This window comes from Kineococcus sp. GCM10028916 (assembly GCF_042674865.1).
GTDB lineage: Bacteria > Actinomycetota > Actinomycetes > Actinomycetales > Kineococcaceae > Kineococcus.
Window position 1 is genome coordinate 400088 of record NZ_JBHTFM010000001.1, and the last position, 56548, is coordinate 456635.

At 71.6% G+C, this 56548-nt stretch carries 54 protein-coding genes and 1 pseudogene (2 of these 55 cut by a window edge); 30 read left to right on the plus strand and 25 right to left on the minus strand.

Going from position 1 to position 56548, the window contains the following annotated elements; all coding sequences use genetic code 11:
- From ACFQ46_RS01930 to ACFQ46_RS01955, 6 genes are all read left to right on the plus strand, one after another.
- A protein-coding gene (locus ACFQ46_RS01930; RefSeq protein ID WP_380256626.1) for a helix-turn-helix transcriptional regulator crosses the window boundary here: on the plus strand, positions 1-324 show its 3' end. Its footprint begins 654 nt before the window's first position; 324 of the gene's 978 nt are visible here — the last part of the coding sequence; its start codon lies beyond the left edge, outside the window; its stop codon occupies positions 322-324.
- A 167-nt stretch (positions 325-491) separates the two neighbouring features.
- Entirely contained in the window at positions 492-830 is a 339-nt protein-coding gene (locus ACFQ46_RS01935; RefSeq protein WP_328296112.1) for a hypothetical protein, read from the plus strand.
- Positions 831-1032: 202 nt separating this feature from the next.
- Entirely contained in the window at positions 1033-1320 is a 288-nt protein-coding gene (gene tatA, locus ACFQ46_RS01940; protein WP_380256628.1) for a Sec-independent protein translocase subunit TatA, read from the plus strand.
- A 92-nt stretch (positions 1321-1412) separates the two neighbouring features.
- Entirely contained in the window at positions 1413-2198 is a 786-nt protein-coding gene (tatC, locus tag ACFQ46_RS01945; protein ID WP_380256630.1) for a twin-arginine translocase subunit TatC, read from the plus strand.
- 4 nt (positions 2199-2202) lie between these two features.
- Positions 2203-3102, plus strand: coding sequence for a diacylglycerol/lipid kinase family protein (locus ACFQ46_RS01950; RefSeq protein ID WP_380256632.1), 900 nt, complete (start codon positions 2203-2205; stop codon positions 3100-3102).
- Positions 3103-3116: 14 nt separating this feature from the next.
- Positions 3117-5912, plus strand: coding sequence for a DEAD/DEAH box helicase (locus tag ACFQ46_RS01955; RefSeq protein WP_380256634.1), 2796 nt, complete (start codon positions 3117-3119; stop codon positions 5910-5912).
- A 15-nt stretch (positions 5913-5927) separates the two neighbouring features.
- Here the strand turns inward: ACFQ46_RS01955 and ACFQ46_RS01960 are convergent, their stop codons facing one another.
- A complete protein-coding gene (locus ACFQ46_RS01960) occupies positions 5928-6683 on the minus strand; it encodes a class I SAM-dependent methyltransferase (protein WP_380256636.1) in 756 nt (251 codons plus the stop codon).
- Between the two features lie 51 nt (positions 6684-6734).
- On the opposite strand from ACFQ46_RS01960, the gene ACFQ46_RS01965 reads away from it, so the two are divergent.
- Together ACFQ46_RS01965 and ACFQ46_RS01970 are read left to right on the plus strand one after the other, a co-directional pair.
- Positions 6735-7550 (plus strand): aldo/keto reductase, encoded by an 816-nt coding sequence (locus ACFQ46_RS01965; protein WP_380256638.1) that lies wholly within the window; start codon positions 6735-6737, stop codon positions 7548-7550.
- Positions 7543-8358: a dienelactone hydrolase family protein gene (locus ACFQ46_RS01970; protein ID WP_380256640.1), complete on the plus strand. Its 816-nt coding sequence runs from the start codon at positions 7543-7545 to the stop codon at positions 8356-8358. The genes ACFQ46_RS01965 and ACFQ46_RS01970 overlap by 8 nt, the downstream gene beginning before the upstream one ends.
- Here ACFQ46_RS01970 and ACFQ46_RS01975 read toward each other — a convergent pair.
- Entirely contained in the window at positions 8343-9281 is a 939-nt protein-coding gene (locus tag ACFQ46_RS01975) for a 5'-3' exonuclease H3TH domain-containing protein (RefSeq protein ID WP_380256642.1), read from the minus strand. The genes ACFQ46_RS01970 and ACFQ46_RS01975 overlap by 16 nt on opposite strands.
- A gap of 150 nt (positions 9282-9431) precedes the next feature.
- Here ACFQ46_RS01975 and ACFQ46_RS01980 point away from each other — a divergent pair, with 150 nt between their 5' ends.
- The 4 genes from ACFQ46_RS01980 to ACFQ46_RS01995 all read left to right on the plus strand — a co-directional run bounded on the left by ACFQ46_RS01980 (position 9432) and on the right by ACFQ46_RS01995 (position 14582).
- Positions 9432-10289 carry a hypothetical protein gene (locus ACFQ46_RS01980; RefSeq protein ID WP_380256644.1) on the plus strand — a complete coding sequence of 286 codons (858 nt, stop codon included), beginning with the start codon at positions 9432-9434 and terminating at the stop codon, positions 10287-10289.
- A gap of 126 nt (positions 10290-10415) precedes the next feature.
- Positions 10416-11957 carry an amidohydrolase gene (locus ACFQ46_RS01985; protein ID WP_380256798.1) on the plus strand — a complete coding sequence of 514 codons (1542 nt, stop codon included), beginning with the start codon at positions 10416-10418 and terminating at the stop codon, positions 11955-11957.
- 430 nt (positions 11958-12387) lie between these two features.
- Positions 12388-14043, plus strand: a complete 1656-nt coding sequence (lnt, locus tag ACFQ46_RS01990; RefSeq protein WP_380256646.1) for an apolipoprotein N-acyltransferase — start codon at positions 12388-12390, stop codon at positions 14041-14043.
- On the plus strand, positions 14040-14582 hold the full coding sequence (locus tag ACFQ46_RS01995; protein WP_380256648.1) for an FxsA family protein: 543 nt from the start codon (positions 14040-14042) through the stop codon (positions 14580-14582). The genes lnt and ACFQ46_RS01995 overlap by 4 nt, the downstream gene beginning before the upstream one ends.
- A gap of 75 nt (positions 14583-14657) precedes the next feature.
- On the opposite strand, the gene ACFQ46_RS02000 is transcribed toward ACFQ46_RS01995, so the two are convergent.
- The 4 genes from ACFQ46_RS02000 to ACFQ46_RS02015 form a co-directional block, all read right to left on the minus strand.
- Positions 14658-15005, minus strand: a complete 348-nt coding sequence (locus ACFQ46_RS02000; RefSeq protein ID WP_328296125.1) for an RNA polymerase-binding protein RbpA — start codon at positions 15003-15005, stop codon at positions 14658-14660.
- A gap of 156 nt (positions 15006-15161) precedes the next feature.
- Positions 15162-16526 (minus strand): MFS transporter, encoded by a 1365-nt coding sequence (locus tag ACFQ46_RS02005; RefSeq protein ID WP_380256650.1) that lies wholly within the window; start codon positions 16524-16526, stop codon positions 15162-15164.
- Positions 16523-17323 (minus strand): glycerophosphodiester phosphodiesterase family protein, encoded by an 801-nt coding sequence (locus tag ACFQ46_RS02010; RefSeq protein ID WP_380256652.1) that lies wholly within the window; start codon positions 17321-17323, stop codon positions 16523-16525. Before ACFQ46_RS02010 ends, ACFQ46_RS02005 begins: the two co-directional genes overlap by 4 nt.
- A complete protein-coding gene (locus ACFQ46_RS02015) occupies positions 17323-18618 on the minus strand; it encodes a D-alanyl-D-alanine carboxypeptidase family protein (protein ID WP_380256654.1) in 1296 nt (431 codons plus the stop codon). Before ACFQ46_RS02015 ends, ACFQ46_RS02010 begins: the two co-directional genes overlap by 1 nt.
- 253 nt (positions 18619-18871) lie before the next feature.
- Between ACFQ46_RS02015 and ACFQ46_RS02020 the strand changes: the two genes are divergently transcribed.
- The 8 genes from ACFQ46_RS02020 (at position 18872) to ACFQ46_RS02055 (ending at position 25415) form a co-directional block, all read left to right on the plus strand.
- Entirely contained in the window at positions 18872-20065 is a 1194-nt protein-coding gene (locus tag ACFQ46_RS02020) for a PucR family transcriptional regulator (protein WP_380256656.1), read from the plus strand.
- Between the two features lie 145 nt (positions 20066-20210).
- Complete coding sequence (locus tag ACFQ46_RS02025) at positions 20211-21227, plus strand: TerC family protein (RefSeq protein ID WP_380256658.1); 1017 nt, start codon at positions 20211-20213, stop codon at positions 21225-21227.
- 158 nt (positions 21228-21385) lie between these two features.
- On the plus strand, positions 21386-21562 hold the full coding sequence (locus ACFQ46_RS02030) for a DUF1059 domain-containing protein (RefSeq protein WP_380256660.1): 177 nt from the start codon (positions 21386-21388) through the stop codon (positions 21560-21562).
- 34 nt (positions 21563-21596) lie between these two features.
- Positions 21597-21908, plus strand: coding sequence for a hypothetical protein (locus ACFQ46_RS02035; RefSeq protein WP_380256662.1), 312 nt, complete (start codon positions 21597-21599; stop codon positions 21906-21908).
- A 6-nt stretch (positions 21909-21914) separates the two neighbouring features.
- On the plus strand, positions 21915-22718 hold the full coding sequence (locus ACFQ46_RS02040) for a nitroreductase family protein (RefSeq protein WP_380256664.1): 804 nt from the start codon (positions 21915-21917) through the stop codon (positions 22716-22718).
- A 9-nt stretch (positions 22719-22727) separates the two neighbouring features.
- Positions 22728-23678: a nucleoside hydrolase gene (locus ACFQ46_RS02045; RefSeq protein WP_380256666.1), complete on the plus strand. Its 951-nt coding sequence runs from the start codon at positions 22728-22730 to the stop codon at positions 23676-23678.
- 43 nt (positions 23679-23721) lie between these two features.
- On the plus strand, positions 23722-24543 hold the full coding sequence (locus tag ACFQ46_RS02050) for a DNA polymerase beta superfamily protein (RefSeq protein ID WP_380256668.1): 822 nt from the start codon (positions 23722-23724) through the stop codon (positions 24541-24543).
- 44 nt (positions 24544-24587) lie between these two features.
- Complete coding sequence (locus tag ACFQ46_RS02055) at positions 24588-25415, plus strand: CDP-alcohol phosphatidyltransferase family protein (protein WP_380256670.1); 828 nt, start codon at positions 24588-24590, stop codon at positions 25413-25415.
- On the opposite strand, the pseudogene ACFQ46_RS02060 reads toward ACFQ46_RS02055, so the two are convergent.
- The 14 genes and pseudogenes from ACFQ46_RS02060 to ACFQ46_RS02125 all read right to left on the minus strand — a co-directional run.
- Positions 25323-25751 (minus strand): annotated as a pseudogene (locus ACFQ46_RS02060) (SRPBCC domain-containing protein); the annotation flags it as partial. The gene ACFQ46_RS02055 and the pseudogene ACFQ46_RS02060 overlap by 93 nt on opposite strands.
- The gene (locus tag ACFQ46_RS02065; protein ID WP_380256672.1) at positions 25748-26068 is read right to left on the minus strand and encodes an ArsR/SmtB family transcription factor; all 321 of its coding nucleotides are present in this window, start codon (positions 26066-26068) and stop codon (positions 25748-25750) included. The gene ACFQ46_RS02065 and the pseudogene ACFQ46_RS02060, both read right to left, overlap by 4 nt.
- Positions 26053-26256, minus strand: coding sequence for a hypothetical protein (locus ACFQ46_RS02070; protein ID WP_380256674.1), 204 nt, complete (start codon positions 26254-26256; stop codon positions 26053-26055). The genes ACFQ46_RS02065 and ACFQ46_RS02070 overlap by 16 nt, the downstream gene beginning before the upstream one ends.
- Positions 26257-26349: 93 nt before the next feature.
- Positions 26350-26697, minus strand: a complete 348-nt coding sequence (locus tag ACFQ46_RS02075; protein ID WP_380256800.1) for a DUF4193 domain-containing protein — start codon at positions 26695-26697, stop codon at positions 26350-26352.
- Positions 26698-26749: 52 nt separating this feature from the next.
- The gene (locus ACFQ46_RS02080) at positions 26750-27505 is read right to left on the minus strand and encodes a hypothetical protein (protein WP_380256676.1); all 756 of its coding nucleotides are present in this window, start codon (positions 27503-27505) and stop codon (positions 26750-26752) included.
- The gene (locus ACFQ46_RS02085) at positions 27498-29177 is read right to left on the minus strand and encodes a hypothetical protein (protein WP_380256678.1); all 1680 of its coding nucleotides are present in this window, start codon (positions 29175-29177) and stop codon (positions 27498-27500) included. The genes ACFQ46_RS02080 and ACFQ46_RS02085 overlap by 8 nt, the downstream gene beginning before the upstream one ends.
- A complete protein-coding gene (locus ACFQ46_RS02090) occupies positions 29174-29839 on the minus strand; it encodes a hypothetical protein (RefSeq protein WP_380256680.1) in 666 nt (221 codons plus the stop codon). Before ACFQ46_RS02090 ends, ACFQ46_RS02085 begins: the two co-directional genes overlap by 4 nt.
- 200 nt (positions 29840-30039) lie before the next feature.
- Positions 30040-30633, minus strand: a complete 594-nt coding sequence (locus tag ACFQ46_RS02095; RefSeq protein ID WP_380256682.1) for a hypothetical protein — start codon at positions 30631-30633, stop codon at positions 30040-30042.
- A gap of 897 nt (positions 30634-31530) precedes the next feature.
- Positions 31531-32622, minus strand: coding sequence for an ABC transporter ATP-binding protein (locus tag ACFQ46_RS02100; protein ID WP_380256684.1), 1092 nt, complete (start codon positions 32620-32622; stop codon positions 31531-31533).
- Positions 32615-33433, minus strand: a complete 819-nt coding sequence (locus tag ACFQ46_RS02105; RefSeq protein WP_380256686.1) for an ABC transporter permease — start codon at positions 33431-33433, stop codon at positions 32615-32617. Before ACFQ46_RS02105 ends, ACFQ46_RS02100 begins: the two co-directional genes overlap by 8 nt.
- The gene (locus tag ACFQ46_RS02110; RefSeq protein WP_380256688.1) at positions 33430-34413 is read right to left on the minus strand and encodes an ABC transporter permease; all 984 of its coding nucleotides are present in this window, start codon (positions 34411-34413) and stop codon (positions 33430-33432) included. The genes ACFQ46_RS02105 and ACFQ46_RS02110 overlap by 4 nt, the downstream gene beginning before the upstream one ends.
- The gene (locus tag ACFQ46_RS02115; RefSeq protein WP_380256690.1) at positions 34413-35537 is read right to left on the minus strand and encodes a PotD/PotF family extracellular solute-binding protein; all 1125 of its coding nucleotides are present in this window, start codon (positions 35535-35537) and stop codon (positions 34413-34415) included. The genes ACFQ46_RS02110 and ACFQ46_RS02115 overlap by 1 nt, the downstream gene beginning before the upstream one ends.
- 26 nt (positions 35538-35563) lie before the next feature.
- Complete coding sequence (locus ACFQ46_RS02120) at positions 35564-36514, minus strand: sugar phosphate isomerase/epimerase family protein (protein ID WP_380256692.1); 951 nt, start codon at positions 36512-36514, stop codon at positions 35564-35566.
- Positions 36511-37629 (minus strand): Gfo/Idh/MocA family protein, encoded by a 1119-nt coding sequence (locus ACFQ46_RS02125; protein ID WP_380256694.1) that lies wholly within the window; start codon positions 37627-37629, stop codon positions 36511-36513. The genes ACFQ46_RS02120 and ACFQ46_RS02125 overlap by 4 nt, the downstream gene beginning before the upstream one ends.
- A gap of 187 nt (positions 37630-37816) precedes the next feature.
- Between ACFQ46_RS02125 and ACFQ46_RS02130 the strand changes: the two genes are divergently transcribed.
- Entirely contained in the window at positions 37817-38971 is a 1155-nt protein-coding gene (locus ACFQ46_RS02130) for an ROK family protein (protein ID WP_380256696.1), read from the plus strand.
- A 128-nt stretch (positions 38972-39099) separates the two neighbouring features.
- Here ACFQ46_RS02130 and ACFQ46_RS02135 read toward each other — a convergent pair whose 3' ends face one another.
- Genes ACFQ46_RS02135 through ACFQ46_RS02145 form a run of 3 tightly spaced genes read right to left on the minus strand, consistent with a single transcriptional unit; the run spans position 39100 to position 44281 of the window.
- Positions 39100-41073 carry a primary-amine oxidase gene (locus ACFQ46_RS02135; protein ID WP_380256802.1) on the minus strand — a complete coding sequence of 658 codons (1974 nt, stop codon included), beginning with the start codon at positions 41071-41073 and terminating at the stop codon, positions 39100-39102.
- 17 nt (positions 41074-41090) lie between these two features.
- The gene (locus tag ACFQ46_RS02140; protein WP_380256698.1) at positions 41091-42791 is read right to left on the minus strand and encodes an amidohydrolase; all 1701 of its coding nucleotides are present in this window, start codon (positions 42789-42791) and stop codon (positions 41091-41093) included.
- Positions 42788-44281, minus strand: coding sequence for an aldehyde dehydrogenase (locus tag ACFQ46_RS02145; protein ID WP_380256700.1), 1494 nt, complete (start codon positions 44279-44281; stop codon positions 42788-42790). The genes ACFQ46_RS02140 and ACFQ46_RS02145 overlap by 4 nt, the downstream gene beginning before the upstream one ends.
- Before the next feature lie 276 nt (positions 44282-44557).
- On the opposite strand from ACFQ46_RS02145, the gene ACFQ46_RS02150 reads away from it, so the two are divergent.
- The 7 genes from ACFQ46_RS02150 (at position 44558) to ACFQ46_RS02180 (ending at position 52307) form a co-directional block, all read left to right on the plus strand.
- Positions 44558-45484, plus strand: coding sequence for a LysR substrate-binding domain-containing protein (locus ACFQ46_RS02150; RefSeq protein ID WP_380256702.1), 927 nt, complete (start codon positions 44558-44560; stop codon positions 45482-45484).
- A 159-nt stretch (positions 45485-45643) separates the two neighbouring features.
- Positions 45644-47104 (plus strand): purine-cytosine permease family protein, encoded by a 1461-nt coding sequence (locus ACFQ46_RS02155; RefSeq protein ID WP_380256704.1) that lies wholly within the window; start codon positions 45644-45646, stop codon positions 47102-47104.
- 10 nt (positions 47105-47114) lie between these two features.
- On the plus strand, positions 47115-48674 hold the full coding sequence (locus tag ACFQ46_RS02160; protein ID WP_380256706.1) for a GMC family oxidoreductase: 1560 nt from the start codon (positions 47115-47117) through the stop codon (positions 48672-48674).
- Between the two features lie 120 nt (positions 48675-48794).
- Positions 48795-50084, plus strand: coding sequence for a flavin-containing monooxygenase (locus tag ACFQ46_RS02165; protein ID WP_380256708.1), 1290 nt, complete (start codon positions 48795-48797; stop codon positions 50082-50084).
- Positions 50084-50506 (plus strand): RidA family protein, encoded by a 423-nt coding sequence (locus ACFQ46_RS02170; RefSeq protein ID WP_380256710.1) that lies wholly within the window; start codon positions 50084-50086, stop codon positions 50504-50506. Before ACFQ46_RS02165 ends, ACFQ46_RS02170 begins: the two co-directional genes overlap by 1 nt.
- Complete coding sequence (locus ACFQ46_RS02175) at positions 50503-51177, plus strand: DUF1028 domain-containing protein (RefSeq protein ID WP_380256712.1); 675 nt, start codon at positions 50503-50505, stop codon at positions 51175-51177. The genes ACFQ46_RS02170 and ACFQ46_RS02175 overlap by 4 nt, the downstream gene beginning before the upstream one ends.
- Before the next feature lie 41 nt (positions 51178-51218).
- On the plus strand, positions 51219-52307 hold the full coding sequence (locus tag ACFQ46_RS02180; protein WP_380256804.1) for an amidohydrolase: 1089 nt from the start codon (positions 51219-51221) through the stop codon (positions 52305-52307).
- 56 nt (positions 52308-52363) lie between these two features.
- Here ACFQ46_RS02180 and ACFQ46_RS02185 read toward each other — a convergent pair whose 3' ends face one another.
- Positions 52364-53698: an LLM class flavin-dependent oxidoreductase gene (locus ACFQ46_RS02185; RefSeq protein ID WP_380256714.1), complete on the minus strand. Its 1335-nt coding sequence runs from the start codon at positions 53696-53698 to the stop codon at positions 52364-52366.
- A 68-nt stretch (positions 53699-53766) separates the two neighbouring features.
- Positions 53767-54564, minus strand: coding sequence for an IclR family transcriptional regulator (locus ACFQ46_RS02190; protein WP_380256716.1), 798 nt, complete (start codon positions 54562-54564; stop codon positions 53767-53769).
- Positions 54565-54842: 278 nt separating this feature from the next.
- Between ACFQ46_RS02190 and ACFQ46_RS02195 the strand changes: the two genes are divergently transcribed.
- Together ACFQ46_RS02195 and ACFQ46_RS02200 are read left to right on the plus strand one after the other, a co-directional pair.
- On the plus strand, positions 54843-55754 hold the full coding sequence (locus ACFQ46_RS02195; RefSeq protein WP_380256718.1) for an ABC transporter substrate-binding protein: 912 nt from the start codon (positions 54843-54845) through the stop codon (positions 55752-55754).
- On the plus strand, positions 55751-56548 hold the 5' portion of the coding sequence (locus ACFQ46_RS02200; protein ID WP_380256720.1) for an amino acid ABC transporter permease. The gene runs 114 nt beyond the window's last position; only the first 798 of its 912 coding nucleotides appear in the window; its start codon is at positions 55751-55753; its stop codon lies off the right edge, out of view. The genes ACFQ46_RS02195 and ACFQ46_RS02200 overlap by 4 nt, the downstream gene beginning before the upstream one ends.

A 56548-nucleotide genomic window follows, 5' to 3' on the forward strand; every position in this document is an offset into this window, starting at 1 on the left:
GACGGGACCCCACCGACGCAGGCGGTCTCGCGCGACGTGGGCTCCGACCTGTTCGAGCCCAGCCCGGACGACCTCGTCGTCACCATCGACCTGGCGCAGCAGGCCGCGTGGGTCGTCGACTACTACCCCGTCGACTCCGTCGAGGACGCGCCGGAGGACGGCTGGGAGGACGCCGCCCTGCGCGTGAGGCTCCGCACGGCGGATACGCACTGGGTGCACCGGCTGCTCCTGCGCCTCGGCGCCGGCGCCCGCGTCGTCGACCCGCCGGAGCTGGCCGTGGACGTGCGCAACGGCGCCCTGGCCGCCCTGGAGCGGTACCGCTGAGCCGTTTCGACGACTGTCTGTAACGAAGTGAACGCACAAGGTCACGGCATGTGTCAAGGTTGGGCCGAAAGGGCGTTCAAGGGATCGCGAGGACGTGCCGAAGCAGTGGTTGTCGGACGGCGGAAAGCGTCCGCCGGACCTACACCACGAAACGGAAGGTGCTCGAGATGACCACGATCAAGGCTTCCTGCCCCTGCTGCGGCGACGTTGAACTGACCCCGAAGCAGGTCCGCCTCGTGGTGTGCTCCGCCAAGGAGCGGTCGTTCTACGCCTTCGGTTGCCCGAAGTGCAAGGACGAGGTCCGCAAGCCCGCCGGCGAGGACGTCGTCGCGCTGCTCGTCTCCGGCGGCGTCGCCGTCGAGCGCTGGACCATCCCCGCCGAGGCCATGGAGGAGCACAACGGCTCGACCATCGCCTGGGACGACGTCCTGGACTTCGCCCTCGTGCTCGACTCCTGCGACGACCTCGCCTCGCTGGCCGCCCGCGGCCTGCGCACCGTGCGCTGACGCACCCCCACACTCCCCGAGAGCCGCTCCGCGGACGCCACGGCGTCCGCGGGGCGGCTCTCGTGCTTCCTGGGTGTTCACCGGGAGTGTGCCCAGGAGACGCCCTAGCGCAGGTATTCGGGCGACTCGACGCGCATGCTTGTCCCACAGACGGCTTCGATCGACGTACGATGGCCGCGCTTCGTCCAACCCTGGAGGACTGATGTTCCGCAACCTCGTCGACCACCCCTGGGTGCTCGTCATCCTCGTCGTGCTGATCATCGCGCTATTCGGCAGCAAGCGTCTGCCCGACGCCGCGCGTGGCCTCGGCCGCTCGATGCGCATCTTCAAGTCCGAGGTCAAGGAGATGAAGAACGACGGCAAGGAGGAGACCACGAAGTCTCCGACCACCGCCGGCCTCGACTCCGAGCCCACGGCCCTCGAAGCCAAGCTGGCCGCCGAAGAGGCGCAGGCCAAGGCCGCGTCCGAGCACCAGACGCGCGCGTCCTGACCCGCCGCACCGCCTGAGATCGCACCGCTGACATGGCCGTCACCACCGTCCGACGACGCGCACCCAAGGATCCCGAGGGGCGCATGCCTCTCATGGCGCACCTGAAGGAACTGCGGGACCGCGTCTTCAAGGCGGGGATCTTCCTGGTCCTGGGTGCGATCGTGGGCTGGTTCGTCTGGAACAAGTCCAGTTGGTTCGAGGGTGTCTTCTACTACTTGCAGAAGCCGCTCCTGGACTACGCAGGCGAGAAGGGCTACAGCAACGTCGCGTTGAACTTCACCCAGGTGGGCCAGGGCTTCGACCTCGCGGTCAAGGGTGCGATCTGGTGCGGAGTCATCGTCTCGAGCCCTTTCTGGATCTACCAGTTGTGGGCTTTCATCACGCCTGGTCTGACGAAGAAGGAGCGGCGTTACGCCGTTGGGTTCATCTTCGCCGCCGTGCCGCTCTTCCTGGGTGGCATGGCCATCGCCTACTCGGTCCTGCCGAACGCGATGAGCTTCCTCATCGACTTCACTCCCACTGGTGCCTCGAACCAGATCTCGGCGGACCTCTACCTCTCCTTCGTGATGCGGATCCTGCTGGCGTTCGGGCTCGGTTTCCTCATGCCCGTCGTCCTCGTCGGTCTCAACTTCGCTCACCTGCTCTCCGGCAAGGCGATCCTCAAGCAGTGGCGGATCAGCGTCTTCCTGAGCTTCCTCTTCTCCGCCTTGGTCACCCCGACCTCGGACATCACGACGATGCTGCTCCTCGCGTTGCCACTCCTGGTGCTCTTCGCGATCGCCACCGTCATCTGTCTGTCGAACGACCGACGTCGTGCGAAGAACGCCGACGAGCCGGACTACGCGAACCTCAGCGACGACGAAGCCAGCGCCATCTGACCCGATGACCTCTCGGGGGCGGGTCGGCCTCCTCGTGAACCCGACGGCGGGTCGCGGGGTCGGCCGTGTCGCGGGCGCTCACGTCCTCTCGACGCTGCAACGCCTCGGCCACCCGGTGACCGACCTCTCGGGCCTCGACTTCGCCTCCACGGCTCGCGCCGCGCGCGAGCGGGCGGGCGAGTTCGAGGCCCTCGTCGTCGTCGGGGGCGACGGCCTGGTGCACGCCGGGCTCGAGGCCGTCGCCGGCACGTCGACCGCCCTGGGCATCGTCCCCGCCGGCACCGGCAACGACCTCGCCCGCGGGCTCGACCTCCCGCTGGGTGATCCGGTGCGTTCGGCGGAGCTCGTCTCCACGGCCCTGCACGAGGGCCGGTCGCGCACGGTCGACGCCGTGCGGGTGGGATCGAACTGGTTCGGCAGCATCCTCGCCTCCGGTGTCGACGCCCTCATCAACGAACGTGCCAACTCCTGGCGCTGGCCGCGCGGGCCAGCCCGCTACACCCTGGCTGCGGTGCGGGAGCTCGCCGTCGTCCGGGGGCTGCCGATGCGGATCACCCTCGACGGCACCACCGTCGAGCAGGAGTGCCTGCTCGTCGCCGTCGCCAACACCCGAAGCTACGGCGGCGGCATCCTCATGGCCCCCGACGCCGACCCGACGGACGGGCTCCTCGACGTCGTCGTCGTGGACCGCCTGCCACCGATCGCCGCGTTGCAGCTCTTCCCCCGGGCTCGCCGGGGTGCGCACCTGAAGCTGCCTGCCGTCCACGTCCACCGGGTCCGCAGCGTCACCCTCGAGGTCCTCCCCGGCGCAGCGCAGCCGCACCCCCACGCCGACGGCGAACCGTTCGGGCACCTCCCCATCACCTGCACCGTGGTACCGGGCGCGCTGCGGGTGCTCGGCTGACGTACTGTCAGCCCATGGCGAGCCCCGCGGAACGCTACGCGGCAGCGCGCCGTCGCACCGAAGATTCCAGGACCGAGCTGGCGCAGTTCGCGAGCACGGTGGGCTTCGAGCTCGACGGCTTCCAGCTGCAGGCGTGCCAGGCCCTGGAAGCAGGTCGCGGCGTCCTCGTCGCCGCCCCCACCGGCGCGGGCAAGACCGTCGTCGGGGAGTTCGCGGCGCACCTGGCGTTGCAGACCGGTCGCAAGGCGTTCTACACGACGCCCATCAAGGCCCTGTCCAACCAGAAGTACACCGAACTCGTCGAGCGCCACGGCTCCGCCGCCGTCGGCCTGCTCACGGGTGACAACTCCGTCAACGGTGAGGCCCCCGTCGTCGTCATGACGACGGAGGTCCTGCGCAACATGCTCTACGCGGACAGCCCGCTGCTCGACGGCCTCGGCTACGTCGTCATGGACGAGGTCCACTACCTCGCCGACCGTTCCCGCGGCGCCGTCTGGGAAGAGGTGATCATCCACCTGCCCTCGGAGGTGCTGGTCGTCTCGCTCTCGGCGACGGTCAGCAACGCCGAGGAGTTCGGCGCGTGGCTCGACACCGTGCGCGGGGACACCGAGGTCGTCGTGTCCGAGCACCGGCCGGTCCCGCTCTGGCAGCACCTCGCCGTCGGGACCCGGCTCTACGACCTCTTCACCGACCCCGACGGCGAGGCCCTGGAGGGCGACGAGGGATCGCTCGTGCCAGGCGCCATCGTCAACCCCGAGCTCGTCGCGATGTCGCGCCAGCAGGTCCGGTCCGACCGGCTCGCCGGACCGGGTGGTCGCGGTCGGCGCCGCAGTCAGCAGCGGCCCGGCCCGGGCGGTCACCGCCCCTCCGGGGTCGGCCGGCCCGCCTCGCGCGCGCAGATCCTGGACACCCTCGACCAGGCCGGGTTGCTGCCGGCGATCACCTTCATCTTCAGCCGTGCGGGCTGCGACGCGGCCGTCCAGCAGTGCGTCGCGTGGGGGTTGCGGCTCACCACGCCCGAGGAGGGCCGGGCGATCCGCGCGATCGCGGAGGAGCGCTGCTCGGAGATCCCCAGTTCCGACCTCGCTGTCCTCGGGTACTGGGAGTGGCTGGACGGGCTGGAACGTGGACTCGCCGCCCACCACGCCGGTCTGCTGCCGGTGTTCAAGGAGACCGTCGAGCACCTCTTCGCGGCCGGCTTCGTCAAGGCCGTCTTCGCGACCGAGACCCTCGCGCTCGGCGTGAACATGCCGGCCCGGTCCGTCGTCCTGGAACGCCTGGTGAAGTGGAACGGGCAGACCCACGTCGACATCACGCCGGGGGAGTACACCCAGCTGACCGGTCGCGCCGGTCGGCGCGGGATCGACGTCGAGGGCCACGCCGTCGTCCTGTGGTCGAACCAGACCGACCCCGAGGCCGTCGCCGGTCTCGCCTCGCGACGCACGTTCCCGCTGCGCTCGAGCTTCCGGCCGACCTACAACATGGCCGTGAACCTCGTGGAGCAGGTCGGCCGTGAACGGGCCCGTGAGATCCTGGAGACCTCCTTCGCGCAGTTCCAGGCCGACCGGGCCGTCGTCGGGCAGGCGCAGAAGATCCGGTCCCAGCAGGAGGCGCTGCGCGGGTACACCGAGGCGATGACCTGCCACCTCGGCGACTTCGGTGAGTACTTCGCGCTCCGCCAGGCCATCAGCGAGCGCGAGAAGGAACTCTCCCGGTCCGGGGTCGCGGCGCGGCGCAGCGAGGCCCGCGAGTCCATCGAGGGCCTGTCCCGCGGTGACGTGGTGAAGCTCCCCGGCGGGCGGCGCGCGACGTTCGGTGTCGTCCTGGACCTGCTGCCCGGGAAGGGGTTCGACGGGCCGTCCCCGCGCATCCTCAGCCAGGACCGCCAGGTCCGGACCATCGACTCCGGTGAGTTCTCCGGTGTCGTGGAACCCGTGACGCGGGTGCGGATCCCGAAGGACTTCAACTGGCGCTCCCCGCAGGAACGTCGCGACCTGGCGTCCTCGTTGCGCAACGCCCTGGCCGAGGTCGGGGGCGGTGACGTCCCGCGCCACCGCCGGACGTCGACGGCGGGTGAGGACCGGGAACTGGCGACCCTGCGCGACCGGTTGAAGGCCCACCCCTGCCACGGGTGTTCGGAACGCGAGGAGCACGCCCGGTGGGCGGTGCGCGAGGAGAAGCTGCGCCACGACACCCAGGGTCTGCAGCGCAAGATCGAGGGCCGCACGGGCACCATCGCCCGGACCTTCGACCGGGTCTGCGACCTGCTGGCGGAACTGGACTACCTCGGGGCGGACGGGTTGTCCGTCACGGACGAGGGGCGCACGCTGCGCCGCATCAACGCCGAGACCGACCTGCTCGTGGCCCAGTGCCTGCGCCACGGCGCGTGGACCGCGCTGAGCGCCCCCGACCTCGCGGCCGCGGTCTCGACGCTGGTCCACGAGTCACGCCGCGACGAGGGCGGACGCCCCGACCGCATCCCGCGCAAGGTCGAGGCGGCCATCGCCACGACCCACCGGTTGTGGAGCGACCTCACCGACCGCGAGGACCACCACAAGGTGCCCGCGACCCGCGAACCCGACGCCGGGCTCGCCTGGGCCGTGCACCGCTGGGCCAGCGGGCACCGCCTCGACGAGGTCCTCCGCGAGGCGGACCTGGCCGCGGGTGACTTCGTCCGCCGGTGCAAGCAGCTCGTCGACCTGCTGGACCAGATCGGCATCGCCTCCACCGAGCCCGGGGTGCGCAAGGCGGCGCGGGACGCCGTCGACGCGGTGCGCCGCGGCGTCGTCGCCCACACCTCCCTGACCTGAGCCGTCCCGGGGCCCTCACCGGGGTGCGGCGACGAACCAGGCGGTGGCCTCCACGGTGAACGCCGCGCGGGGGAGGAGTTCCGCGCACCGCCGGCGCAGGGTCTCCCGGGCGCTGGGCCCCAACCGGGCCACGTAGTCCCCGGCCGGCCCGACGCCGAGGGTGTAGGACTCCCACCACGCGTCGAAGGAGTCGTAGCCGACCTCGACCGTGAGCTCGTCGTCGAGGTCGGGCAGCAGGCCCGCACCCCGGAAGAGGTCGGCGAGTTCGCCCTGCACCCTCCCGGACCGACCGGGTTCGCCCCGGGCCGCGGGGTCGAGGCTGCGCACCGCCGTCCAGAACGTGGTCAGCGGGCTGCGTTGCCCGCCGAAGTCCCAGACGCTGGCCGCGACGCGTCCGCCGGGACGGGTCACCCGGCGCATCTCCCGCAGCCCGCCCACCGGGTCGGCCATGAAGTGCACGGCGAGTTGCGCGACGCTGAGGTCGAAGGTCTCGTCGTCGTGGGGGAGGAACTCCGCCGCGGCGACCCGCGCGTCCACGCCGGGGAGACGTCGCGCGACCGCGGCGACGGGTTCCGGGGCGGGGTCGACGGCGGCGACGGCGGGCGCACCGAGCACGCCGACGAGTTCCGCAGTGAGGGCGCCGGAACCGCACCCGACGTCCAGGGCACGCTGACCGGGTCGGGGTCCGAGGGCGCCCACCGTCCGCCGGGCGAGGGGGACGGCGAAGCGGCCCATGAACCGGTCGTAGTCCGCGGCGACGTCGAAGGCCATGCTGGACGGTACGCCCGCGCACCTGCGGGGAGCGTGTGGTTGCCTGAGCGCGTGAGCACACTGACCGAGACCTTCACCCTCTCCAACGGCGTCGAGATCCCCAAGGTCGGGTTCGGCACCTGGCAGATCCCCGACGGGGACGCCGCCTACGACGCCACCACCACGGCGCTGACGACGGGCTACCGCCACGTCGACTCCGCCCGCGCCTACGGCAACGAGGCCAGCGTCGCCCGTGCCGTGCGCGACAGCGGCCTGGCCCGGGACGACGTCTTCGTCACCACGAAGCTGCCCGCCGAGATCAAGGACCACGACGAGGCCCTCGCCAGTTTCGAGGCCTCCCTGGCCGACCTCCAACTCGACCACGTCGACCTCTACCTCGTCCACGCGCCGTGGCCCTGGAGCGAGATGGGCAAGGACTGCCGCGAGGGCAACATCGCGGTCTGGACGGCGCTGGAGGAGATCCACGCCTCCGGACGGGCCCGTTCCATCGGCGTCTCGAACTTCTCCGTGGCCGACCTGGAGTCGCTGACCGCCGCGACGACCGTGCTGCCGCACGTGAACCAGATCCGCTGGTTCATCGGCAACACCCAGGACGAGACGACGGCGTGGTGCAAGGAGAGGGGGATCCTCGTCGAGGGGTACTCCCCGCTGGCCACCGGTGGTCTCGTCGACGACGAGGCCATCGCGGCGGTCGCGGCGAACTACGGCCGCACGGTCGCGCAGGTCTGCCTGAAATACCTGCTGCAGAAGGACGTCCTGCCGCTGCCCAAGAGCACGACCCCCTCGCGCATCGCGGAGAACGCCGACCTCGACTTCGAGATCTCCGCCGCCGACCTCACGGTCCTGGACGCGCTGCACCGTGACTGACACCGCCCCGGTCGGGAGGGTGCAGGACTGGACCCGGAGTCCGTTCACCGGTGGAGGCCAGACCTACGACTGCTACGAACGGGGCCAGGGTCCCGGGGTCGTGCTCGTCCCGGAGGTCCCCGGGTTCACGCCCGAGGTCGCCGGCTTGGCCGAGCACCTGGTGGCAGAGGGGTTCACCGTCGTCGTGCCCTCGCCGTTCGGCACGCCCGGACGGGTGGCCAGCACCGGCTACGTCGTGGCGACGGTGGCGAGCCTGTGCGTCGCGAGCGAGTTCCGCGCCTTCGCGCTCGGGGCGCACCGGCCCTTCACCGACTTCCTCCGCGCCCTGGCCTCCGACCTCGCCGGCCGCACGCCGGGCCGGGGCGTGGGGGTCATCGGGATGTGCTTCACGGGAGGTTTCGCGTTGGCCGCGGCCGTCGATGACTCCGTGGGCGCCGCCGTCCTGAGCCAACCGGCCCTGCCCTTCCCCGTGTCGAAGAGGCACCGGGCCGACCCGGCGACGAGCCCGGCGGAGCTGGACCGGATCGCCGAACGCGCCGCGACGGGTTCGGTGTGCGCGCTGGGTCTGCGCTTCACCCGCGACGCCGCCGTCCCCGCGGCGCGCTTCGCGACGATCTCGGCCCGCCTCGGGGACGCGTTCCGGGTGATCGAACTCGACTCCGGGCCGGGCAACCCCGGCGGGTTCTCGAAGGGCGCCCACTCCGTCCTCACCCACGAGGTCCGCGAGCGCCCGGGTCATCCGGCGTTCGAGGCGCGGGGGCAGGTCGTGGGTTTCCTGCGGGAGCGCCTCGGTCAGTCGCGGGACTGAACGAGGGCGGTGAGGACGCGCTCGACGCTGGACTGGATGCCCCAGCGGTGGACGAGTGCGCCGAGGGCGTCGAGGTCGGCGGGTTCGCGGGGGAGGGTGTCGTCGAGGTCGGGGAGGGGGACGTCGCGGGCGGTGTTGACGACGACGGGCGCGGCGGTGAGGTAGTCGCGGGCGTCGAGGAGCTTGCGGCGCTGGCCGGGGGAGAGCCCGGTGGTGGGGTCGTCGGCGGCGGCGACGAGGGCGGCGAGGTCGCCGTAGCGGTTGATCAGGGCGGCGGCGGTCTTCTCGCCGATGCCGGGGACTCCGGGGAGGCCGTCGGAGGGGTCGCCGCGCAGGACGGCCATGTCGGCGTAGGCCTGGCCGGTGCTGACGCCGTACTTCGTGTGCAGCCAGGGTTGGTCGACGAGGTCGGCCTTGCGGACGCCCTTGCCGCAGTAGACGACGCGGACGTCGAGGTCGTCGTCGACGAGCTGGAAGAGGTCGCGGTCGCCGGTGACGACGTCGACGGGGTCCGTCGAGCGGACGGTGAGGGTGGCCATGACGTCGTCCGCTTCGTAGCCGGGGGCGCCGACGCGGGTGAGGCCGAGGGCGGCGAGGACGTCGACGATGACGTCGACCTGGGGGAGCAGCAGGTCGGGGGCTTCCTCGCCACCGTCGGGGGCGACGCGGTGGGCCTTGTAGGAGGGCAGGGCCTCGACGCGGAAGGCGGGGCGCCAGTCGTCGTCCCAGCAGGCGACGAGCCGGGTGGGGCGGTACGTGGTGAGCAGGTGGGCGAGGGAGTCGAGGAACCCGCGGACGGCGTTGACGGGGGTCCCGTCGGGGGCGGTGATCGACTCGGGGACGCCGTGGAAGGCGCGGAAGTACAGCGAGGCGGAGTCGAGCAGCATCAGCTTCTGCGCGGGGGCCCCGGTCGACGACGTCATGGGCCTCACCGTAGGGGGTGGGTGGGGTCCGTCGGATGTCGTGGAGGTTCGGTCCGGATGGGTGACGCCGACGGGCGCCGGACGGGTCAAGCTGTGAGGGTGGGAATCGAATCCACACCGAAGTCACAGCCCGACCAGGGGGGACCTTCCATGAATACCAGCACCCGTCGCCGTCGTCGGATCAGCACGTTGGCCGTGAGCGGCGCGGCCGTGCTCGCTCTCGGTCTGGGGGCGTGTGGTGGCGGTGACGACTCCGCGAGCAAGCCGACGACCGCCACGTCCTCGCCCGCGACCGAGCTGACCGCGATGCAGGTCGTCAAGGCCTCCTCGGTGCAGTCGAAGGAGGCCGGGAGCGGCAAGTTCTCCTTCACGATGGACGGCACCGCCTCCGGGCAGGCCCTGAACTTCTCGGGTGACGGCGCGTTCGACATCGCCAAGAATGCCTTCGAGATGACGATGTCGCTGCCCGCCGAGGCCGGGGGGACGAAGCTGACCTTCCGGATGGTCGACGGTGTGGCATACCTCTCGGGTGCGCCGCTGACGGCCGAGGGGCAGTGGATGAAGATGCCGCTGGACCAGCTGGGTGCGACGGGTCTGGACACCTCCTCGATGGACCCGGCGAAGTCGCTGGAGCAGTTGGAGGGTGTCGCCGACGGCGTCGAGGAGGTCGCCCCGATCTCCGTGCGCGGGGTGCAGGCGAAGGGGTACGCGGGGACGATCGACGCGGCGAAGGCTCTGGAGCTGGCTCCGGCCGAGCAGCAGACCGACGAGGCGAAGGCGGCTGCGGCGCAGCTGGGTTCGATCCCGTTCACGCTCTACGTCGACGACCAGAACCGCCCGGTGCGCATGACCGAGCAGATCACCGTCGAGGGGTCGACGCTGAACGTCTCGATGGACTACTACGACTGGGGCAGCTCGGTCGACGTGGCCGCTCCGGACCCGGCCAGCGTCACGCAGGCCCCGGACATGGGGGCCTTGGCGGGCGAGTCGGCGGCCGCGGGCGCCTGAACCCTGCGGTGGGTCCCGCGCGGGGCGGCTCCTACGCTGCCTCGCGTGGAACCCAGCGCTGGTGCGACCCGACGGCTCTACCGCGGTGGGGCGGTGTACTCACCCGCCGACCCGTTCGCGACGGCGATGCTCGTGGAGGGCTCCTCGGTCGCGTGGGTGGGGCCGGAGGAGGCCGCGTCGGCGTGGACGCGGGAGGGTGACGAGGTCGTCGAGCTGGACGGCCGGTTGATCACGCCGGCGTTCGTGGACGCGCACGTGCACCTCACCGAGACGGGTCTGCGCGAGACCGGGCTGGACCTCGCCGGGGTCCGCAGCGCGGGGGACCTGCTGGACGCGGTGGCGGCCCGGGCGCGACCGGGGGAGTTGCTGGCCGGTTTCGGGTGGGACGAGTCCCGCTTCGAGGACGGGCGGGTCCCGACGCGGACCGAACTGGACCGGGCCGCAGGTGGGGCGCCGGTCCTGCTGTCGCGGGTGGACGGTCACAGCGCCCTCGTGTCGACGTCGTTGGCCCAGGCGGCAGGGTTGCGCGGTCTGGAGGGGTGGGACGAGGACGGCGTGGTGCGCCGGGAGGCCCACCACGCGGCGCTGGAGGCTCGCTGGGACGCGCTGAGACCGCAGTCGGCGCAGTCCGCCCGCCGGGCCGCCCTGCAGGCCGCGGCGGCCGCGGGGATCGGCACGGTCCACGAGATGTCCGGGCCCTGGCTCGCCCCGCCCGGTGACCTGGAGGCGCTGCAGGCGCTCTCGGACGCCGAGGCCCTGCCGGACGTCGTGGGCTACCTCGCGCACCGGGTCGCTTCGCCCGAGGAGGTCGCCGCGGTCCTGGCGGGGACGAGCGCGCGGGTCGCCGGGTTGGGGGGCGACCTCACGATCGACGGGGCCATCGGTTCGCGCACGGCCGCGTTGCGCGCCGACTACGCCGACGCCCCCGGGCACCGCGGCTCGCTGCACCTGGACGCGAGCGCCGTGCGGGACCACCTGCACGCCTGCACGCGGGCCGGGGTCCAGGCGGCGTTCCACGCCATCGGCGACGCGGCGCTGGCGGTGGTGGCGGAGGCGCTGGAGGCCGTGGCGGGCGATCTGGGTGTCCCGGCGCTGGCTTCGGCGGGCCACCGCGTCGAGCACGCGGTGATGGCGGGACCGGAGGTGGTGGCGGCGTTGGCGCGGTTCGGGACCTCGGTCAGCGTCCAGCCCGCGTTCGACGCGCGGTGGGGCGGCCCGGGTGGGTTGTACGAGGCCCGCCTCGGGGTGGAGCGGGTGCGGGCGAGCCACCCGTTCGCGGCGTTCGCGGCGGCCGGGGTGCCGTTGGCGTTCGGGTCGGACACGCCCGTGACCCCGTTCGCCCCGTGGGCTGCGGTGCGGGCGGCGGGGTTCGGGCACGACGAGGCGCGGGCGGTGTCGGTGCGGGCGGCGTTCCTGGCCCACACGCGGGGCGGTCACCGGCTGGCGGGGCTGGGCCACCCGGGTGTCCTGCGTCCGGGGGCCCCGGCGACGTACGCGGTCTGGGACGTGCAGGACCTCGTCGTGCAGGCTCCCGACCGTCGGTTGTCGGGGTGGAGCACGGACGCCCGTTCGGGGACTCCGGGACTGCCCGACCTGGGCCCCGGTGCGCCGGAGCCGGTGTGTCGCCGGACCGTCGTCGACGGGGTCGTCGTGCACGACCGGTCCTAGGGCACCTGCCGTCGTCCGACCCTTTGTCCGACCTGTTGTCCGACACGCCGGGCGACACGCCGGGCGAGGGCTGCTGGTGGCTGCTCGTGGGTCGGGTGTGACCTGCCGCGATGCGCGTCGTCGCAGGTCACGGGCAGGTTGACAGCAGGCGGCGGCTGAGTAGCTTCTGAGGTGCAGTCCACGACGAGGAGTACCGATCGGTGCGCCGCGCCACCGCCGTTTCAGCCGCACCACCTGCGACGACGTGTGGAGCGCTGACCGACCGGAGTGGGCGGGGTCGAGTCCGTGCACCCCTAGACAACGGCACGCACCTCGTGGCCGACGGGGCGCGCGACGGCACGAAGGGCGCGCGGACTCGACCTGTTGTTCGGCCCCGACCGGCGCGACCCGCGGTGGCCCCGTTCCCACCTCCCTCGCTTACCCTCGCGGGATGCGCGTGCGACCGGCCGACCCTGCTCCTGCGAAGCTGCCGGTGGCGCTGCTGCTGGCCCTCGTGGGCGGTGTCGCCACGTGGGCGGCGTTCCCCGGGTCCCTCTCGACGTCGGGATGGTGGCCCACGGCCGTCCTGGGCATCGCCCTGTTGAGCCTGGCCACCCACGGGGTGCGCGCCCGGCGCGGGTTCCTGGCCGGCTTCCTCTTCGGCCTCGCGTTCATGTTCCCCCTGCTGGCCTGGAGCGGGACCTACGTCGGCCTGCTCCCCTGGTCGGCCCTCTCCATCCTCTGTGCGCTCTTCTACGCCGTCCTGGGGGCCTTCCTGCCCCGCCTGCAGCGGGCCCGCTGGGGGACGGCGCCGCTGGCTGTCGCCGCCGGTTGGGTGGGCGTGGAGGCAGCACGTCTGCGGGTGCCGTTCGAAGGGTTCCCGTGGGGGCGCATCGCCTTCTCCCAGGCCGACTCCCCGACCCTCGGGCTCGCCGCGCTGGGCGGTTCGCCCGCGGTGACGTTCGGGACGGCCCTCGCCGGGGCACTGCTGGCCTCCGCGGTGCTCGCGCTGTTCCGTCTGCCCGCCCCCCTCGGTGCGGTGCGAAGCGCCCCGCGACTGCGTCCAGCGGTGGTGTCCCTGCTCGTGGCCGTGCTGGTCACCTGGGCGGGCGCGCTCGTCCCGCGTCCGACGGCCGAGGAGGACGGCACCCGACGCATCGCCGCGGTCCAGGGCAACGTTCCCGAGGCCGGGCTGGAGTTCAACGCCGAACGTCGCGCAGTCCTCGACAACCACGCCGGTGCCACCCAGGCCCTCGCGGCCGAGGTCCGGGCGGGAACGGCTCAGCAGCCGGACCTCGTGCTGTGGCCGGAGAACTCCAGCGACATCGACCCCTACGAGAACGCCGACGCGCAGGCCGCCATCGAGTCCGCCGCCGCCGCCATCGGCGCTCCCGTGCTCGTCGGGGCCGTCCTCGACGGTCCCGGCCGCTTCGTCTCCAACACGGGCATCGTCGTCACCCCTCAGGACGGTCTCTCCGGGGCGCTCGAGGACGACAGCCGGCACTACGTGAAGCAGCGGCCGGCGCCGTTCGCGGAGTACATGCCCTACCGGTCCTTCTTCCGGATGTTCAGCGACAAGGTCGACCTCGTCACCCGGGACTTCGTCCACGGCGACCACGTCGGACTGCTGCGGATGAACGGTGTCCGGGTCGGCGACGTCATCTGCTTCGAGGTCGCCTTCGACGACACCGTCCGCGACTCCGTCCGGGCCGGTGCGCAGTTCGTCGTCGTCCAGACCAACAACGCGACGTTCGGCTACTCCGGTGAGGCCGTCCAGCAGCTCGCGATGTCGCGGCTGCGGGCCGTGGAGAGCGGGCGGGCCGTCGTGCAGATCTCCACGGTCGGGGTCAGCTCGATCATCAGCCCCGACGGAACGGCCCACGACGAGAGCACGTTGTTCACCCAGGACGTCCTCCAGGGAGATGTTGTGCTGCGTTCCACCGAGACGATCGCGACGAAGGTCGGGGCCGGACCCGAGTACGTGCTGAGCGGCCTCGCGCTGCTCCTGCTGCTGACCGCCCGCCGCGGCACCCGGCCCGACCGCCGCGGCCGGGGCACCCGGCGGCGGGTCCCCGACGCGCCCACGGGTGATCCGGTGTCGGCGTGAGCGCGTCCTCCGCCCCGTCGGTGCGCCGGCGCCGCTGGACGTCGTGGATCCCGGTGGGCCTGGTGCTGCTGCTGGCGCTGGAGGTCTGGCTGCTCGTCCAGCTCGGGCACCTCGTCGGCGGCGGCTGGGTGTTCGTGCTGATCGTCGCCGAGACGTTCGGCGGGGCTCTCGTGCTGCGCCGCGCCGGGCGCCAGGCGGTGGCGGCGTTCCGCCAGACGGCGTCGGTGCCCTTCGGGGCGCCCGTCCCCGGCCAGCAGCCCGGCGTCGTCGGCAACGCCGTCCTCGCGGGGGCCGGCGGCGTGCTGCTCATCCTGCCCGGCCTGATCAGCGACGTCCTGGGCCTGCTGTGCATCCTGCCGCCGACGCGGCGGCTGCTGCGCGCCCTCTTCGTCCGCCTGGTGCGGACCCGGGTGGAACGCGTCGTGCGCGAGGCCGGGGGCACGGTCGTCGTGGGTGACGTCGTCGAGCACGGGGACGTCGTCGACGGTGAGATCGTCGACGGTGAGATCGTCGAGGACCCGCGCGAACTCGGTCGCTGACCCCGACCGAGCGCTCCGGACACCACGAAGGCCGGCCCACCAGGTGGTGGACCGGCCTTCGTGGTGCGCGCTGGATCAGGCGCTGCGCTTGATCAGTTCGCGGCTGCGGAGCAGCGCGAGCCTCTCGTCGAGCAGGACTTCCAGTTCGGCGATGGTGCGACGCTCCAGGAGCATGTCCCAGTGCGTACGCGCCGGCTTGCCGGCCTTGCGCTCCGGTGCGTCGGTGTCCGCACGCAGGGCTTCCGCCCCGCAACGGCACTCCCACAACGGAGGCACGTCGGCCTCCAGCGACATCGGCACCACGACCGTGTGCCCCTCGGGGCAGTTGTACGTGACCATCTGGCGCTCGGCCGGTTCGACACCGGACTCGCTCTCGAGGCTCGCGGCTCCGAGGCGGGACCCTCGCAGGTTGCGCTCGCTCATAGTGACCTCCCCATCGTCCCCCTCGTCACGGCTACTCCCGCGGTCCGGGGAGAGTGAAGGGGACTTGATGGTTGAACGCCGTGACGACCCCCGCTGTTCCGCGACTTCCGCACTCGGAGTGTGGAGGTCATGTGCGCAGCGAGGTTGATTGGTTACTCAGCGTACTGGATCGGTACCTCGGCGTGCCTGCTGAACCCCGGCATCCACATCTACCCTCGACAGGAGCAACGCCCCCACCACGAAGAAGACCAGCAACGCCATCAGCGCCGGGCGGTAGGAACCGGTCAGTTGCGCGACCAGCCCGAAGACCAGTGTGCCCAGCCAGCTCGTCCCCCGCTCGCCGGCCTGGTAGAGGCTGAAGTACTCCGCCTCCGCCCCGACCGGCACCAGCCGGCTGTAGAGCGAGCGCGACAGGGCCTGCGTCCCCCCGAGCACCAGTCCGATGAGCACGGCCAGACCCAGCCACGTCGGGAACGCACCCCGTGGGACCCCGAAGGCGATCACCACGACCACCGTCCACAGGCCCAGCCCACCCATGACGGTCCGCTTCGCCCCGAACCGACCGGCGAGGCGGCCGAAGAGCAGCGCCCCGAGGAACGCGACGCCCTGCACCAGCAGGATCGTGGTCAGCAGCTGCGCCTGGCTGAAGCCGAGCTCCTCCTGGCCGTAGACGCTCGCCGCCGCGATGACGGTCTGGATGCCGTCGTTGAAGATCAGGTACGCCACCAGGAACCGCAGCACCTGGGGGTGGGCCGGCAACCCGCCCAGGGTGGCGACCAGCTGGCGCACCGGCGCCGTCAGGGACCCCCGTGCACCGGGCGCGAGGTCGAGCACCGGGCGGACCGGCAACCGCCGCAGACCGAAGAACGGCACGAACGTGAACAGCCCCCACCACAGCCCGGCCGAGGCCAGCGAGACCCGCACCGCCCACTCGTCGTCGAGACCGAAGGTCGACGGCGTGGACACCAGCACGAGGTTGATCGCCAGCAGCAGGAAACCCCCGAGGTAGCCCGCGGCCCACCCGCGCGAAGAGACCTTGTCGCGGTCCTCCGGGGCCGCGACGTCGCAGAGCAGCGCGTCGTTGACCACCAGGGAGCAGACCAGGCTGACGACGGCGACGAGGGCCAGCAGGACCCCCAGCCACCACCGGTCCCCACCCATCGCGACCATCGCCGTCCCGGCCGCCGCGCCGACCCAGGCGAAACCGGCCAGCAGGCGGTGCCGGTGACGGCTGCGGTCGGCCAGCGCCCCCACGAAGGGCAGCACCAGCGCCGCGAGGATCGTCGCCAGGGTGATCGTGTAGAGCGCCAGCGAACCCGGGGCGATCGGCAACCCCAGCACGGACAGGGTGCGGGTGCAGCCGTCCGGCGCCTCCGGGCACGCCGCCCGGCGGGCCAGCACCGTGAGGTAGGGCGCGAACAGGACCGTCTGGGTCGTGGTGACGAACGCGGAGTTGGCCCAGTCGTAGACGTACCAGGAACGACGCGCCCGCCCCAGGGCCGGGTCGAGCGTCGTGCTCACGCGGACCACTCACCGCGGGCGAGCAGGACCTCGCGCAGGACGTCGGCGCGGTCGGTGATGATGCCGTCGACCCCGAGGTCGAGGAGGGCACCGATCTGCACGGCGTCGTCGACGGTCCAGACGTGCACCTGCGCGCCCGCACCGTGCACGGCGTCGACGAATCGCCGGGACACCACCTCGACCCCGTTCTGGCGCACCGGCACCTGCACGGCGTCGACCCCGGCCAGGGCCCGCCGCACCAGCGGCGGGGTGCGCACACCGGCCCCCACCAGGGCCAGGGCGGTGGAGCGCGAGGACGCCGACGTCGCCTCGGCCCCGCCGACGGCGGCCAGCGCGGCCCGGCGACGGTCCTCCGCGAACGCCGTCACCAGGACCCGGCCGTGCGCCCTGGTCCGACGCAGCACCGCGTCCAGTCCCGGGATCGCCGAGGTCGTCTTCACGTCGAGGTTGAACCGGGCCTGTGGGAACGAGCCCAGGACGTCCTCCAGGCGGGGGACCGGTTCCCGCCCGGCGATGCGGGCGTGGCGGACCTGCGCCCAGGGCGTCCTCGCCAGTTCGCCCCGCAGGTCGGTGACCCGGTCCAGGCGCTCGTCGTGGAAGGCGAGCAGCTCCCCGTCGGCCGTGGCCCGCACGTCCGTCTCCAGGTAGCGGTACCCCAGCTCCACCGCCGCCGCGAAGGCCGGCAGCGAGTTCTCCAGCCCGGCGAGCTCACGGGTGGCGGAGAAGCCGCGGTGGGCCATCGCGATCGGTCCCTCCCACGCGCAGAACGCGTGCCGGGCCGGCGGCCGGGGAACCATCAGTCGGTGAACTCCCAGTGCCACGGTTCGAACTGCCCACCGCGGTTCTGCGCCCACGCGGGGTTGATCCAGCCGTAGAGGGCGGCGTTGCGGTCCATCCACAGGTGCTGCGGCGAGCCGGCGTTCTGGATCCCACCGCCGAGGTCGACGGCGATGCCCAGCCCGTGACGGCTCGTGCCCGGCGTCGCGGCGAGTCCGGGTTTGCGCTGCTTGACGTCGATCTGCTCGGCCAGCGTCCGGTAGGAGTCGGTGACGGGGATGTTGGTGCCGAAGGCCTCGGCGTAGGCGGTGTTCAGCGCCGCGAACGCGTTCGCCGCGTCGGAGCGCAGGACGTGGTTCGGGGCACTGGCCAACGGGCACAGGGCACTGCGGGGGATGAGCCCGTTCGCGTAGCCGGCGAGGCTGATGCTCGTGTTGCAGTCACCGACGGCGCCGTACCCGCTCGAGGCGGCCGCCGCGAGGGCCGCGTCGGCCTGGGCCTTGGCGGTGGCCAGGTTGGCCGCGCGTTCGGCGTCGGAGCTCGCCGTGCCGGCGGCCGTGCTCTGCAGGACGGCGAGGGCGGCGACCTGCGTGCGCTGCTGGGCGAGCAGAGCGTCGGCCTGCTGCTTGGCGGAGGTGGCGATGTCGGCCTGGGTCTGCGCCTCCAGACGGGCCGCGGCCGCCTGCGCGGTGGCGTCGACCTGGTCGCGCTGGGCCTGTTCGTAGGCCTCGACGGCGTTGCTGCGGCCGTCGCCGATGCGCTTCACCGAGGCGAGGGCGCTGGCGGTGTCGTCGGTCGCTCCGCCCCGCAGGACGTCGACCAGACCCGAGTACTCCCGCAACCCACCCGCACCACCGCGGTAGGACGACGCCGCCCACTGCCCCAGGTCCTTCTTGCCCTCGGCCAGGGTGATCTCGGCCTGACGCAGCCGCTCCTGCTGGACCGCCTCCTTGGTCACGGCGGCCTGCCGTGCCTCGTCGGCCCGCTGGAAGTTCTCCAGTGCCGTGCTGGCCTGCTTCGCGAGCGCGTCCAACTGCGACTGCGCCGCGTCGAGCTGGGACTGGACCTGCGCGGCCTGCGCCGCGGACGCCGCGGCCTGGCGCTGCGCCTCGGCGAGCTGCTGCGGGGTGGGCGTGTCGGTCCCGACGGAGACGGGGGTGGTGGCGACGGGCGTGACGGTGACCGCCGTCGCGGGCGCGACGACGCCCAGGCTCAGGCAGCTGCTGCCGACCACGGCTCCGGCCAGGAGCAGGGTCGCGCGCAGTCGCTGCGAGCGGCGGGCGGGGCGGGCCTGCGGTGAGAGCACGTCGTGCACGTCCAGTGTGGTCGGGGGCGCTGGCCCGGTGTGGCTGCGTCTGCTCGTCCGGAGCGTCGGTCCGGAACGTCGGTCTGTGCGTCGGTGGGGAGGTCCGGTGAGGACCGCGGGCGAGACTACCTCTCGCAACCTCGGCACCACGAGGACCGGCACGTAGGTGTGGACAACGGGCGTGACGAGCATCACAACCCGGAGGGCTGATCATTCGTCACGTTCCGCATCGTCCCAGACCCCGTGGTGCCATCATCCGGCGGTGCCAGTGCCCCGCCCCGAGTCCCACCCCCACACGCCTCCCGACACCGTGGTCCTGAACGACGTGGCGCACGCCGCGGCCGACGACGCGGGCGGCATCGACCCCGCCCTGCTCGGCGACTTCCTCGACGCCGTCTGGGGTGCCGTCGTCGAAGGACGCCGGCTCTCCACCGCTCGCACCGCCCGCTACCGCAGCGTCGGGGAAGAGGCCGCGACCTCGGGCGTGGCGTTGCGCGCCCTGCTCGACCTCTACCTCTCCGCCGCGTGGCGGCTGTGGCGGCACCTCCCGCCCGTCGCCGCCGCGCACGCGGACCCCGACGGGGTCGTGACCGCCGGAGAGGTCGTCCTGCGGGCCACCGACGACGCCGTCGCCTCGCTCACCGAGGGCTACCAGCTCGCCCGTCGCCAGCTCGTGCGCCGGGAGGAGTCCGACCGCCGGGAGTTCGTCGACGACCTGCTGGCCGGCACCGCCGACGTCAGCGGCCTGCTGCGCCGCGCCCCGCGCTTCGGCCTCGAACTGACCGGCCCGCACGCCGTCGCCGTCGTCCGCGCGCAGACCCCCTTCCGCGACGGCAGCCCCCAGCTGGCTGTCGTCGAACGCCGCCTGCAGGGCAGCGTCGCCGACGCCGACCCGCTCGTGGCGACCAAGGACGGCGCCCTCGTCGTCGTCTTCGCCGCCCCCGACCGGGCCGCGGTCGACGAGGTCGTCCTGCGGCTGCGCGACGTCCTCGGTCCCCCCGACCGCACCGCCTGGCGCGCCGGCGTCGGACGCCCCGCCGCGGGGGCCGCGGGTGTCGTCGGCTCCTTCGAGCAGGCCCGACGCGCCCTGGAGCTGGGCCGCCGCCTCGGCACGGGGGACCCGGTGGCCGACGCGGCCGACCTCCTCGTCCACGAGGTCCTGCTGCGCGACCCGGGCGTCGCCCGGGACCTCGTCGAGTCGACGCTGGCCCCGCTGCGCCAGGTGCGTGGGGGAGTGGAACCCGTCCTGGCGACCCTCGAGGCGTACCTGGACTCCGGCGGCAACGCGACCGAGACCGCGCGGCGGTTGCACCTGTCGGTGCGGGCCGTCACCTACCGCCTGGCCCGGGTGCGCGACCTCACCGGGATCGACGCGACCCGCTCCGAGCACCGCTTCGGGCTGCAGGCGGCGGTGCTCGCCGCCCGGGCACTGGGCTGGCCGGGGGAACGCGGCTGACGACCTTGCCGGACTTCGGCAAGGAAGAGCCGCCAAGTCGTCCAATTCTCGACTCCGCTTTGCCACCTCTCGGCAGTCATCATGGGTGAAAGCGACAAACGTCGTCACGAACCTCACACACCGGGAGATCACAGTGGACCTGGGGTTGAACGTCCCCTTGTGGGCCTGGCTGGCGCTCGGCGCGGTCATCGTCGTCATGCTGGCGATCGACCTGCTGTCCCACCGTGGAGCCCACGTCATCGGCTTCCGCGAGGCGGCCATCTGGAGCACCGTCTGGGTCGCGATCGCGCTGGCCTTCGGCGGCATCATCTTCTGGGCCTACGGCGTCGACGCCGGTACCCAGTACACGACGGCCTGGTTGCTGGAGAAGAGCCTCTCCGTCGACAACCTCTTCGTGTTCGCGCTCATTTTCGGGTACTTCAAGGTCCCCCGTGAGTACCAGCACCGGGTCCTCTTCTTCGGGGTCTTCGGCGCCCTGATCTTCCGCGCCATCTTCCTCGGCGTCGGCGTCGCGGTCGTCGAGCGCTTCACCGTCATCCTCTTCGCCTTCGGCGCCATCCTGCTGTGGTCGGCCTGGAAGATGCTCAAGGGCGACGACGGCGAGGAGAGCGACCAGAGCAACAACATCGGTGTCCGGATGCTCAAGCGGGTCATCCCGCTGAAGGACGAGTACCACGGCACGAAGTTCTTCATCAAGGAAGCCGGCAAGCGCTACGGCACCCCGCTGCTCGCCGTCGTCGCGGCCATCGAGGCCGCCGACCTGATCTTCGCCGTCGACAGCGTCCCGGCCGTGCTCGCGGTCTCCAGCGAACCGTTCATCGTCTTCTCCTCCAACGCCTTCGCCATCCTGGGGCTGCGGGCGCTGTTCTTCCTGCTCTCCGGTCTGCTCGAGCGCTTCCACCTGCTCAGCAAGGCGCTGGCCTTCATCCTCGCCTTCATCGGCGTGAAGCTGTTCTTCCAGGCCGGGCACGAGGTCATCAGCCCCTCGATCCCGCACATCCCCACCTGGGTCAGCCTCGGCGTCATCGTGATCTCGCTGACGTTGGCGATCGTGCTCAGCCTGCGCCACCCGGCTCCGGCCGCGGTGGACGGGGACTCCACCGACGAGTCCACCGACGAGTCCACCGACGAACCCGCGGGGGAGCCGGTCGACAAGCACTGAACCGCAACGCCCCGAACGCCCGTCCACCCCTCCCGGGTGGGCGGGCGTTCGGCCGTCCGGGCGGGTTCCTCACGCCGGGCTCAGGTCGGAGTCGGTGCAGGCCGACAACGGTGACTGACCGTCGAGCCCAGCGGCGTCAGGAATGGAGCCCTCCCACCGTGAAGCAGTTCTCCTGCGGCGACGTCGTCGCCGGGTGCTCACGCACCTTCACCGCCCACGACAGCGACTCCATCCTCAACGAGGTCTCGGGCCACGCCCGCCACGACCACGGGCTGCGCGACGTCCCGGCCGAACTCGTCGGGCAGGTGCTGCTCGCCATCCGCGAGGTCCGCTGAGCCCGCCACCGCGCTGCGTGGTGCACTTGCGCCCGTGCGCACCCCGCTGCTGACCGCCGCCGCCACGAGCTACCTCGCCAACTGCGCCCTCGGCGCGGCCGTCGCCACCCGGGTCCTGGACACCTCGGGGTTCCGCTGGGTGCACCACGCCGTCTACGTCGCGACCGCCGTCCTCACCGCCGCCGCCGGGGCCGAGCTCGCCCTGCGCCGCGACCGGGCCTTCTTCCGCCTCCTCCCCGCGGCGCTCCCGCTGCTGGCGATCCCGGCGGTCTCGGCCCGCACGCGCTGGCACCCCGTCATCGCCGGCAGCGCCGCCCCCGCCTACGTCGCCGCCCTGGCGAGCTGAGCGGCCGTGGAACTGCGCGCGGCGATCGCCGCCCGACGGACCACCAACGGGGCGTTCCTGCCCGACCCGGTGACCCCGGAGCACCAGCGGATCCTCATGGAGGTCGCCGCCCGGGCCCCCTCGCAGCTGAACAGCCAGCCGTGGCGCTTCGTCCTGGTCGAGTCCCGCGACACCATCGCCGAGGTCGCGCGGGTCAGCGGCGCGTCGATGACGACGGCCATGGGCAACGGGACGTTCTTCGAGCGCTACAAGCGCTACTTCCGCTTCAGCGCCGAGGAGATGGAGAGCAGCCGTTCGGGGATGCTCTTCGACAAGCTCCCCGCGCCGTTGCGCCCCTTCACCCGCAGCGTGTTCACCCGACGCGGGCAGTTCGTGATGAACCTGCTGCGGGTCCCGCGCAAGCTCGGCCGCCAGAACCGGGACCTGGTCGCCGGGTCCCCGCTGCTGCTGGGGGTGATGCTGGACCGCGCGGAGTACCGGCCGGGGGAGTTGTCCGGCTTCTACTCGCTGTTCTCGATGGGCGCGGCGATGGAGAACGTCTGGCTCTCCACGACGGAGCTCGGCCTCGGGATCCAGTTCGTCAGCTTCCCCATGGAGGTCCCCGGGGCCTGGGAGACGCTCGTGGACCTGCTGAAGGTCCCCGACGACCTCGAGCTGATGGCCGTCTACCGGATCGGCTACCTCCCCGAGCAGGCCCGTCGCCCGGTGATCGACTGGTCGAGCCACGAACGGCGGCGGGTGTCGCAGTTCGTCTTCCGCGAGGACTGCCGCACGCCCCAGGAGGGCTGGGACGCCGAGAGCGGTCTCTAGACTGCGGTGGTGAACGCGCCCTTCTTCCTCGACTGCGACACCGGCATCGACGACGCCATGGCCATCGGCTGGCTGGCGGCGACCCCGGGGGTCGACCTCGTCGGTGTCTCCACCGTCAGCGGCAACCTCGACGCCGCCGGCGGCGCCCGCAACACCCTGGACCTGCTCGCCATGATGGGCCGGCCCGACGTCCCCGTCAGCGTCGGCGCCCACGACTTCCTCGACCACGCCTACTCCGGTGGTGCGCCCGAGGTCCACGGTGTGAACGGGATCGGTGAGGTGACGCTGCCGCGCGCCGCGGCCGAGCCCACCGGCACGAGCGGCGCGCAGGCCATCGTCGACGCCGCCCGTGCGCACCCCGGTGAACTCAACCTGCTGGCCATCGGGCCGTTCACCAACATCGCCCTCGCCCTGGAACTCGAACCCCGGCTGCCCGAACTCGTCGGGAGGTTCACCGTCATGGGTGGTGCCGCGATGGCACCGGGGAACGTGTCGGAGCTGGCGGAGGCGAACGTCGCCAACGACCCGCTCGCCGCCCACACCGTGTTCACGGCGGGTTTCGACCTGACGATGATCGGCCTCGACGTCACGATGAAGCACGTCTTCGAGGAATCGCACCGCCAGGAACTCCTCGCCGTGGGAACCCCCGTCACCACGGCCATCGCGCAGATGCTCGAGTACTACTACGCGTTCTACGCCCAGCGCTACGGCCGGCCCTGCGCCGTCCTGCACGACCCGCTGGCCGCGGCCGTCGCGACGGGCGAGGTGGAGCTCGCGGTGGCCCCGACCGTTCCCGTCGTCGTCGACCACACCGACGGACCGGGCCGCGGGCAGACGATCGCCGACCTGCGCGACGTCTACCAGGGGTTCCCGACGGTCTACCCGGGCGGCACCCGGGTCGCCCTGGAGATCTCCGGCGACTTCGCCGGAACCCTGCTCGAGCGGTTGTCCCGGCTCTGAAAACGGTTGGCGGAGTGCAGGTCCCGCTGCCTAGCCTGAACCGGTGATCAGACACCCGCACGCCGGCGAGGAGGCCCGCCGCCTCGCCGAGGCCGGCACCGTGCTGCTGACCCAGGTGGGCAGCGGGGTGCACGGCACCGCCCTCGCCGGTCAGGACGACCGCGACGAACTCGGCCTGTGCCTGGAGCCCGTGGAGTTCGTGACCGGTCTCGCCCGGGTGCGCACCCCGGGCGGTCGCGAGATCCCCTTCGAGCAGTACGAACTGCACACCGCCTGGGCCCGCCCGCGCGGGCTGGCCGAGAGGTCCGGCCCGGGGGACCTCGACGTCGTCGTGTACAGCGCCCGGAAGTGGGCGCGGCTGGCCCTGGCCGGGAACCCCACGGTGCTGCTGCCGTTGTGGGTTCCCGACGCCGAGGTCGTCGCGGTGACCGACGCCGGCCGGGAACTGCGCGAGAACGCCCACCGCTTCGCCTCGCGGACGACCGGACGACGGTTCCTGGGCTACCTGCGGTCGCAGCGCGCCGCGTTCCTCGGCGAACGTGGTCGTCGGGCCGCGGTGCGGGCGCGGCGCTCCGGTCCCGGCTACGCCCCGAAACCGGCCACCCACGCGCTGCGGCTCGGGCTGCAGGGTCTGGAGCTGCTGCGCACCGGTCGGGTCACGTTGCCGGTGCCGGGTCCGGACCTGGACGCGTTGCGCTCGGTGCGCCGGGGCGAGTGGGCCGTGGCCGACGTCGAGGCGTGGGTCGCGGACCTGGAGGCCGACCTGCTCGCCGCGGTCGGGGCGAGCGACCTGCCGGAGTCCGGCGACCGGGCCTGGGTGGACGGCTGGCTGACGCGGTCGCACCAGGAGTTCTGGGCCCGCTGAACCTTCCCCGCGGCTGCCTCGTTGTGCCCGCCATGGGGAAGAGCGTGCGTGACGGTGCGATCGCACTGGCGGTGTCGGTGCTGGTCTGCGCCGCCCTGGCCTTCTACGCCGGGGTGGCGCTGTCGCAGGGGGCCGCGGCGATCGCCGGCATCGGGCTGGTCGCGTGCGCCGCGGTCGCCGTGGGGTCGCGCCGTGACCGTTGGTCGGGCCCTGCGGACCGGGTGACGCTGGCCCGGACGGTGCTCGTGGGTGGGTGCGCGACGGTCACCGTCCTCGCCCTCACCGGGGTCGTCGGGCCGCGGCCGTGGTGGCTGGTCGGGCTCGCCGTCCCGGCGTTGGTGCTCGACGGCGTCGACGGCTACGTCGCGCGCCGCACCGGTACCGCGACGCCCGCCGGCGCCCGGCTGGACATGGAGGTCGACGCCGCCCTGCTGCTGGTGCTCTCGCTGACCGCGTCGCTCACCCAGGGGTTCTGGGTGATCGCCATCGGCGCGATGCGCTACCTGTGGGTCGGCGCGGCCAGCGTCCTGCCGCGACTGCGGGACGAGTTGCCGTTCCGCTACTCCCGCAAGGTGTTCGCCGTCGTCCAGGCCGTCGCGTTGATCATCGCCCTGGTCCCGGTCGTGCCGGTGCCGGTGCCGGCGGCGCGGGCCGGGTTGGTCCTCGCCCTGGCCTGCCTGGTGTTCTCCTTCGGGCGGGACGCCCTGACCCTGCTAGCCCACCGCACCGGCGAGGCGGTCGATCGTCGTCGTCCAGCCCTCCCGGATGCCCAGGCCGAACCAGTGCTCGACCTGACCCGCCTCGAGGTTCTCCGAGAGGCTGAGTCGGGCCGTCATGCGCGTTCCGTCGTCGGTGGCGACGAAGTCCAGTGACACCAGGGGAGTGGCGTCCACGTCGTCGGGGTCGAGTTCCGGCCAGCCCCCCACCGCTCCCCAGCTGAACACCAGCCGGTGCGGAGCGTCGATCTGCAGGTAGCGTCCACCGGTCGCGTAGCGCCGACCTCCCGGCCCTTCCTGGAGCAGGACCCGCCAGTACCCCCCGACGCGCAGGTCCACGCTCGGTTGCGACTGCGCTGCAGGCAGTCCCGAGAACCACTCCAGCTCTCCGGGTTCGGTCCAGGCCGCGAACACCCGTTCCGGGGCGACGGGGTAGTCGCGGACCAGGGTGATGCTGCGCCCTGTGGTCTCGGTGCTCGGTCCCGTGCTCATGGCGTCTCCTTCGACAGGTGCTCGGCGAGTCGGTCGAACCGGTCGGTGAAGAACCGCCGGTAGTCGTCCATCCAGTCGTCGACGGCCCACAAGGGCTCGGTGGCGAGCCGGCAGGGCCGCCACTGCGCCCGCCGGCCCTTGACCACGAGTCCGGCGCTCTCCAGGACCGTGAGGTGCCGGGAGATCGCGGGCAACGTCATCGCGTGCGGCGCGGCGAGTTCGTTCACGGTCGCCTCACCCCGGGCGAGCTGGGCGAGCAGGGCTCGACGGGTGGGGTCGGCGAGGGCGGCGAAGGTGACGCTCAACTGGTCATCCACGTGGGTCTCCCGTACTTGACGACTTCGACAAGTACAGCGCGACGACCGGTCGCCGTCAACCCGGGGACGGGTCGGGCCGGGGGACCCGGTCGGCGGCGGGCGTCGAGGACGTCACCGACGGCGTCGACCAGCCGCTGCAGCACCGTGAGGGCGACGTCGTCGACGCCGAGGCGAACTGCCCCGCCCACACCCCGCTCCAGCGAGCGCACCTGGCGACGACGTCGTCTCTGACGACGGCCACCGTCGGGTCGTGTCAGCCGGGCGGAGGAGCACTGATCCAGTCAGTCGGCACCGTCGGGGCGGATCAGCTGATCGTCACTGCTGTTCTGGGCGGCGTGCAGCTGGCTGCGGTGCTCGACCAGCAAGCAGCTGGTGCAGGTGAACTCGTCCTGCTGACGCGGCAGGACCTGCACCGACAGTTCCTCACCGGAGAGGTCCGCACAGGGCAGCTCGAAGCCCTCGGCGGCGTCGGTCTCGTCCTCATCGACGCGGGAGGACGACGTCTTCTCCGTGCGCCGGGTCTTCAGTTCCTCGATCGAGTCGGTCTCGAGGTCCTCGTCGGTCTTGCACGGTGCGTCAGGTCCAAGCCACTCGGCTGTGGGGCATGCCCTCCGGTCGACTGAGTGAATCGCAGCAGGGCTGCAGATGCGTCTCCGCAGTGACCCGAATCCGGTGCGGCGATCAGTAGATCGTCGCCTCCACCCCGACGATGTTCAGGTTCTCCTGGGCGAGTGCTTTCTGCAGGTACTGCCGATCCGCGACCTCCCCGGCCAGCCAGGCGAACGGGTCGTCGCCCTCACTGCGCGAACGCGCCAGGGCCTTGGAGACGGCGTAGCCGCCCTTGGCGCCGACCTCGACGGTCGTCCCGTTCTGCAGGGTCACGCGGAAGCGGACGTTCTTGCGGCCCCCGCGCTGGCTGCGCGCGGCGCGGCGCAACGCCCCCAGCAGGCCCTGGCGAGCCCGCTCCCGCCCGCTGCCTTCACTGCGTGGTGCCGTCACCGTGTGCTGACGCACCCCGCCCGGCAGGTAGGTCGTGCTGTCGCTGAACCCACTGCCCCGCCCTGCTCGTCCACCTGAAGCGGGGGAGGGCTGGCCGCCGCCGGCGGGCGACTGCGGCTGTCCAGCGGCCTCGGCTTGCTGAGATCCCGCACCTTCTTCAGGGCGGCGGGTCGGCTCGGAGGCTCCTCGAGGCGCACGCACCCGCATGAGCTCACCGTCGCGTCCGCGCCGTCGCGCGGGCGGCGCCTGGGTCCGCCCGGTCTGAACCAGCTCGTTCAGGGCGGTGACGTAGAGCTGCCCGCTGCTCTGCCCCTGCACGACCTTGCGAATCATGCGGGGGGACCGGCCGAGCTCGCGGGCGATCTCACTGACGCTGAGCCCGTAGGCCCGCAGGTCGGCGATCAGGTCCGCCGCGCTGGGAGTCGAGGAGTCAGGCACCCGCCACCTCCACGCTGACCTCGTCAGCCGCGTCCACCGCGACATCGGAAGACGGCGTCGACCATGCTGAACCAGTCCCCGCCGCCTCGGCGCGCTGGCGCAACCGGTTGCGTTCAGCCCCGGTCGTCGGCAGCTTCACTGCGGGCAGCCACCCCTGCAGGCGCATCCGCCCGACGTCGCCGTCATCGCCGCCACCGGTGGCGACCGGTAGCGACCACCCCGGGACCTCGGTGGTGTAGATCGCGTCACCGTTGACGGCTAGCAACGTCGCCGGATCGACCTCCAACGCACCACCCAGCCGGGTCAAGCCGATGCCGGGCAGACGTTGAGACAACGCGGTCGGACACTCCAGCACCCGGGCCCGACCCCGTGACCAGACCTGCGCCGCCAACTCCGGGCGGTACAGCGCCGCGGCCTGACCCTGCGGGCGCGGCGCACGGGTGCGGAACACGAACGCCTCCCCGTGACGCACCAACGTCGCCGCCGCCGCAGGCGGCACGTCCCGCGCGGACCACACCACCTGCGTGGTCTCCCGTCCCCGGGAGGCGAACGCCCCGATCCCTTGGATGAGGATCGCGCGCATCGCGCTGACCGCCGCCGCCCGCACCGCCGGGGGCAGGTCCTGAGCCCCGGCCAGGCGCTCGCGGGCGCGACGCAGCCGGTCGGCCCAGGTGTCCAGGACGCGGGCCTTGGTGAACTCGAGGCCGTCGAGGAACTCGATGCCCCAGCCGTGGTCGAGAGCGATCTTCAGTTCCACCCCGTCGACCCAGGTCTGCCCGTGGGCTCCGGGGACGTTGGGGTAGTGCCAGCCCTCGTCGGCGTCGTCGTGGGCGAGGGGGAGCACACCGAGGGTGTCCCAGCCGTCGGGGACGGTGAAGCGGACGTGGAAGCGGGCGCGGGCGTAGGGGTTGGACTCCAGGAGTTCCTCGGCCTGCTCCCCGGTCAGGCGCCGTGCTGGGCCGGTGCCGAGTTCGCGGCACAGGGCGGCGTACATGAAACGCCCGTCGACGTAGGCGAACCCACCCCGGGGTTGTTCGCCCACGTCGACCAGCGGTCGGCAGGACCCGCACGCGCAGGCACCGGCGCCGGTGGTGAGGTGCTCGATGCGGTGCTGCCCGGCGGTGCGGTGCAACAACTCAGCAGTCTCGGGGTCGAGGGGTTCGGGATCGAGGGTGCGGGGCAGGGACTGCGCCCACAACTGCGTTCCCGTCGCGGCCGGGGACTTCAGCAGTTCCGCGTCCCGGGCGACGGACTTGAGCGCCTCCGAGGTGGCGACCCAGGCCTGGCGGGCTTCGTCGGGGGTGAGGGAGGCGTCGGGGGAGGTGAACCACTCCGAGGCCAGGCGGACCTCGAGCTTGCGGCCGGTGATGTCGTGGGTGAAGCGCCCGGTGGGAGGGCTGGAGAGCCAGTGCCCTCCGGCGCTCCAGCCGGGGGTCTCGGTGATGAGCCAGTGCTGCTCACCCAGGCCCTGCTGGGGGACCTTCCCGGTCAGCATGATCCGCTCGGCGGAGAGGTTGTGGGCGGTGTCGAGCAGGTCGACCAGGGCGGGACGTTTGCGGCGTCCGGTGATCTTGGGGGTGGTGCGGGCACCGCTGTCGGTGACGCCGACACCGGTGACGAAGTCCAGCCACACGGTCGCGACGGGGCGGACCTTCCAGGGGGCGGGTCTCATCGGAGGACTCCTGTCGATCGTGACGTCGTCGTGGTGAGTCTCGAGGCCGTCCTGGTGGTCGTCCCGGCCGCGGTCGCTGTCGGCGTCGGGCCCAGGGGTTGAACGGCTGCTCCCTGCGCGGCGCGGAAGCGTCGCCCGGCGTAGCGCGCCCGCACCTGCTTCGTCGCCCGGCTCAGCTCGAAGCGCACCCGCCCGTCGTCGGCGAGGTGGAAGCCGCGGATGGCGGCCACCTCGACGACGAAGCCGCACACGTCACCGACCAGGGCGGCCCCGAGGTAGCGCTCGGGGCGACAGATCCACCACCCCGCCCACGCGTCCTCACGCTCAGCTGCGCTCAGCCCGCGGCTGTGGGCGAAGGCGTGCCACCCCTGGTACCGGCGTCCGCCGCGGTGCAGGGGATCCGGGGTCAGGGGAGCGAGATGCACGGCGAGATCGGCGGAAGGGCTGGGCAGGTCCACCCAGGCCCGCGTGGCGAGTTCGCGCACACGGGCCTCGTCGTAGCGCCAGTGCCCGCCCTCGGTCTGCATCGCTCGGAGGGCTTCTTCGTCGCCCAGCAGACCCACCTCGCGCAGGCGGTTCAGCTGGGCGGGGTTCACGCCCAACAGGGCTTGCGCGCGCGTTCCCCCGATGGGGGGTTCGGTGATCGTGGCTTGCTGGGGCATGGCTCGTCTCCGGGTCGGCGATGACGCCACGCTACAGCCCTGACATGCTCGATCCGGGTTGTCAGGGGGCGTGTCCGACGTCGTAACCGTCGTGTCGCAGGACCTCGGTGACGCTTCCGCAGCGTCCACCCGGTCCGGGCGGGACGGGTCCGGTACAGCGAGGTTTCGAAGTGACGAGGGAGGTCGATCACCCGCCCCCTTCAGACGGTGAGATCGTCACCGTCGAAACCGCCGTCGTCGAAGCTCCCGTCGTCGAAACCGCCACCGTCGAGATCACCACCGCCGTAGCCGGCGTCGGCGTACCCGGCGTCGTCGTTGGTGACGTCACCGGTCGCTGCGGCGTCGTTGCCCTGGTCATAGCCTTCGTCGTAGCCCTGCTGCTCGCCGGCCTCGTAGGCCTGGTCGTCGCCCCAGTGCTCGTTGCCGAAGTCGTCGGGGATCAGCGCCTCGGCGATGGCGGTGCCGACGAAGGCGCCCGCCACGCTCGTGAGCAAGGTCCCGCCCAGGCCTGCGCCGCCGCCGAACCCGCCGCCGAACCCGCCGCCGAACCCGCCGCCGAACCCGCCGCCGTAACCGGCAGGGCCGTTGAAGATCTGCACCAGCGTCCCCGGCTGTCGGACCTCGGCACGGGTAGCGGCCCGGGCCAGGCTCCGGGGGTCTTCGCCGTTTCGCTCAGAGACCGGGACGACCGAGGACAGCTGCTCCAGGACCTGCCGGCGCTGGTCGGGGTCGAGCTTCGCGAAGGCTTCAGCGTGCGCCTCCTCCAGCTGTTCCGGCGGAGCAGTGCGCAGCATGTAGCGGTACCGCTCGATCGCTGCGCGGTCCGGGTCCTGCGGGGCAGTGGCGCCGCTGCCGGCAGGCGCCGGTGGGGCTTGTCGTGGCGCCGGGCGACGTACCCGCTCGGTGCCGTCCCGGCCTCGCCCGAACAAGCGGTCCAGTAGTCCCATGACGTCTCCTCCTGAGTACCCGCGTACGGGTGGAACGACATCACGTGCTGGACCTGGGCGCATCCGGTACGGCCCGACGCGGCTCAGTCGCCACGATCGAGTGAGGACCGGCGCCGCAGGAGGTAGCGCGTGAGGGTGGTCGTGCAGGTGCGCCGGGCGGGTTGCGCTGAGGCTTCCGTGGCGCGCAGGTCCTCGAGCGTGTTCGTTGGTTTCGCGGGGATTTCACGGGGAACGGGAACGTCATGACCTGCGACGCGCCTCGTCACGACCGGCGGAACGTCCCCGGGTGACGCCTGGGCAGTACCTCCCTCGCGGTGGGTGTCCTGCTCCTGCTCCTGCGGGGGGCGAGCTCTTCGTCACCGGGTTCGGTGACTGGACCGGCGGACCGAAGAGCAGCAGGTCGTCGGGGATGCCGTGAACCCGCTGCAGAACGTGGTGCACCTGGTGACGGGTGCCACCGACAGCCTGGTTCCGCCCGAGCGAGCAGTGGCGCTCGCACCGGACGAGCCCGAGCGGAGGTCGCTGACGATGTCCGCGACCTCCGCGGTGAACAGGGACGGCCAGACCCGGTGAAGAGTCGGACGTGATGGAGACCTCCGACTGACGAGAGGGTGACGGTCTCCACGGCTGCGTCGAAGGAGTACTCGGAGAGGCTGCGGGAGCGGGTGACTGTGCACGGAAGGGGATCGTTCGGCGTGCGCAGGACGAGGCGTCGTCCTCGGGTGGCGCCTCGTCCGACGTTTGTCAGTTCCGCAAGGGCAACGGCGCGCTGCTCGCTGAGGACTCGGTGGGGAAGACGTGCACACCTTCGCGCGCGATCGTGAACCAGACGTCAGCGCCGGTGGTGAGTTGTTCAGAATCCTGCGACAGCATGGTCACCGGAATCGTGGTCTCGCCTGCGTTGATCTCCGTCCGGGCGATCGGACCGAAGAAGTCAACAGGTCCCAATCGACCGACCGACGCACCGGCCGTGGGGGCGGAGAAGACTCGCACCTTCTCCGACATGATCAGCACGTCCACGGCGCTGCCCACGACCAGGTCGTGGCGGGCGCTGGGCAAGACCAGTCCACCGAGGTCGACGTGGGTCTTCAGGCCGTCGGTGCGGACGGTTCCGCAGCCGACGTGGTGGGCGCCGAGGAACTGAGCGACGAAACGGTTCCGGGGCGCGCGGTAGAGGGCCTCGGGAGCCTCGTTCTGCTGGACGCGGCCTTGATCGAGCAGCAGGACGTTGTCGCCGAGGTCGATGGCCTCCTCCTGATCGTGGGTGACCATGATGGTGGTCAAACCCGTCTCGCGGTGGATGCGCTTGATCTCGCGCTGCATGTCGCCGCGGATCTTGCGGTCCAGCGCGGACAGCGGTTCGTCGAGGAGCAAGAGGTCGGGCTCGGTGACCAGTGCGCGGGCCAGGGCTACGCGCTGCTGCTGGCCGCCGGACAACTGCTGGGGGGAGCGGTCACCGTATCCCTTCAAGCCGACCAGCGTGAGCATGTCCTCGGCCCGCCGGTGGGCTTCGGCGCCGCGGATCCGTTGCGCCTTCAGGCCGTACGTCACGTTGGCCCGGACGCTCAGGTGCGGGAAGAGCGCGTAGTTCTGGAAGACGAAACCGATGTTCCGCTTCTCCACGGGCGTGCGGGTGACGGCGCGGCCGCCGATGCGCACCGCCCCGCCGTCGGGAACCTCCAGGCCCGCCACGATGCGCAGCAACGTCGACTTGCCCGACCCGGAGGACCCGAGCATGGCGCAGAAACTGCCGTCCGGGACCTGCAGGTCCAGCGGGTGCAGGACGGTCGTGCCGTGGAAGGACTTCGAGACGCCTGAGATCGTCAGCTCAGCCATCGTTCTCCTCGCTGTTCTTGGAGGTCGAGAGGAACCGGGCCGCGTTGCCCGAGAACCAGGTGATGACCACCACGAGGGCGATGGTGGCCAGGATGATGAGGGTCGCGAGGGCGTTCACATCGGGGGTCACGCCGAGGCGGACCATCGAGTAGATCTGCACCGGGAGGGTCGAGATCCCGATGGGGGAGAGGAACAGCTGGATGGCGAAGTTGTTGAACGTCGTCAAGAACGCCAGCATCGCGCCCGCGACGATGGCCGGCCCGACCAGCGGTACGGTCACGGTGGTGAACACCCGCACCGGCCCCGCGCCCAGCGACCGTGCGGCCTGGGCGAGGTTCGGGTCCAGGTCGCGCAGCCGGCCGCTGACGATGAGGACGACGAAGGGCAGCGACGTCACCACCGAGGCCAGCACCAGCGAGGTCGAGCTCGAGCCCAACCCGATCCAGTCGAACACGATGACGAACCCCGCGGCCAGCACCAGGGCGGGGACGGTCAGCAGAGCCAGCAGGAGCCCGTTGACCGGCAGGTTGACGGCCTTGCCGCTGCGCACCAGGGCCAGGCTGAGCAGAGTGCCGACGATCGTTGCGAACACCATCGCCTGGACAGCCAGGTTCAGGCTGGTGATCAGCGCCTGGACGAGACTGGAGTTCGACGCCAGCGCCTCGTACCAACGGGTGCTGAAGGAGAACGGCAACGTTCCGTAGGCGGACTCGTTGAGCGAGAGGGCCATGACACTGACCAGGGGTAGCGCCATGAGGGTCAGGACGACGACGAGGTAGGCCTTCAGCAGGCGGGGTACGGCCCGTGTCACCGGAGCGCTCCTTCCGTGGACGTCGACGTAGACGTAGATGTGGCCGGGGCCTCGGCGGTGCGCTCGACGCCTGAGGGGAGCGCCGGCGTGGCGGGAGTGCGCGCGTTCGACCCGCCCTCCCGGGTCCGCTGCCAGCCGAGGAGGCCGCTCACCAGGGCGACGACGACGAGGCTGGCCAGCAGCATCACCAGGGACAGGGCGATGGCGAACTCGCGGTGGACGCCCTGCTGCAGCTGTGCGGCGATGGTGTTGCCGTACATCTGCCCGCTCGGGCCGCCAACGATGGCGGGTTCGGCGAACGCGCCGACGGTCTGCACGAACGTCAACGCGAAGTTCACCCCCACCATCGATGAGCAGACCGGCCACACGACCCGCGCGAACGTCGTGAACCGGCCGGCGCCCAGCGTCCGCGACGCCTCGAGCAGCGAACCGTCGACCTGCTCCGAGGCCGAGTACAGGACGAGCATCGCCGTCGGCAGGCTCTCGACGACCAGGACGAGGAACGTTGCCGTCGGGGTGTACATCAGCGAGGACTGCGAGGAGGTCAGCCCGGCCGAGGACAGCAGCCACATGATGGGTCCGCCGGCCTGCAGAAGGACGACGAACCCGTAGATGGTCAGCAGTTGGGAGGTGATGAACGGGATGACGACGAGCCCGAGCACGGTGGGCCGGCGCTTCGGCGTCACGTACCGGGCCAGCGCCCAGGCCGCGGGCCACGCGACGGCGATGCTGATCACCGTGACCGCGAAGGCGATGAGCAGCGTCTTGACCAGCAGCGGGACGTAGGTCGAGGAACCCAGCACCTGGCCGAAGTTGTCGAACCCGAGGCCGTCGCCGGTGCTGAAGCCGATGATGAGCAGTGCCACGAGCGGGAGGGCAGCGAAGAGCACGAGCAGGATCCCGCCGGGGGCCAGCAGCAGTGCCGTGGTCCCCGCCCGTCGTAGCGCGGGGGAGCCCCCCGCGTCGGTGGTCGGTCTCATCAGGAGGCCTTGACCTGGGTCCAGGCGTCGGTCCACGACTGCAGCACGTCGTCCGGCTGCGGCAGTTGCAACGCCAGGGCGGAGATCTTGTCCGGCTGGGCCTGCAGACGGGTGAGCGTGTCGGCGTCCAGGGAAGCGGCGACGGCCTCGTTCGCGGGGGCCGGGGCGGCGTCCTCGGGGGTCTCCGCCCACTTCTTCAGGTAGTCCGAGCTGGTCATGTAGTTCAGCCACTCGTAGGCCAGGTCGAGCTTGGTGGTGCTGGCCGCGATGATCCAGTTGTCGATCCAGCCCACGGCGCCCTCCTTCGCGACGACGTACACGAGGTCGGATGCGCCGGGTTCACCGGAGGCGATGAGCCCGCCGATGCCGTCGGAGTTCGCGATGCCCGCGACGACGGCGCCGCTGGCGACGGCCTTGGCCAGGTCGTCCTTCGAGGAGTACGTCAGCTTCGCGTTGTCCTTCAGCTGCTGCAGCGCCGGGGTGAGCGTGGCCATGTCCGGGTTCTGCGGGTCCTGCCCGAGGTGGAGTGCCGTGATGGGGACGAGCACGTTCGCGTCGTCGATGAGAGCGGTGCGCCCGGCGTAGGCGGGGTCCCACAAGATCGCGAGTGAATCCGGGGCCGGGGTGACCTGCTTGCCGTTGAAGAACAGGCCGGTGCTACCCCACGTCCACGGGATGCCGTAGAGGGTCTGGCCCTTGCGGATCTCCGCCCGCTCGGCGAACTCGGGGTAGATGTCGGCGTAGTTCGACAGCTTGCTGGTGTCGAGTTCGTGGAAGAGGCCCTGGTCGATGCCGTCCCCGATGTACTGGATGTTGGGTAGCGCAACGTCGATCGCCCCGTCGGCCTTGGCCAGAAGTTGCAGCAGGTTGGCCAGGGAGTCGATGTACTGGAACTTCAGCGTCGCCCCGGTCTTCTCCTTGAACGCCTCGGCGACCCAGGGCAGGTCGGCGCCGTACCCCTTCCAGATGGCGACCGTGAGTGTCTTCTCACTGGAGTCGGTGCCCGCGTTGGAGTCCAACGAGCAGGAGGACAGGGCGGCGCCGCCGGCGATCGTGATCGCGGAGCCCGCCATCAGCCGCAGGGCGGACTTGCGGGTCATCAGGTTGTGGGTCACGAGGTTCACGAGCCTTCTCCTTCGAGGGGGTGAGGTCAGAGGATGGTGCGGGTGACGTTCTCGAGGAACTGGCGGGCCTGGGTCAGCTGGGCGACCGGGTCGGCGGCGACGTCGAGTTCCAGCAGCACACCTCCGGAGTACCCGATGTCGCGCAGCAGACGCGCCCAGGCGAACCAGTCCATGACGCCCTGACCGGCGGGGCGGAAGTAGGGCTGGTGCTTGGCGAACACGGTGTCGTCGACCTGCACGTCCTCACGCATGGCGCCGCTGGCGTCCTTCCAGTGCGCCAGCGCGATGCGGTCGCTGTGGCGGGCCGCGACCTGGACCGGGTCGCTGCCGGAGAGCAGGAGGTGACCGGTGTCGGGGCAGAAGGAGACCAGCAGCGGGTCGGTCAGCAGCAGGAACAGGTCGACGTCGCGGGCGTTCCAGAACACCGAGTGGCTCTCGGTGTGCAACGCCAGCGTGACGCCGTGGCGGGCGGTGACCGCGCCCACGGTGTGCAGCAGGTCGGCGATCGGCAGCGCGGTGGCCATGTCGACGGGGAGGAGCCCGGAGCCGCTGGGGTCGTTGCGGCGCATGGGCAACCCTGCGACGAGGTGTTTCGCGCCGAGCGCGGCGAGGAACTCCGCCTCGGTGTCGGCAGCCTGCAGGATCGCCTCGCGCACCGCCGGGTCGCTGATGTCCGTGGCGTGTTCGATGTCGCCGAAGTAGCTGCTGACGACACTCAGCCCGCGGCGGTCCAGTTCGGCGCGGAACGCATGGACGGAGCCGAACGCGGACAGGGCGCTCTTGCGGTCGGCGGGGGCGAACGTCATCTCGAGCTCGCGGACCCCGGCGGCCTGCAATCCGTCGAAGACGCTGTTCCAGAACTTCACCGGCTCCAGGGCCGTGGGGTCACTCAGCTGGGCGCGGTCGGAGAGGCCCCAGAAGTCGTGGTGGAAGAAGGTGATGAGGTCGACGCCGAAGGCGCGCGGGGAGGTGCTCACTGGGTCCAGGTCTCCTTCGACGGTTCCGGGCGGGTGCAGGTGGTGGTCAGGTCGCGGCGGACGCCGTCGGTGCCCAGGGCCAGGGCGTCGAGGGTCTCCAGGACGTGCAGAGCGAAGTCGGCGCCGACGCGCAGGCTGGAGCCGTGCAGGGACTCGGCGAGGTCGGCCACCCCGGGCCCGCGCAGTGGCAGGCTCGCCTCCGCGGTGGCAGCGGTGAAGGCCGAGATGACCGGCGCCAGGTCCTGCCAGGACTCCGCGCCGTGCGGGCGGAACCGGACGGTGCCGTCGTAGTCGTTCGGGTCGGGCAGGCTGAGGGTGCCGCGGGTGCCGTAGAGCTCCAGGAACGGTAGCTCGTGGTCCCACACGTCGAAGCTGGCCATCACCGTGCCGACCACGCCGGAGGCGAACTCCAGGACGGCCGAGGAGTGGGTGGGGATGGTGACCTCGACGTGTTCGACGGTGCGACCCGGTGCGGTGACCGGGCGGACGGTGGCCCCGGTGCGGGCCGTGGCGTACACCGAGGCCACGGGGCCGAGCAGGTTGACCAGGCCCGCGAGGTAGTAGGGACCCATGTCCAGGGCCGGACCGCCACCGCGGGTGAACAGGAAGCCGGGATTCGGGTGCCAGAGTTCGGCCTTGCTGTGCGTCACGAACGCGGTGACCCCGATGACGTCACCGACGAGCCCGTCGTCCACGGCGGCGCGGGCGGTCTGACCCGCGGAGCCGAGGAACGTGTCGGGTGCCGAGGCCAGCGTGACTCCGGCCGCGCGGGCCGCAGCCACGAGTGGTGCCGCGGTGGCGAAGGACGCGGTCAGGGGTTTCTCGGTGAAGACGTGCTTGCCGGTCTCGACGAGGTTCGCGATCACGCTCTCGTGCGCCAGCGGAGGCGTGAGGTTGACGAGGACGTCCACGTCGTCGCGGGCCGCCAGTTCCTCGACGGAGGCGACGAAGGAGACGCCGTAGCGCTCCTGCGCCGCACGGCCGAGGTCGGCGTCGAGGTCGGTGCAGGCGACGACGCGCAGGTCGGCGAACCGCTGCAGGCCGCGGAAGTACGCGCCGGAGATGTTGCCGCAGCCGACGATGGCGACGCCGGTGACGGTACCGGTGGAATTCATGGGGTCACCGCTTCCCTTGGAGAGAGACGCTGTGGTCGCCGCCCGTCGCGACGGGGGTCCGAGCCACTGGAAGGACGTCCTGTGAGCTTGCGGGAGGACGTCCTGCGAACGACGCTACTGCTTTGTGCGCGGTGATAGCAATACTCTCCCTGTAACCGGTATGTTTCCGAGTGGAGAGGAGCTGTTCATGGATCACCTTGCGATGCGCCAGCACAACGCCGCATCGACGCTGGACGCCCTGTACCGGAGCAGTCCGGCGACGATGGCCGACCTGCAACGGGAACTGCGGCTGTCCCGCCGGACGCTGGAACTCATCCTCGACGACCTCATGGCCCTCGGGCAGGTGGTCGAGCTCGCGCCCCCGACGTCCGGGCGGCCCAAGGGTCGCCCGGCGCGGGTGTTCGCGTTCCGCTACGACGCCGGGAACCTGTTGGCGATCCAGCTGGACGCCGGGCAGATCACTGCCACGCTCACCGACCTCGCCGCGGACGTCGTCGCCGAGGCCGCCGAGCCGCTGCCGATGGCCACCAGTCGCACCGACCGGCTGGAGCACCTGCGCGGGCTGGTCAGCGGGTTGCTGCGCTCGGCCGAGATCGCTCCGGCCGACGTCGTCGCGACGACCGTCTCGACGCCGGGCATCGTGCACGACGACGGAACGGTCGACCTGCCGATGACCATGCCCGGCTGGACGGGTTTCTCCCTGGCCGAGGAGATCGGGGAACTCGTCGCCGGCCCGGTGCACGTCGAGAACGACGCCAAGCTCGCAGCGCTGGGGGAGAAGTGGTCACGCGAGGACGACGTCGAGGACTTCGCCTACCTGTTCTCCGACAGCGACCGCGTGGGCCTGGGGATCGTGCTGCGCGGAGAGGTGCACCGCGGACTGGACGGAGCAGCGGGCGAGATCACCTGGGCACCGGCACTGGGGCTGGGACCGCTGCGCAGCCCCCTGCTCCACGGGCTGCCCGACCAGGCCGGGAGCGACCACGACACCGCTACCGCGCTCGTCGCGGCCGCCCGCGCCGGGAACCCGGCCGGGCTGGCCGAAGTGGATCGGCTGGCCCGCAGCCTGGCACCCGCCGTGACGACGATCGCCTGGATGCTGGCGCCGGAGGAGATCATCCTCGGCGGAACGCTGGGCATGGTGCAGGACCTGCTCGTGCCCGCCCTGGAGCGGGTGCTGGTCGGGAACGACCGGCCGGTGCGCACGCGCGTCGTGGGCTCGCGCTTCGGTGACCGGAGCGTCCTCGTCGGCTGCCTGCGGATGTGCGTGGAGACGCTGCGGGCGGACTTCCACGCCGGCGTCCCGGAAGTTCGCCCGCAGGAGGAGGCCGAGGAGGCCTGAGCGGTCAGCCGGGGCGACCGGGATGATTGCCCCACCCGAGCTCGCGTGATCGAGCACACGCCGAACGGTACGACCCGCCGGTTCAGTGAGACCCGGCGGGAACGGTCGCAGAGGTCATCGCTCCGAGGTCATCGGTCCGGGTGGCAGCACGTTTCTCCACCCGCCGAGTGCCCGCCTACCGACTCACCGTGGATCGTCCGCCCGCGCGCCGGGTCGGGCGTGTCCATCGCGGGGTTGCGGTCGAAGAACCCCTCGGGCTTGAGGACGAAACCCGTCGTGTCGATCGGCATGATCGGCCAGTCCTCGGGACGCGGGAAGTGCGTCAGCCCGAACGTGTGCCACAGCACGACGTCGGCTCCGTCGATCGAACGGTCCTGCTGGATCCAGGTGTCGACGCCCCGCCCGCCCACGCTCTGGTTCACGTAGTCGCCGGCAGGGAAGCGCTGTGCGTCGTCGTACGCCGTGACCCACAGGTGCTTCGTGGTGAACGCGGCCCGGCGGGCGATCGAGGAGCCTTCGTCGGCGAGCAGGGTCGGTTGTCCCTCGGGGAACAGGACGTACTTCACGGGCTCGCCGACGGCGTTGAGCACGTCGGGGTTGCTGACGGCCCACACCCGCTGGACGCGGTTGTCCGCCTCGCGGACCCCTTCCAGTTCGGTGCGCAGCCGCCGGCTCTGCCGGGTGAAGGCGTTGCCGTAGGGGTTCTCGGGCCCCATCGGGACCCGTTCGACCTCGAGCTCGTCGACGGCGTTGACGTTCCCGTCCACCTGCATGTCGAGGCGGGCCGAGAAGAGGTGCTGGTGGTACGGGGCGGCGATGCCGGGAGCGACCTCGCTGGCCCACGGGTAGGTACCGCGTTCGACGTCCTGGGGGTAGGAAGAGGCGAACACGACGCCGGTCGCCTTGCACTCCAGCTCGATCGTGCCGTCGAGGTAGAGGTACCAGTAGAAGCCGTAGTCGTAGTTGCCGACCGTGATGAAGAACGACACGACGAGGCGGCGCTGACGCCGGGTCGAGGAGGCCCCGCTGTAACCGTCGGTGTGCTTCCACAGGAGGCCGTGGTCCTCCTCGTGCATGCAGATGGCGTTGGTGATGGTGCGGGCGTGGCCGTCGTCGTCGTGGACGACGCCGTCGAAGTAACGGATCTCACCCAGGCAGTCGCAGCCCAGCGCGAGGGAGTTGCCCTCGCGGGAGAGGGAGTACTCACCGGCGTCGAAGTAGTTCTGCCAGAACCGCACCGGGCTCGGGTCACCGTAGGGGACGACCATCTCGGCGATGGAGGCGCGGTAGACCACTGGGCGTAGCCGGTTCCCCTGCGAACGGTCCCGGAACCCGATCTGGTGCAGTACCAGGCCCTCGACCATGGTGTAGCCGAGGCGGAAGCGCCAGCCCTCCCACTCCACGACGTCGCCCTCGACGGTGAAGCTCGGCCCTTCGGGCTGGGTGACGAGGATCGGCTTCTGGCTCGTTCGCTCGGCCTGCGGGAGGTGGAAGTCGTACGACTGGCGGGGCAGGTCGTGCTGTCGGCCGTCCTCGAGGAGCTCCACGACCTCACGGGTGTTGAGGTCGACGTAGGCCACGATACCGTCGATGGGGTGAGCCCAGACGTTGTCGTCGTCGTTCAGTTGCAGGAACGCCAGGCAGCGCGTGAGCCGGCGCCCCTCCTCGCCGGGGATGTCGAAGGTCCCGGCGGACAGCGCGGAGATCCGGACCCGGCGGTGTTCGGTGATTCCCCGACGGGTCATGGCCGCGTTCCAGCCGTCGTGGGCCCAGAGGATCTCCTCGACGATGCCGAACTCCTCCAGCATGATCGGCGGCTGGCCCTCGGTGCGGACGTCGACGACGCGGGTGCTCAGCACCTCGCGGCGGACGAGATCGGTGAGCACCTCGGTGACGGCGTTGTCGGCCCGGTCCAGCAGGACGGTCTTGACCCGGCGTTCGACAGGGTCACCGTCCTCCCAGGCCAGCACGTCGGCCTTGGCGGGTTCGGCCAGGGTGACGACGGGGAATCGGGTCGTCGGGCTCACGAGGCCGGCGGCGAGGAGGACCTCGCGGTTGGCGTCGAACTCCTCCGCGGTGAGGCGGTTCAGCGGGTGGCGGATCACGGGGGCTCCAGGGGTCAGGCGGTCGGAGTGGGCGTGCGGTCCCAGGCCTCGTGGACGAACGCGCCGGCGATCGCGGTGGCGCGCACGCGCAGCGAGCCCAGTTCGGTGGCGGGCACGTCCAGGGGGTTGCGGTCGAGGACGACGAGGTCGGCGTCCAGGCCCGGGGTGAGCGTTCCGCTGACGTGGTCGAGCCGGTTGGCCCGCGATGCGCAGCGCGTGTAGCCCTGCAACGCGGTGAGCACGGGCAGGCGTTCCTCGGGCAGGAGCGGGTCGTGCTGGGACCGCTGGTCCAGGGCGTGCGGGTCCGCCGGCGGGGCGGTGCGGTTGACGGCGGTGTGGATGCCCCACAACGGCGTCGGGTCCGAGACCGGCCAGTCCGAGCCCATCGCCAGGGTGACCCCGGCCCGGTGCAGCGCCCCGAAGACGAAGTGGTGGTGCTGATGACCTTCGTCCAGGTAGGGCAGTTTCGTCTCGACCAGCACGGGGTCCTGGCGCGCCCACAGCGGCTGGACGTTGGCGATGACCCCGAGGCGGGCCATCCGGTGGACGTCGGCGGGGTCGATGAGGTCGATGTGCGCGATCTGGTGCCGCACTTCCCTGACGTCCCTGCTTTCCCTGATGTCCCGCCCGTGCAGCGTGGGGTCGACCGAGAGTTCGATCGCGTCGAGGCACTCGGCGACCGCACGGTCGCCGACGGCGTGCAGGTGCAGGTCGAAACCCGCAGCAACGAGGTCGCGCACGTTCTCCGCCAGCACCTGGGGGTCGAAGAAGCTCAGCCCGGTCTCCTCCGGACGACCCACGTAGGGGCGTTTCACCGCCGCGGTGAGGTTCTCGCACACCCCGTCCTGGACGATCTTGACGGCGGTCGCGGTGAACCGTCCCACCGCCGCGGCCCGCCGGGCGATCAGCCGGGCCACGTCGTCGCCAGCCCCACCGCGCGGCCACCACAAGGCGCCGGTGACGCGGGAGCGCAGCCAGCCTTCCGCGGCCGCGGCGCGGTAGGTCTCGTAGTTGTCGGGCAGCCCGAGCGCCTCACCGATGATGGCGTCCTGCCACGCGGTGACGCCGGCGGCGTGCAACGTCGACTGGGCCCGGCGCAGTGCCTGCCGCAGCCGTTGGGCGTCGGGGAGGGGACGCACGCGGTGGACGAGGTCGACAGCCCCCTCCAGCAGCAGGCCGGTGGGCCGGCCGGCACCGTCACGGACGATCCGCCCGTCCGCCGGGTCCGGGGTGTGCTCGTCCAGGCCGGCCAGGTCCAGGGCCCGGGAATTCACCCACAGGCTGTGGCAGTCGTGGCTGGCGAACGCCGCCGGGCGCTCGGGCACGAGGTCGTCGAGGAACTCCCGGGTGGGGAAACCTCCGGCGAAGACGTCGCCGTACCAGCCGGAGCCCTCGACCCAGGGACCCTGGTGGTGCGCCGCGAACGCGGCGATGGCGCGCCGGTACTCCTGCGCGCCGTGCACCCCGGACAGGTCGCAGTCCAGCTGCTGCAGCCCGCCGGCGATGGCGTGGACGTGGGCGTCCTGGAAACCGGGGAGCACGGCTCCGCCGGCGAGGTCGACGACCTCGGTGCGGGGGCCGCGAGTGGCCAGCAGTTCCTCACCCCCGACGGCCTGGACCTTCCCGTCCGCGACGGCCAGGACGGATGCGGTGCGGTCGCCGTCCATGGTCAGGACGGTGCCGCCGCTGAAGATCAGGTCGGGAGCAGGAGTCACGCGCTCGTCCCGTAGGAGATCCACGTCGTCTTCAGCGCCGTGTACTCCTCGAAGGCGTGCAGGGACAGGTCACGGCCGAACCCGGACTGGTTGAAACCCCCGAACGGGGTCGTGACGTCGAGCGCGTCGATGCAGTTCAGCGACACCGTCCCGGCCCGCAGCTGGGAGGCGACACGGTGAGCACGCGAGAGGCTGTCGCTCCACACCGAGGCGGCCAGGCCGTAGGACGTGTCGTGCGCCAGTTCCAGTGCCTGCGCCTCGGTGTCGAAGGTGAACGTCGCCAGCACGGGCCCGAACACCTCCTCGGTCGCGAGACGTGAGCGCGGATCGACGTCGGTGAAGACCGTGGGTTCCACGAACGTGGTCCGCGGGCCGGCGACCCCACCGCCGGTGCGCAGGGTCGCGCCGCTCTTCCCGTCGGCGATGAGGTCGAGGACCTTCTCGGCGTGACGGTCGGAGACGAGCGGGCCCATGCCCGTCGCCGGGTCCAGGGGGTCGCCGGGACGGAAGGCCTCGGCCCGCTTCACCACCAGGTCGAGCAGTTCGTCGGCGACGGAACGCTCGACGATGAGGCGGGAGTTCGCCGAGCAGACCTCACCGGCGTTGAAGAAGATTCCTTGGCACACACCGTCGGCGACGGCCTGCAGGTCGGCGGCGTCGGCGAAGACGAGGTTCGGGCTCTTGCCCCCGCACTCCAGCTGCAGGCGGCGGATCCGCGTCTCGGCCGCGTAACCCAGGAACATCCGCCCGACCTCGGTCGAGCCGGTGAACGCCACGGCGTCGACGTCGAGGTGGCGGCCCAGGGCGCGTCCGACGACGGCGCCCTGACCGGGGACGACGTTGAGGACCCCGGCGGGCAAGCCGGCCTCGAGGGCGAGTTCGCCCAGGCGCAGGGCGGTGGAGGGGGACTCCTCGGCGGGCTTGAGGACGGCGCTGTTGCCGGCGGCCAGGGCCGGGGCGAGCTTCCAGATCGCCGTCTCGAGGGGGTAGTTCCACGGGACCACGGCGGCGACGACGCCCACGGGTTCGCGGCTGATCACGGCCAGGTTGCCCGCGGCGGTGGGTGCGACCTCGCCGTAGACCTTGTCGATCGCCTCGGCGTACCAGGCGAGGATCGCCGCCGCGCCGGGAACGTCGATGGTGGAGGTGTCCGCGATGCGCTTGCCGGTGTCCAGGCTCTCCAGGACGGCGAGCTCGTCGGCGTGGGCGAGGATCAGCTCACTCAGCCGCAGCAGGACGCGCTTGCGCTCGGCGGGGGACTGCCCGCGCCACACCCCGCGGTCGAAGGCGTCGCGGGCCGCACGCACGGCACGGTCGACGTCGGCCTCGGAACAGTCGGCGACCTGGGCGAGTTCGTGTCCGGTCGCCGGGTCGACGTCAGCCTGGGTGCGGCCGTCCCGCGCCGCGACGAGATCGCCGGCGATGACCGCCAGGGTCGGGTGGCTCACCTGCTCGGCGAGGTCGTGCCACTGCTGAGCGGTCTTCGTCATCTCGTTCTCCCACTGTCCGGCCGCGGATCTCGGCGCCACGCGGCGCGTCCCGATCGTCTGCGATCCTCTGGATGCCCCCGCTGCCTGGGAAGACTAGGCATCCCCCACCCAGCGCTCAACGCGGGTTTCCCGAAGCACTGCATCAGGAATCCAGATGCGAAACCTGCCCGTAACCGGCCGAGGATCGACCGGGTGGCTCCCTCGATCGATGCACTCGACGTTCGGCAACACCTGCCCCGATCCAGCGGTAGCATCGCGGCGGCCCGAGGAGGGGACGTGGCACGCAAGCCCGACGTGACGCTCACGCAGTTGCGGTACTTCATCGAGGCCGCCACTTGCCTGAGCATGACGGTGGCCGCCCAGCAGCTGCTGGTCGCGCAGTCGGCGGTCTCCGCCGCCGTGGCGCAGCTGGAGGCCCAGGTCGGGTCCCAGCTGTTCATCCGCCAGCGCTCCAAGGGACTGGCGCTCACCCCCGCCGGTCGACAACTGCTGGGCGACGCGCGCGCGGTGCTGGCCGGGCTCGACGAGGCCCTGGACGCGGCCCGCGGACTCGACAACCAGGTGCGCGGCACCATCCGCATCGCCTGCTTCGTGACGATGGCCCCGTTCCTGCTCGCCGACGTGCTCGCGCTGGTGGAGGAGGAGCACCCGCACCTGGAGGTGCAGGTCCTCGAGGTCGACGCCCACGGCGCCCGGGACGCGCTGCGCTCCGGTCAGGCCGAGATGGTCATCAGCTACGACTTCGGCTACCCCGACGACGTGCGGCGCGAGACGATCGCGCAGGTGCCGGCCCACGTGGTGCTGCCGGCCGCCCACCCCCTCGCGGCCCGGGCCCGGATCCCGCTGCGGGAGCTGGCGCACGAGCGGATGATCCTGCTCGACCTCCCGCACAGCCGCGAGTACTTCCTCTCCCTGCTGGCCACCGCCGGCGTCGAGCCGGTGATCCGCCACCGCTCACACGGCTACGAGACGGTGCGCTCACTGGTGGCCAAGGGTCACGGCTACTCGATCCTCAACCTGCGCCCGCGCCACGACCAGACCTACGACGGGCGCGCAGTGGTCACCCGGGCCATCGCCGACGACGTCCCCGCGCTGCCCCTGGTCATCGCCTCCCTGGCCTCGATGCGCACCACGGCCCGCGCCCAGGCCGTCGCCGACGCCGTCAGGGTCGTGGTGGGACGCCAGCTCAGCCACCGCGACTGACCGCCTCCGTGTTTCGCCCACGTTTCCGGTGGATGTCACCCGTGCTTCATCGTGAGAACAGATGCAGCGCAACTGAGACGGCTGTTTGGCGCGAAGGGCTGGGACGCGGATCCTGATCGCGCAGCGGCCGACGCGCCGCTCCGAACGAAGGAGCCAGGTGTGAAGGACGACCGCACGGCGAACCTCGAAAGCACCCGTTCCAGCGGGGTCGAGGCCCGGACCATCGAGCACATCCCCGAGACCGAACGTCACGGCAAGACGCGGAACCTGTTCACCATCTGGTTCGGCGCGAACATCATGCTCCTGACCATGGCCAGCGGTGCCATCGCCACCGCCGTCTACGGCCTGCCGCTGTGGGCCGCGATCCTCGCCGTCGTCGTCGGCAACGTCGTCGGCGGCGTCGTCATGGCGCTGCACGCGGCCCAGGGCCCGCAGTTGGGCATCCCGCAGATGCTGCAGACCCGGGCGCAGTTCGGCTCCTTCGGCAGCCTGCTCGTCGTGGTGATCGTCGTCCTCATGTACACGGCGTTCTTCGCCTCCAACCTCGTCCTGGGCGGCCAGGCGCTGGCCGGACTGGTGCACCTGCCCACCAGCGCCGGCGTCGTCGCGATCGGCCTGGTCAGCGCCGTCGCGGCCATCGTCGGCTACCGCCTGCTGCACGCGCTCGGGACGATCATGTCCGTCCTGGCCGGGGCCGCCTTCCTCGTCCTGATCGTGTGGTGGACCGTGGTGGACCCGTTGCCGTCCTCGGTCCTCACCTCGGGCTCCTTCAACGGGGTCGGGTTCATGGCCACCGTCTCCATCGCCGCGTTGTGGCAGATCGCCTACGCCCCCTACGTCTCGGACTACAGCCGCTACATGCCCAAGGACACCGGTGTGCGGCCGGCCTTCTGGGCGACCTACCTCGGTTGCGTCCTGGGGTCCGTCATCGGGATGGCCGTCGGAGCCGTCACCGGCGCAGCGCTGCCGGACCTCAGCACCCCCGACGCCCTGCGCGAGACCGCCCCCGGCATCTCCTCCGCGCTCATCGCGATCTTCGCCATCGGCCTGACCGTCTCCAACGGTGCGAACCTCTACTGCGGCAGCCTCGCCAGCATCACCGTGGGCCAGACCCTCTTCGACGACTGGCGTCCCGGGCCGCGGGCGCGGACGGTGGCGACGCTGGCGATCTACGTCGTCGCCCTCGTGCTGGCCATCGCGACGGCAGACGACTTCCTGGTCAACTTCTCCAACTTCATGATCCTGCTGTTGTGCGTCCTCATCCCCTGGACCGCGGTCAACCTCGTCGACTTCTACCTGTTGCGCCACGGTGAGTACCACCTGCCGTCACTGTTCGAGCGCAACGGTGGCATCTACGGACGGGTCAACGCGATCGCGGTGCTCTGCTACGTCGTCGGGATCGCCGTCCAGCTGCCGTTCCTGGTCACGGCGTTCTTCACCGGTCCGATCGCGAACGCCCTCGGTGGTGTCGACGTCTCCTGGATCGTCGGGCTCGTGGTGATCTGCCCCTTGTACTACGTCCTCATGCGTCGCCGGCTCACCGCGACCGCCTCTGCCGCCGCCCCCGCCGCCACCGCCGCCCCTGTCGTCGGCGCCACGCCGGCCGCCACCCTGGACTGAGGAGAAACCGTTGTCGGTCGTCGAAACCACTCAGGACGCCCCGCACCACGAGTTCGACGTCCTGGTGGTCGGAGGAGGAACCGCCGGGTGCATCGTGGCGGCCCGCCTCTCCGAGGACCCCGCGCTCACCGTGGGCCTGCTGGAGTGGGGGCCGAGCGACGTCGACGAACCACGGGCACTGCAGATCGCCCGCTGGCCCGAACTGCTCGAGAGCGAGTACGACCTCGACTACGCGTCAGTACCGCAGGAACGCGGGAACTCCACCATCCGCCAGACCCGGATGAAGCTGCTCGGGGGCTGCTCCAGCGTCAACACGATGATCTCCTGGAAGCCGCTGGCCTCCGACCTGCGGGAGTGGGTCGCGCTCGGGGCGCTCGGCTGGGACGCCGACACCGTCCTGCCCTACTGGGACCGGGTTCAGGCGCCCATCACCCCCGTCGCCCCGCAGCACCGCAACCCCGTGGTGGAACTGAGCATCCAGTCCGCCGTGGCCGCCCTCGGCGTCCCGCGCAGGCACACCTGGAACGACCTGCCCGAGGGCGAGGACCTCACCTGCGGCGCAGGGTTCTTCGAGATCGGCTACGACCCGGCGACCGGGGTGCGGTCCTCGGCCTCGGTGGCCTACCTGCACCCCGTGCTGGACCGGCCGAACCTGCACGTCGTCCTGGGTCGGCGCGCGGTGCGTCTCGTGGTGGTCGACGGCCGCGTCAGCGAGGTCGTGACGCTCCGCGACGACGGGATCGAGGAACGCTTCTCCGCGACGCACGAGGTCGTGCTCAGCTCCGGCGCCATCGACACCCCACGGTTGCTGATGCTGTCCGGGATCGGCCCCGAGGACGTCCTCACGAACGCCGGCGTCCCCGTGGTCCTCGACCTGCCGGGCGTGGGGGAGAACCTGCAGGACCACGCCGAAGGAATCACGATCTTCGAAGTCGACCTCGACGTCCCCGACGTCCGTGCCACCGACTGGGACGCGGGCGTCCTGACCACCGTCGACGACGGGGCCGACCGCCCCGACGTCCTCGTGCACCTGCCCGTCACCACCGTCGGCGACCACGTCGAGGCGCAGGGGGTGGAACTGCCCACCCGCAACGTCTCGATGGCCTCGAACGTCGCCAAACCCCGCAGCCGCGGCCGGGTCTGGATCGACTCCGCCGACCCGGACGCACCGCCCCGGATCGACTACCGCTACTTCACCGACCCCGACGCTCACGACGAGCGCATGCTCGTCGCCGGGGTGCGTCTCGCCCGGCGCATCGCCGCCGCCGAACCGCTGGCCGGGCACGTGCTGCGAGAGGTGTTCCCCGGACCCGACGCGCAGAGCGACGAGGAGATCTCCCGCCGCGAACGTGCCGTGCACCAGACCGTCTACCACGTCTCGGGCACCTGCAAGATGGGTCTGCCCGAGGACCCGCGCAGCGTCGTGGACCCCTCGCTGCGGCTCATCGGGCTGGAGAACCTCTCCATCGTCGACGCGTCGGTGTTCCCGACCCTGACTGCCGTGAACCCGGTGGGAACCGTGATGGTCCTCGCCGAGCGGGCGGCCGATCTCCTCCGTACGCGCATCTGAACCGCCGATGCGCCGCAGGTGGAACACCTGTTTGAACGGTGCTGCCGTCCGGATCAGGATGGCGGCGTCGACCCACTCCCGCTCGACCCACACCGCATGACCCACTGAACGGAGTTCGGCGTGCCCACCGAAGAGATCGAGGTCCTCGTCGTCGGCGCGGGACAGGCGGGGATCGCCATGAGCGAGCACCTCGGCGCCCGCGGGATCCCGCACCTGGTGCTCGAACGCGACCGCATCGCCGAGAAGTGGCGCACCGGGCGCTGGGACTCCCTCGTGGCCAACGGACCCGCCTGGCACGACCGCTTCCCCAACCTGGAGTTCGACCAGCTGTTCCCCGACGTCGGTCCCGACGGGTTCGCGACCAAGGACCAGGTCGTGCAGTACCTGGCCACCTACGCCGAGAGGATCGAGGCCCCGATCCGTGCGGGCGTCGAGGTCCACGCTGTGGTGAAGAACCCCGGCCGCCCCGGGTTCACCGTCGAGACGTCGCAGGGCGTGGTCCACGCGCGCTACGTCGTGGCCGCGACCGGCGCGTTCCAGACGCCGGTCATCCCGCCGATCGTGACCGCCGACGCAGGCATCGAGCAGATCCACTCCAGCTCCTACCGCAACCCGCAGCAACTGCCCGCGGGCGCCGTCCTCGTGGTCGGGGCGGGGTCGTCGGGCGTGCAGATCGCCGACGAGCTGCAACGCTCGGGCCGTCAGGTGCACCTGTCCGTCGGACCGCACGACCGTCCGCCGCGCAGCTACCGCGGCCGGGACTTCTGCTGGTGGCTCGGGGTCCTGGGCAAGTGGGAGATGGCCACCCCGCCGGCCGGTGCCGAGCACGTCACCATCGCCGTCAGCGGCGCGCGCGGCGGGCACACCGTGGACTTCCGCGAGCTCGCGGCGAGCGGGATGCGCCTGGTGGGGCGCACGCAGTCCTGCGTCGACGGCGTCGTCCGCTTCGGGAGCGACCTGCGCCACAACATCGAGAGCGGTGACGCGAACCTGCTCCAGCTGCTGGCCGAGGCCGACGCCTACGTCGAGCGCAACGGTTTGGACCTGCCGACCGAACCCGAGGCCGGAGTCCTCGGACCGTTGCCGGTGGATGCGCAGACGCCGGTCACCGAACTCGACCTGGCCGCCGCGGGCGTCACCACCATCGTGTGGGCGACCGGCTTCGTCTCCGACTACCGCTGGCTGCCCGGCGGCGCGCTCGACGAGAACGGCCGGCCGAAGCACTCGCGCGGTGTGTCGGCTGAACCCGGCGTCTACTTCCTCGGCCTGCCGTGGCAGTCCCGCCGCGGATCCAGCTTCATCTGGGGGGTGTGGCACGACGCGGCCCACCTCGCCGAGAGCATCTCCATCCAGCGCGGCTACCTGCTGCCGACCTCCCGCCCCACCCTCACCACCAGCGGAGCACTCTGATGCCCACCCACACCCGCATCCGCCCCTTCAACACCCAGGACACCTACCCCGAGCAGAACCTCGACAACGACCTGTGCCAGGCCGTCGTCGCGAACGGGGTCGTGTACCTGCGCGGGCAGATCGGCCAGGACCTCGACACGCGCGAGTCGGTCGGCGTCGGCGACGTGGAGGCGCAGACGGAGAAGGCCATGGCCAACATCGCCATGCTCATGGAGGAGGCCGGCGGTTCGATCGCCGACGTCGTCAAGGTGACGGTGTACCTCGTCGACGTCCGGTACCGCGAGGTCGTGTACCGGACCATGGGCCGCTGGCTCAAGGGCGTCTTCCCGGTGTCGACGGGCATCGTCGTGCACTCCCTGGCCCGGCCGGAGTGGCTCGTCGAGATCGACGCCACCGCGGTGCTCTCCGGGAACGTGCAGTGACGTTCTCGCTGGTCGTGCGCGAGGAGGCGAGCGGTGCCTTCGGCTCGATCATCAGCTCCTCCTCCCCGGCCGTGGCCGCGCGGTGCGTGCACCTGCGCGACGGTGTCGGTGGAGTCCACTCGCAGAACGTGACCGACCCCCGGCTCGGGCCGAAGCTGCTCGACCTCCTCGAGCAGGGCAGACCCGCGGCCGACGCGCTGGCCCGACTGCTCGTTACCGAGACGAGCGCCGAGTGGCGCCAGCTGCTCGTCGTCGACGCCGCGGGAAGGACCGCGATCCACTCCGGTGGCCGGGCCCTGGGGATCGTGGGCGAGCACGCGGCGCCGAACGCGGTGGCAGCCGGGAACATGTTGGCCACCCCGGAGGTGCCGCAACGCCTCGTCGAGGGTTTCCTCACCGCGCAGGGTTCCCTGGAGCGCCGCCTGCTGGCGGCGTACGAGGCCGCGATGGCCGAGGGTGGCGAAGCCGGCCCGGTGCACTCGGCCGGGTTGTCCGTCGTGAACGGCTCCGGCTGGCGCGTCACCGACCTGCGCGTCGACTGGAGCGATCACCCCTTCGAGGACCTCGCCGACCTGCTCGACGTCTGGGAACCCCAGCGCGACGACTACGTCACCCGCGGACTGGACCCCGACGCGGCCCCCGGCTACGGGGTGGCCGGGGACGAGCGGTGAGCAGCGCCAGGGACGCCGCCGCGCAGGCCGTGGAACGGGCGATGCCCGCGCTCGTCGACCTGGCGCAGCGGCTGCACGCCCACCCCGAGGTCGGCTGGGCCGAGCACCAGGCGTCCGTGTGGGTCGCCGCGGAGCTGGCCGATGCGGGGTTCTCCGCGACGACGGGCGCCTTCGACCTGCCGACGGCCGTGTTCGCCACCGCGGGAACAGGATCGCGGCGCATCGGGGTCGTCGCCGAGTACGACGCGCTGCCCGGCCTCGGACACGCCTGCGGGCACAACCTCATCTCCGCGACCGCCGTCGGCACCGCCCGGGCCCTGGCCGCCGTCGCCGACGACCTCGACCTCACGATCGAGGTCTACGGCACCCCGGCCGAGGAGGGCGGCGGTGGCAAGATCGAGATGCTCGAGCGCGGTGCGTTCACCGGCCTCGACCTCGCCCTCATGGCGCACCCGGCCCCGGCCGACGTCGCCCGCGCCGAACCCTTCGCCGTCGCCCACTCCCACGTGGAGTACCGCGGCAAGTCCGCCCACGCCGGCGCCTACCCCGACCAGGGCGTCAACGCCAACGACGCGTTCGTCGTCGCCCAGGTCGCGATCGGGTTGCTGCGCCAGCAGTTGAGCACCGGCTCCCGGGTGCACGGCATCGTGACCCACGGCGGGCAGGCGCCCAACGCGATCCCCGACCGCACCGAGGGCCGCTGGTACGTGCGCGCGGAGTCCCTGGCCGATCTCGCCGTCCTCGAGGAGCGGGTGAACCGCTGCTTCGAGGCCGGGGCGCTGGCCTCCGGGGCGAGCCTGACCATCACCCCTGAGAGCAAGCCCTACTCGGAGTTCCGCACCGACGAGGCGGCCCTGGCCGCCTACGAGGCCAACGCGACCGCCCTGGGACGGCCGTCGGTCACCGGCGGGGGCGTGGCCCGCATGAACCGCGCCTCGACCGACATGGCCAACGTCAGTCGGGTCGTGCGGGCCATCCACCCCTACATGCGCGTCGACAGCCACGGCGCGGCCAACCACCAGCCGGAGTTCGCCGCCGCGTGCGTCGGGGCGTCGGCGGACGCGATGGTCCACGACGCCGCGACGGCGTTGGCGTGGACCGTCATCGACGTCTTCGGCCCGCTGCCCTGACGACGGGGCGACGGCCACGGCCTGGTCCGTCGTCGACCCGATCGGTCCGTGAGGGGTCAGGCGGTCGCGTACCGGTTCGCCGGCCGGGCCAACCCGAGGTTCTCCCGCATCGTCCGGCCCGGCCAGTCGCGCCGTACGAGACCGCGGTCCTGCAGGATCGGCACCACCTGCTCGACGAAGTCGTGGATGTCGCGCGGGGCGTGCTGGAACGTCAGCATGAAACCGTCGGAGCCCCCCGACCGCACCCAGTCCGTCATGAAGTCCGCGACCTGCACCGCGGTCCCGGTCATCGCCGCCGAACTGCGGGTGTACCGCATCGCCACTTCCCGGAGGGTGATCCCGGAGCGGATGAGACCGGCTATCTCCTCGAAGTAGACCCGGTGGTGGTTCGCGCTCACGGGGATCCTCTCCAGCGGGACGGGTTCGTCCAGCGGCAGGTCGAACAGGTCCGTCTCGAGGTCGTTGACCAGCGCGATGAGCCGGGCCTCGATGGGGACCAACGCCTCCATCTCGGCCCTCTTCTCGGCGGCGTGCGCCTCGGACTCGCCGATGACGGCGGAGAACCCCGAGAGCACCTTCAGCTGGTCGGGTCCACGGCCGAAGCGTGGCATCCGTCCCTTGAGGTCGTCGTAGAACTCCTTCGCCTCGCCCAGGTCGGTCCCGGTGCCGAACACGATCTCGGCGGTCTCCGCCGCGAACTCCTTCCCGGGCTCCGAGGCCCCGGCCTGGATGATCACCGGGTGGCCCTGCGGGGACCGGGCGACGTTGATCCCGCCGTGCACCCGGAAGAACTCGCCGTCGTGGGAGACCGGGTGCTGCTTGGTCTTGTCGAAGAGTCGCGCACCGGGTTTGTCGTAGACGAAGGCGTCGTCCTCCCAGGTGTCCCAGTAGGCCTTGACGACCTGCAGCGACTCCCGCGCCTTGGCGTAGCGCTCGGCGTGCGGCGGCAAACGGTCGAGGCCGAAGTTCCTGGCCGCGTAGTCGTTGGCCGACGTGACGACGTTCCACGCGGCACGACCGCGGGAGATGTGGTCGAGGGAGGCGAACTGCCGGGCGATGTTGAACGGTTCGAAGAAGCTCGAGGAGACGGTGGCACCCAGGCCGATGTGCTCGGTCGCCATGGCCACGGCCGAGAGCAGCGTTACGGGTTCGAGGGCGTTCATGTACAGCGGCGACTGGGCCCAGGCGTCCAGGTTCTCCGTCCGGACCGCGGGGGTGTCGGCGATGAAGAACAGGTCGAACATCCCGCGTTCCAGCAGCTGGGCCGCCTCGACGTAGTACCGGACGTCCGTGGGGTGGGAGGGCCGGGAGTCGGGGTGTCGCCATGAGGACTTCGAGTGACCGTGCGGCTGGAACAGGGCGCTGAGGACCATCTGTCGGGTGCTGCTCACGTCTCGGACCTCCGTGTCGTGGGGCCGTGCGAGGTTTCGCGCGGTGGGTTCTGCCGGCTCGTCGGACCTCACGGGGGAGGCCGGCCGTCGAGGCGTCGCGACAACGCTCGCGCCGTCTGGATCACCCCGTGCGACAGCGTCTCGAGGGCCGCGTCGGACGCGTCGGCGCTGGGCAACGAGACGGTCACGCTCGCCATCGGCAGTCCGTCCCGGTCCACCGCGGCGGCGGCGATGCAGGTGATGCCGTTCGTCACCGCCCCGGCTTCGACGGTGTGGCCGCGCTTCCGGTCGGCCCGCAGCAGGTGCAGGAGTTCGGCCGGCGTCCGGGGGCCGAGTCCGGTGCGGTCGACGAAGCTCCCGGGCGGTGCGAACAGCGCCTCGACCCGGTGGTCGGGCAGCAGGGCGAGCAGGCTGCGCCCCGACGCGGTCAGGTGCGCCGGCAACCGCACGCCGACGGCGGTCACGAGCTCCGTCCGCCGTCGGGGGCCGTCCTCCCTGAGCAGGTAGAGGATCTCGTTGCCGCGCAGGATGCCGAGCTGCGCGGTGACCTCGGCTCGCCGGGCGAGCCGGCTCAGCAGGGGCCGGGCGAGGTTCTCCAGCGGCTGCTGGCGCAGGTAGGCCGATCCGAACTCGAAGACACCGACCCCGAGGGCGTAGGCGCGCAGTTCCGGCAGATGGACGACGACACCCTCGTCGACGAGGACCTGCAGCAGTTGGTAGGTGCTGCTACGCGGGGTCCCCAGCGCCTGGGCGATCTCCCCGGCGGTGAGCGCGCTCGTGCTCGACGCGAGGACGCGCAGGGCAGCGATGGCGTTGCGGGCCGCGGGGACGCGCGGGCCGAGCAACGGTGTGGCCGTGTCCGACATCTCAGATCCTCTCCGCCCGGCCCCGACCGGGACCCGGGGCGTGTGGAACTCGCGGTCCTCCGGGCGGGGACACCGTTCTCGCAGGTCGGGCCGGGTACGGCGACCGGCTGCGGTCCCGGTGCGCTCGGACGCTAGTTCGCGGGTCGACGTTCGCGCCACAGGCGAAACGAGAACTTCACACGCGCGAAACACGAGATCCGTACCGTTCGCTGCGACCCCTCCGGTTCGCCCGCACCGAGCGGATGCACGTACCGGACTCCCTCCTGGTTGGAGAACTCATGGCTCGCAGCGTCACCCGTCGTGGCCTCGCCGCCGCCGTCGTCCTCGTCAGCGCCACCTCGCTCGTCCTCGCGGGTTGCGGTGGGGACGACTCCGAGGCCGCGACCACCGGGTCCTCGGCGGCCGACACCTCCGCCCCGCTGTACGCCTCGTTGCCCGCCGACGTGCAGAAGGCCGGCAAGCTGACGGTCGCGACGAGCGTGGGGTACCCGCCCTTCGAGCAGTACGACACCGACGGCAAGACCATCGTCGGGATCGACGCCGACATCGCGAAGGCGCTCGGCGGACAGCTCGGAGTCCCCCTGGAACTGCAGGACACCAAGTTCGACGGCATCATCCCCGGGCTCGCCGCGGGTCGCTACGACATGGCGATGTCGGGCATGTCCGACACGGCGGAACGTCAGCAGCAGGTGAGCTTCGTCGACTACTTCGCCGCGGGTCCGGGCATCCTCACCACACCGGCCAAGGCCGCCGAGTACACCGGCCTCGACGCCCTCTGCGGGGTGGCCGTCGCTGTCAGCAGCGGGACCGTGAACGCCGACGACGCGGCGGCCCAGAGCACGAAGTGCGAGGCCGAGGGCAAGGCCCCGATCGAGGTCACCACCTACGGTGCCGACTCCGAGTCGATCCAGGCCCTGAAGACCGGACGCGCCGACGTGTTCCTCGTCGACTCCTCCTCGGGGGCGACGGTCGCCGCGCAGTCCGCCGGCGCCTTCGTCATGGGGCCGAAGTACCAGGAGATCCCGTTCGGCATCGTCGTGCCGAAGGGCTCCACCGAACTCGTCACGGCGATCCAGAAGGCCATGCAGGCCCTCAAGGCCGACGGGACCTACACCAAGGTCCTGGCCGACTGGGACCAGCCGCAGGGTGAGCTCGACGCGATCACCGTGAACGGCAGCGCGGTCTCGTGACCGGCTCCACCGGGGTGAGGACCCGGGACGAGATCAGCTCCGAGGAACTCCCGGTGGTTCCCCTGCGTCACGGCGGTCGCTGGGTCGCCGCAGCGGCGATCGCGGTCGTGGTCGTCTGGGTGGTCGGGTCGATGGTCTCCAACGAGCGGTTCCAGTGGGACGTCGTCGGGGAGTTCCTCTTCAGCGAGCAGATCCTGCGCGGTCTGCTCAACACGATCCTGCTGACCGCGGTGTCCATGGCGCTGGCGATCGTGCTGGGGACGGTGGTGGCGATCGGGCGCATGTCCGAGAACCCCGTCGTCGCCCGTGGTGCCTGGGTGTACGCGTGGATCTTCCGGGGGACCCCGGCGATCGTGCAACTGCTCTTCTGGTTCTTCCTCGCGGCCCTGGTTCCGGTCCTGGGGTTCGGTGTCCCGTTCGGCCCGACGTTCTTCCAGGTCGACACGAACTCCGTCATCAGCGCCTTCACCGCGGCCATCCTGGGCCTGGGTCTCAACGAGGCCGCCTACATGTCCGAGATCGTCCGCTCCGGACTGCTCAGCGTTCCGGCCGGACAGCGCGAGGCGGCCAAGGCGATCGGGATGACCTCGGGTCAGTCGATGCGCCGGGTCGTGCTGCCGCAGGCCCTGCGCATCATCGTCCCGCCCACCGGGAACGAGATCATCGGCATGCTGAAGACGTCGTCGCTGGTGATCGTCATCGGGTTCTCCGAACTCATGACGAGCGCGTCGCAGATCTACTCGCGCAACTACCAGACCATCCCGCTGCTCGTCGTCGCGGCGGTCTGGTACCTG

What these genes read in the sequence shown, in the direction of transcription:
- ACFQ46_RS01935 (WP_328296112.1), top strand. Translation starts at nt 492, where the DNA reads ATGACCACGATCAAGGCTTCCTGCCCCTGCTGCGGCGACGTTGAACTG.
- tatA (WP_380256628.1), top strand. Translation starts at nt 1,033, where the DNA reads ATGTTCCGCAACCTCGTCGACCACCCCTGGGTGCTCGTCATCCTCGTC.
- tatC (WP_380256630.1), top strand. Translation starts at nt 1,413, where the DNA reads ATGGCGCACCTGAAGGAACTGCGGGACCGCGTCTTCAAGGCGGGGATC.
- ACFQ46_RS01950 (WP_380256632.1), top strand. Translation starts at nt 2,203, where the DNA reads ATGACCTCTCGGGGGCGGGTCGGCCTCCTCGTGAACCCGACGGCGGGT.
- ACFQ46_RS01955 (WP_380256634.1), top strand. Translation starts at nt 3,117, where the DNA reads ATGGCGAGCCCCGCGGAACGCTACGCGGCAGCGCGCCGTCGCACCGAA.
- ACFQ46_RS01960 (WP_380256636.1), bottom strand. Translation starts at nt 6,683, where the DNA reads ATGGCCTTCGACGTCGCCGCGGACTACGACCGGTTCATGGGCCGCTTC.
- ACFQ46_RS01975 (WP_380256642.1), bottom strand. Translation starts at nt 9,281, where the DNA reads ATGACGTCGTCGACCGGGGCCCCCGCGCAGAAGCTGATGCTGCTCGAC.
- ACFQ46_RS01980 (WP_380256644.1), top strand. Translation starts at nt 9,432, where the DNA reads ATGAATACCAGCACCCGTCGCCGTCGTCGGATCAGCACGTTGGCCGTG.
- ACFQ46_RS01985 (WP_380256798.1), top strand. Translation starts at nt 10,416, where the DNA reads ATGCTCGTGGAGGGCTCCTCGGTCGCGTGGGTGGGGCCGGAGGAGGCC.
- lnt (WP_380256646.1), top strand. Translation starts at nt 12,388, where the DNA reads ATGCGCGTGCGACCGGCCGACCCTGCTCCTGCGAAGCTGCCGGTGGCG.
- ACFQ46_RS02000 (WP_328296125.1), bottom strand. Translation starts at nt 15,005, where the DNA reads ATGAGCGAGCGCAACCTGCGAGGGTCCCGCCTCGGAGCCGCGAGCCTC.
- ACFQ46_RS02010 (WP_380256652.1), bottom strand. Translation starts at nt 17,323, where the DNA reads ATGGTTCCCCGGCCGCCGGCCCGGCACGCGTTCTGCGCGTGGGAGGGA.
- ACFQ46_RS02085 (WP_380256678.1), bottom strand. Translation starts at nt 29,177, where the DNA reads ATGAGACCCGCCCCCTGGAAGGTCCGCCCCGTCGCGACCGTGTGGCTG.
- ACFQ46_RS02090 (WP_380256680.1), bottom strand. Translation starts at nt 29,839, where the DNA reads ATGCCCCAGCAAGCCACGATCACCGAACCCCCCATCGGGGGAACGCGC.
- ACFQ46_RS02095 (WP_380256682.1), bottom strand. Translation starts at nt 30,633, where the DNA reads ATGCTGCGCACTGCTCCGCCGGAACAGCTGGAGGAGGCGCACGCTGAA.
- ACFQ46_RS02100 (WP_380256684.1), bottom strand. Translation starts at nt 32,622, where the DNA reads ATGGCTGAGCTGACGATCTCAGGCGTCTCGAAGTCCTTCCACGGCACG.
- ACFQ46_RS02110 (WP_380256688.1), bottom strand. Translation starts at nt 34,413, where the DNA reads ATGAGACCGACCACCGACGCGGGGGGCTCCCCCGCGCTACGACGGGCG.
- ACFQ46_RS02125 (WP_380256694.1), bottom strand. Translation starts at nt 37,629, where the DNA reads ATGAATTCCACCGGTACCGTCACCGGCGTCGCCATCGTCGGCTGCGGC.
- ACFQ46_RS02130 (WP_380256696.1), top strand. Translation starts at nt 37,817, where the DNA reads ATGGATCACCTTGCGATGCGCCAGCACAACGCCGCATCGACGCTGGAC.
- ACFQ46_RS02145 (WP_380256700.1), bottom strand. Translation starts at nt 44,281, where the DNA reads ATGACGAAGACCGCTCAGCAGTGGCACGACCTCGCCGAGCAGGTGAGC.
- ACFQ46_RS02170 (WP_380256710.1), top strand. Translation starts at nt 50,084, where the DNA reads ATGCCCACCCACACCCGCATCCGCCCCTTCAACACCCAGGACACCTAC.
- ACFQ46_RS02180 (WP_380256804.1), top strand. Translation starts at nt 51,219, where the DNA reads ATGCCCGCGCTCGTCGACCTGGCGCAGCGGCTGCACGCCCACCCCGAG.
- ACFQ46_RS02190 (WP_380256716.1), bottom strand. Translation starts at nt 54,564, where the DNA reads ATGTCGGACACGGCCACACCGTTGCTCGGCCCGCGCGTCCCCGCGGCC.
- ACFQ46_RS02195 (WP_380256718.1), top strand. Translation starts at nt 54,843, where the DNA reads ATGGCTCGCAGCGTCACCCGTCGTGGCCTCGCCGCCGCCGTCGTCCTC.